The organism is Stenotrophomonas nematodicola, from assembly GCF_009467805.1.
Classification (GTDB): Bacteria; Pseudomonadota; Gammaproteobacteria; order Xanthomonadales; family Xanthomonadaceae; genus Stenotrophomonas; species Stenotrophomonas nematodicola.
This window is the reverse complement of sequence record NZ_WIAY01000006.1, coordinates 1-55,777: the sequence shown is the minus strand read 5'-3', so window position 1 is coordinate 55,777 and position 55,777 is coordinate 1. Positions and strand designations below refer to the sequence as shown.

The window sequence follows — 55,777 nt, the reverse complement described above, 5'->3', positions numbered from 1 at the left end:
GGTGAGCATCCGCGACGGCGAACGGTTGGTGGCGATGGGCAGGCTGGTCGGCGACCGCGGCTGCTTCCTGCAGGTGGTGGACATTGCGGTGGTTCCCGACCGCCAGGGGCAGGGACTGGGCAAGGCGGTGATGGGCGCGCTGGATGTCTGGCTGCGCGCGAACGCGGTCGGTGCTTATGTGAGTCTGATCGCCGATGGCCAGGCGCATCGGCTGTACGCGCAGTTCGGTTTTGCCCAGACCGCGCCGAAGTCGGTGGGCATGGCCAAGGTGGTGGGCTGACCACGCAGAGAAAGAAGCGCCAACAAAAAGCCCCGACCGGAGTCAGGGCTGTTTGTTGAAGCTGGCGTCCCCACGGGGATTCGAACCCCGGTCGCCACCGTGAAAGGGTGATGTCCTAGGCCTCTAGACGATGGGGACGCGTTGAACCGGATTTTGCTTCTGTCGGACGGCCTGTGTCCGGAGAAGTGGTGGAGCCAGGCGGGATCGAACCGCCGACCTCCTGCATGCCATGCAGGCGCTCTCCCAGCTGAGCTATGGCCCCACGTTGATGCTGCGAGCCGCCTATCATAGCGGCGCTTTTGCTGGATGGGAAGCTTTTTCTGGGGCACCAACAAAAAGCCCCGACCGAAGTCAGGGCTGTCTGTTGAAGCTGGCGTCCCCACGGGGATTCGAACCCCGGTCGCCACCGTGAAAGGGTGATGTCCTAGGCCTCTAGACGATGGGGACGCGTTGAACCGGATTTTGCTTCTGTCGGACGGCCTGTGTCCGGAGAAGTGGTGGAGCCAGGCGGGATCGAACCGCCGACCTCCTGCATGCCATGCAGGCGCTCTCCCAGCTGAGCTATGGCCCCACGTTGTACCGCGAGCCGCCTAGTATACCTGCGTGTTCACGTTTGTGGAAGACCACATTCGAAGCCCGCAGGGGGCGGTGAATAAAAAGACCCGGCGTGCCGGGCCTCGGTATTCGTTGATGAGTGGCGTCCCCACGGGGATTCGAACCCCGGTCGCCACCGTGAAAGGGTGATGTCCTAGGCCTCTAGACGATGGGGACGCATGAACTCATCAATGTTTTCAGCGCTCCTGACGGCCTAATGTCCGGAGTGGTGGAGCCAGGCGGGATCGAACCGCCGACCTCCTGCATGCCATGCAGGCGCTCTCCCAGCTGAGCTATGGCCCCACGATGCTGGAGGCGGAATTCTACGCGTGTGCGTTGCATTCGCCAAGTCTTTTCTCTGACACAACCCTGAAAAAAAACCGGATCGGGACAGTGACCATGTCAAACAAAACGCCCCGGCCAAGACCGGGGCGTTCTGCGTTTCAATTGGCGTCCCCACGGGGATTCGAACCCCGGTCGCCACCGTGAAAGGGTGATGTCCTAGGCCTCTAGACGATGGGGACGCACGAAAACCGAATTTTTCCCACGTTGCTTCAATCGGCCTAATGATTGAAGTGGTGGAGCCAGGCGGGATCGAACCGCCGACCTCCTGCATGCCATGCAGGCGCTCTCCCAGCTGAGCTATGGCCCCACGTCGTGAGGAGCGAAATCATAGCGACGGCGTTTTCGATTGGCAAGAGAAAACTGCACGAAATTTCTCATCCATTGCCTCAACTGCATTCACGCGGCCGCGTCGATAACGCGATACGTGACCTGTGTCGTGCACAACGGCAGCGTGGCTATCGGTGCGGTGCTGTCAACGCGGCCAGGATCGGGCACTCGCCGCGTTCGCCGTGGCCGGGGCACGCATCCACCAGCTGCTTCAGTGCACCGTGCATGCGCTGCAGTTCGCCGATGCGCTGTTGGATGTCCTGCAGTTTCTGCACCGCGGTACTGCGGACCTGCGCCATGTCCTGTCCATGCTGGTCGCTGAGCGACAGCAGTTCGCCGATTTCCTCCAGGCTGAAACCCAGCGCCTTGGCGCGACGGATGAACTGCAGCCGCGTCAGGTCGTCTTCGCTGAAGACCCGGTAGCCCCCGGCGCTGCGGCGCGCGGTCGGCAGCAGGTGCTGCCGCTCGTAGTAGCGCACGGTGTCGATGGGCACGCCGGCCTGGCGCGCGAGCTGTCCAATGTTCATGACCACCTCGGAAGAAGATCGCCCTCATTGTGAACCCTGGAGCCGGGTCGAGGGTCAAGGGTCTGGCCGTTGGGCGGCCCTGTGCAAGGTTGGCTGCAAAGATGCAATTAGTTTCATGGATGGCCCTCGAGGCCGTCCGTAACCTCCAGCGAACTGTTGATCGGGCGTGCGCGCAGGCGCCTCCCGGCCCCCCCCATGACGGGTAACGCTGCTGGAGCTAGGTCGCATGAACACCTCGTTGAACTCCCTTCCGCCGCGGCGCAAGCCGGCTGCGCCAACGCTGATGGAAGTGGCCGTGGTCGAGTACGCCGGCAGCATCCGCGGCGCTGCGACGGTGCTTTCCGAGCTCGCGCAGCTCTCCAACCGGGTTGCGGCGGCCAGTCGGCGGCCCGGCGCGCGCATGCTCGTCACCCGCTGGACCCTGTGCCCACGCGGCGGCGGAATGCAGCGCATGGCCGGTGCCACACTGTTCGGCGAAGCATTGCCGGCGGTCGTGGTGCTGCCCGGCAACGAGCCGGGCTGGGCGATGTCGGTCGCCGGCGAGGCGCTGCTGGCATGGCTGCGTGACTGCCATGACGCCGGCAGCCTGCTGGCCGGGTGCGAGGAGGGCGCGCTGCTGCTGGCCCGTGCCGGCGTCTTGGCCGGGCGGCCGGTGCGGCTGCCCAGCCTGGACCGCTGTGCCGCGCTGAAGGCGGTTGTGCCCAGCTGGCTGCCGAGCGAGCGAACGCTGGTGGACGATGGCGACCTGCTCACCGCCGCCGGCACCGATGCCTGGAAGTACCTGAGCCTGCGTCTGCTCGCCCGGGTGTACGGGCACAGCGTGATGTCGTCTGTGTCCCAGCAGCTGCAACTGGTGATTCCGCGGACCGTGCAGGATGATCTGGAGCGCTTCAGCCCGAACTTCGCGCACGGCGACCGCTGCATCCTTAAAGCGCAGCGCTGGTTGCACGGCATCGCTGCGCGTGGAGTGAGCCTGCAGGACATCTGCGATTCGGCGGGATTGGAGCCGCGTACCCTCCAGCGCCGTTTCCTGCGTGCGACCGGGATGCGGCCCATCGAGTACTGCCAGCGGCTGCGCATCGCCAAAGCGCAGATGCTGTTCCAGGCGGGCGGGGCGATCGACGAAGTCTCCTGCCACGTGGGCTACTCAGACCAGAGCGCCTTCCGACGGCTGTTCCTGCGCATCGTCGGGACGACACCGGCGCGCTATCGGCGTCAGATCGTCAGCCAGCGTCGCGAGCGTGCCGCGGCAACTACGGTGCGCGCGGTGGAGAGCATGCGTGCGGCATGACGTGCGGCGCTGCGGCTTGATCGCAGCGGTGCATGCTGGGACCATGCGGGAAGGCCCGATACCGAAAGCGAAACGATGATAAGCAGTGTCGGCCCGGTGCCGTTGGTGGTGGTGTGGGTGCTTGTTGCGATGGGTGTGGCGATGCTGGTGGCGCGCATGGTGCGTGCCGAGCCGAAAGAAAAGGCGCCCACGCCGCGCAGTGTATTGTTCGACATGCTGCTGATCGGCCTGCTGGCCGGCCGACTCGGGTTCATCCTGCGCTACTGGACCGACTACCGCCACGATGGCTGGGCTGTGTTGCGCCTGGGTGATGGGGGGTTCCTGCCTTGGGTGGCCATCCTGGTCGGCCTGGGCTGGGGCGCATGGCGCCTGCGGCGCTGGCCGCATCTGCGCCGCTCCGTGGCGGCCGGCGCGTTGGCCGGCGTGCTGTGCTGGGCCGCGCTGTCGCTGGGCAGTGGCTGGCTGCAGCGCGATCGCATCGCGCTGCCCACACTTGCACTCACCCGTCTGGACGGGGTGCCCGACACGCTGGGCGGCGCACACGCGCAGCCGACGATCGTCAATCTCTGGGCCACCTGGTGCGGACCGTGCCGGCGCGAGATGCCGGTGCTGGCCCGTGCCCAGCAACGCCATTCCGACCTGCGCTTTGTGTTCGCCAACCAGGGCGAGACCGCTGAAGAGGTTCAGGCCTTCCTCACGGCCGAAAGGCTGTCGCTGCACAATGTGCTGCTGGACGAGCCCATGCACGCTGCCGCGGCGCTGCATGTACAGGCGTATCCGACTACCCTGTTCTTCGATCGTGACGGGCGGCTGCAGGAGGTGCACCTGGGGGAACTCAGTGCCGCCAGTCTGGAATCCAAGCTCGCGCGGCTGCGATAGCCGCGCGGGTTCTTCTGTCTTTCAATTCCGGGAGTTGCCATGCTGTCCACATCCTTCCCTGCGCTGGGTACTGTATTGAGCGCCGCGCTGCTGTTGAGCCTGTCCGGCTGCAGCCAGGCCCAGGCACCGAAGGCGCCCACCGCCACCGCCGGCAAGACGGGCGAGCGGCCGGCCGTGCTCAAGAGCATCGAACAGCAGGGTTTCGAGGTGATGGGCGAGTTCGACGCGCCCGGTGGCCTGCGCGGGTTCGCAGGGGTGGTCGGCGGGCAGCAGCCGGCCGCGGCGTACGTCACTGCCGATGGCAAGCACGTACTGGTCGGCAGCCTGTTCGACGCGCAGGGCAAGGATATCGGTACCGAGCCGGTCGAGCGTCTGGTGGCCGCGCCGATGTCCGCGCGGCAGTGGGCCAAGCTCGATGCCAGCGCCTGGGTGCGCGATGGCCGCGCCGACGCGCCGCGGGTGGTGTACACCTTCAGCGACGCCAACTGCCCGTACTGCCATCGCTTCTGGGAAGCGGCGCGGCCGTGGGTCGACAGTGGCAAGGTGCAGCTGCGCCATGTGATGGTCGGCGTGATCCGCGAGGACAGCCCGGCCAAGGCGGCGGCGATCCTCACCGCGCCGAACCCAAGTGCGGCGCTGCTGGAGAACGAGCATCGATTTGACCAGGGCGGCATCAAGCCAGCGGCGAATCTCACCGCGGAGGTGGCCAACAAGCTCGATGCCAACCAGGTGTTGATGATCGAGATGGGTTTCCAGGGCACGCCGGGCATTCTGTTCAAGGACGACAAGGGCATGCTGCAGCGTCGTGCCGGCATGCCGCAGGGCCAGGACATGGACGTGGTGATGGGCCCGCGCTGAGTCGCGCCAGGCCCACTGCGTATCGCGCGCCGGTGCAATGCCGGCGCGCCGGACCGCCGCGCCGTGGTATCGCCGGCGCCGGTTGATCTGGATCAAGGTAAAAAATCCGGCGCGCACTAGTCTGTAGCGCATGCGGTATTCCTCAGACGTTTTGCGTGCTGTGCGTCGCACGGCGCGACTGTCATCGACGCGTCGGCAACCATTCACGAGCTCCTCACCCAGCGGCTGGTACTCAAGCCGCTGGCATTCGTGCCGAACGCGACACGCGATCCGGGATGAGGAGGGAATCCCGCGCCGGACCCTGCTTCGTCGCCTGGCGACGTCGACGGGCAGCACTGTCTGTGATTCATGGAGGACGCAATGCGCCTGGGTGTGTTGACGTTGGCAGGTACGCTCGCGCTGGTGGCTGTCCCGGCCCACGCACAGGATTCGGCCGAGACGCTGCGCCAGGAGATCCGGTCGCTGCGGCAGACGCTGGACGCGATGGAAAAGCGCCTGAATGCGATCGAGTCGGCGCCGACCCCGGCGGCCCCCGCCGCAGTGACATCCTCACGTGTGGTGCCTGACGCAGGCACGGTGGCTTCCTTGCCCACGCCGACCGGCGGCGCAACGCATGTCCCCGGCAGCGGGCAGGCGATTCTGCCGCAGCGCGATTCGGTGGCCGATCCGTCCAGTGCCGCCTCGCGCCCGGACAGTGCGGCCGGACCGACGGACCCCGATCTGAAAGGCTTCTTCGCGGTACCAGGCACCGATACGCTGATCCGCATTGGCGGCTACGCCAAACTGGATGCGATCGCCGATGCGCGTGCGGCCGGTGACCAGGAACAGTTTGTCACCTCGTCCATCCCGGTGGGCAGCGCGCACCGCGATGTGTCCAACTTCACGCTGCACGCCAAGCAGACCCGTTTCAGCTTCGAAGCACGGCGACCCACCACGCACGGCAATCTGCGCTTCTACCTGGAGAACGACTTCTTCGGCAGCAGCGACAGCTACCAGTTCCGGCTGCGCCACGCCTACGGCCAGCTGGGCAACACCTACGCCGGGTATGGCTATTCCACCTTCATGGACGCCGACAGCCTGCCCGATACCCTCGATTTCGCCGGGCCGGGTGGCGCGGGCTATCTGCTGGTAGCCGGTATCCACCACAGCATCGCGATGGGCAAGGGCAATACCCTGACCGTGGCCGCCGAAGACCCGGACACACAGCTCAGCGCGCCGGCAGAGGGGATGATGGCGGTGGACCGGCTGCCCGATGTCACCGTCACCGCCCGCATGGAGCGCGACTGGGGCCATCTGCAGCTCGGCGCGGTGGCGCGCAGCCTGGGCTACGACGGCGATGACGGCGATGGGCGTCGTTTCGGCGGTGGCGTGCAGTTGAGCGGATCGGCGTCGGTGGGCGAGCAGGATCTGCTGCTGTTCGGTGCATTGGGCGGCAAAGGCCTGGGACGCTATACCGCCGACCTCACCGGGTCGGGCATGGACGCCGTGGTCACCGCCGATGGCCGCCTGGAGGCGCTGTCGCTCTATGGCGGCTTCGTCGGCTATACGCACTACTGGACCCCGCTGTGGCGGTCGAACCTGATCTATGGCCAGCTCACCAGCGGTCGCAATGACGCGCTGGCGGCCGACGCCTTCCGGCAGAGCCGCTACGGGGTCTTCAACCTGCTGTGGAGTCCGGCTCCGTCCTGGACGATGGGCATGGAGCTGCTGTACGGCCAACTGGAACAGCAGAACGGACAACGCGCGGACACGGTGCGGCTGCAGGGCAGCCTGCAATACAACTTCATCAAGTAAACCCTCATGCCCGGCGCGACCGGGCCCATGCCTGGCAAAGGAGAAACCGTCATGGCAGAAGCGAAGAAAATCGGGGTGGTCGGCGCCACCTTCCTGGTGGCCGGCAACATGATGGGTTCGGGGGTGTTCCTGCTGCCCTCCAGCCTGGCCAAGATCGGCACGGCGTCGATCTGGGGCTGGCTGATCACCACCGCCGGCGCGCTGCTGCTGGCGTTCGTGTTCGCCAAACTCGGCAAGCTGGCGCCCAAGGCCGGCGGTCCGTACGCCTACGCGCGCGACTGGTTCGGCCCGTACATGGGCTTCCAGACCAACACCATCTACTGGTTCGCCAACTGGATCGGCAATGTGGCCATTCCGATTGCGGCGGTGGGCTACTTCAGCTATTTCTTCCCGATCCTGTCCGAGCCGCTGCCGCGTTGCATCGCGGTGCTCGCACTGGTGTGGGCGCTGAGCTTTGCCAACGTGATCGGGCCGTCCTTTGTCAGCCGGTTGCAGACCGTGACCACCAGTTTCGCGCTGGTGCCGATTCTGGGCATCGCGATCTTCGGCTGGTTCTTCTTCGATCCGGCCATTTTCAAGGGCGCCTACAATGTGTCGGGTGAGTCCAACTTCGGCGCGGTGTCCAGCGCGGCGGCGTTGACGCTGTGGGCGTTCATCGGCGTGGAGTCGGCGTCGGTCACCGCCGGCGTGGTGGAGAACCCGGAAAAGAACGTTGCCCGCGCCACGCTGGCCGGCGTGTTCCTGGCGGCGGTGGCCTATATCGCCAGCTCGTCGGTGATCATGGGCATGGTGCCCAACGGCGAACTGCAGGTGTCCGACGCGCCGTTCGCGCTGGCCGCAGCCAACGCGGTGGGCGGGTGGGGCGGTGCGGCGGTGAGCCTGTGCGCCTTCATCGGCGCGGCCGGTTCGCTCGGCGGTTGGATCCTGCTGACCGCGCAGAGCGCAAAGGCGGCATCGGACGATGGCCTGTTCCCCCGTATCTTCAGCCGGACCAACAAGGATGACGTACCGGTCAAGGGCGTGCTGATCGTGGCAGTGCTGATGACCCTGGCGGTGCTGGTGACCTCCACTTCGGCCACCGCATCGGCACAGTTCGATGTGATCACCTCCGCTGCCGTCGTGCTGACCCTGCTGCCTTACATCTATTCCTGCGTGGCCTGCTATTTCGTGGTCGAGCGCTCGCACACGCTGGTCCATACCGGCGCGTTCTGGGCGCTGACCAGCATTACCGTCGTGTACTGCCTGTGGGCGATCTTCGGCTCGTCGGGCAGCATCGTGCAGTACGCCTTCCTGTTCGTGCTGTTCATCACCGTGTTCTATCCGTTCTTCAGCGAGGAGCGCCGCCGCCAGCGCGGCCAGCTGCCGGCGCTGGACGCGGTGAGCAACCCCAGGATTTCGTGACATTGCCCCAGGAGAATGCCTGTGTACTTCAAGTCGCTTGATTACCCCATCATCGTCATCGACGACGATTACGAGTCTCCGCGCATCGGTGGCATCCTGATCCGCGCGCTGGTTGACGAGCTGCGCAAGAACGACCAGCGCGTGCTGTGCGGCCTGACCCTGGCCGATGCACAGGCCGGTGCGCGCACGTATGTGGCCGCTTCGGCGGTGCTGATTTCCATTGACGGTACCGAGGACAAGCCCGAGCAGTTCCAGCGGCTGCTCGGCTTCCTGCGCGAGCAGAGCGCGCGGCGCGGCAACCTGCCGGTGTTCCTGTATGGCGAGCGGCGCACCATCGAGAAGGTACCCAGCAAGCTGCTCAAGTATGTGCACGGCTACGTGTTCCTGTTCGAGGACACCAAGAGCTTCATCTCGCGGCAGGTGATGCGCGCGGCCGAAGATTACATGCAGAATCTGCTGCCGCCGTTCTTCAAGGCGCTGATCCACCACGCCGCCGAGTCGAACTACTCCTGGCACACGCCAGGCCATGCCGGTGGCGTGGCCTTCACCAAGTCGCCGGTGGGTCGGGCCTTCCACCAGTTCTATGGTGAGAACACCCTGCGCAGCGATCTGTCGATCTCGGTTCCCGAACTGGGTTCGCTGCTCGATCACAGCGGCCCGATCAAGGCCGCAGAGAACGAGGCCGCGCGCAACTTCGGCGCCGACCACACGTTCTTCGTCACCAATGGCACCTCTACCGCGAACAAGATCGTCTGGCACGGTACCGTTGGCCGGGGCGACGTGGTGTTCGTGGACCGCAACTGCCACAAGTCGTTGCTGCACTCGCTGATCATGACCGGTGGCATCCCGGTCTATTTCACCCCCAGCCGCAATGCGCACGGCATCATCGGGCCGATCAGTCTGGACCAGTTCACGCCTGAGGCGCTGCAGCAGTCGATTGCCGCCAACCCGCTGGCGAGCAAGGCCTACAAGGCCGGCTCCAAGCCGCGCATCGCGGTGGTTACCAATTCCACCTACGACGGGCTGTGCTACAACGCCGAGAAGATTGCCGAGGAGATCGGCAGCGCGGTGGACTTCCTGCATTTCGATGAGGCCTGGTACGCCTATGCGGCGTTCCATCCGTTCTACGAGAACCATTACGGCATGGCCAAGGGCAAGCCGCGCGAGCAGGATGCGATCATTTTCACCACGCATTCCACGCACAAGCTGCTGGCTGCCTTCTCACAGGCGTCAATGATCCATGTCCGCAATGCGGCCAGCCGCGAACTCGACGCCGAGCGCTTCAACGAAGCGTTCATGATGCACACCACCACCAGCCCGCATTACGGGGTGATTGCCGCATGCGACGTGGCCTCGAAGATGATGGAAGGGGCGGCCGGCGAGTCCCTGGTGCAGGAAATGCACGATGAGGCCATCGCCTTCCGGCGCGCCATGCTGCACGTGCGAGAAGACCTCGGTCGCGACGACTGGTGGTTCAGTGTGTGGCAGCCGGACAAGCTGGAGCGTTCGTTGGCCAAGGGCGACGCCCCGGCGCCGATGGTGGCCAAGCGCGAGGAGTGGTATCTGCAGCCTGGCGCGCACTGGCACGGCTTCGATGGCCTGGTCGAGGACTATGTGCTGATCGACCCGATCAAGGTGACGTTGCTGACCCCCGGGTTGTCGATGGACGGCGAGATGGGGCAGCGCGGCATTCCGGCCGCGGTGCTGAGCAAGTTCCTGTGGACGCGCGGCATTACGGTGGAGAAGACCAACCTGTACTCGGTGCTGTTCCTGTTCTCGATGGGCATCACCAAGGGCAAGTGGAGCACGCTGGTGACCGAACTGATGGCGTTCAAGGAGCTCTACGACAGCAATGCGCCGCTCAGCCGCGCCCTGCCGCAGTTGGTCGCCGACTACCCGCAGGCGTACGCGGGCTGGGGACTGCGCGACCTGTGCCAGGCGTTGCATGCCTTCAATGGCGAGTTCGCCGTGCCACAGGTGATGCGCGAGATGTACGTGGACCTGCCCGAGCCGGTGCTGACGCCGGCCGAGGCCTACGACCACCTGGTGCGCGGGCAGATCGAGCGGGTCGATATCGAGGCGATCAGCGGCCGCATCGCCGGCACCATGCTGGTGCCGTACCCGCCGGGCATCCCGACGATCATGCCGGGTGAGCGTTTCGGTGCCACCGACGAGCCGATCATCCAGTCGCTGCGCATCGCCCGCGAACAGAATGCGCGATTCCCGGGCTTCGAGTCGGACGTGCACGGGCTTATCATCGATCGTGACGGTGATACGCCGAGCTACAAGGTGGAGGTGCTGAAGGTCTGACGCCCGCGCGACGGACCCTCGGCAAGCGATGGATACAGCACGCGAGCAGCGGGTCCTCAAACTCTCCATCGGGATGACGATGGCCGTCAGCGCCGTCGGCTTCGGCGGTGGCCTGCTGGTGGGATCGCAGGCCATCCTGTTCGACGGGGTCTACAGCCTGGTGGATGTGGCGCTGACGCTGGTGGCACTGTCGGTGCTGCGGCTGGTGGCGCGGGAGGAAAGCCCGCGCTTCCAGTACGGCTACTGGCACCTGGAGCCGATGGTGGAGGCCCTCGGCGGGGCGATCCTGTCGCTGGCATGCATCTACGCACTGGCCAATGCGGTGATCGGCGTGACCACCGGCGGCCACGAGGTGAAAGCCGGGCCTGCCCTGGTGTGGGCGGCCGTGCTGTGCGTGAGCAACCTGGGCATGGCTGCGTTCGTGCGCACCCGGGCGATGCGGCTGCAGTCGGCGCTGTTGTGGCTGGACGTGCGCGCCTGGCTGCTGAGCGGCCTGATGAGCCTGGCCGTGGTGCTGGCGTTCGCGCTGGCGCTGCTGCTGCGCGGCGGCGACCATGCGCATTGGATTCCCTATCTGGACCCGCTGGTGCTGGCGGCGATCAGCCTGGCGGTGCTGCCGGTGCCGCTGCGCAGTGCCTGGAAGGCCATGCGCGAGGTGCTGCAGGTGGCGCCGGACACCCTGGACGCGCGCGTGCAGGCGGTGATGAAGGACTTCGTGGCCGAACACGGCTATCTGGATTTCACCAGCCACGTCGCCAAGATGGGGCGCATGCGGTTTGTCGAGATCCACATCCTGACCCATCCGGACACGGTCATCGGCACCATCGGCAGCGTGGACGCGCTGCGCGACGAGATCGCCGCGCGCCTGGACGCTCGCGGCAGCGAATTCTGGCTGACCATCGATTTCACCGCCGACCCGGCGTGGACCTGAAGGGGAGCGGGTACAGCGACTGCTACAGCCAGATCGAACGGCGCACGCTGACGTGGCTGATGCGGCCCTGGACGGTGTGATAGGTCACGTCCAATCCGCGCGTGAGCAAGGGGGATTCATCGACAGGCACCCTGCACACGAGGCGATCCGCCGACGGTGACCGGCAGCGGTAATAGAGGAAGTCGGTGGATGCCGGATCGGCCGAGCGGCCGCGCATGGTGCGGTTGAGGCCGGCCTCTATCGTTGCCGCAGGCACGGGAATGCCGGGCAGGTCGAGCCCGGCGCTGTGGGTGAGCGTGTCGATCGGGCTCACGCAGCCGCAGGCCGATGGCGAATAGCCGACCAGCGCCACGCCCGCCGCCAGCGCCGCCACGGCGGCCGATGACACCAGGAGCATCCTGCGCATTGCGTTCCTCCGTTCGGGGCGTTGCCGTCGGCGGCATCCTCGCACGGACCGGTGGCGGTGGCGACCGCATCGGCTGCGGTATTGCACGGCATATATGGAACATATATGGTGTATATCCTATTCGTATTGGAGCGCCTGTATGGGCATCGTCAACATCGACGACGCGCTGCACGACAACCTGCGCCGCGCCAGCGGCGTGTCCGGCCGCTCGATCAACGCCCAGGCCGGGTTCTGGATCCGTATCGGCATGCTGTGCGAGATGAACCCCGGCCTGAGCTATCAGGAGATCGTCAGCCGCGAGCTGCGCGCCGCCGGGGTCGATCCCGGCCTGCTGCCGGCGGTGCCGGCATGATCAAGACGCCCGACGAACAGCAGCGGATGCGCGAAGCGGGTCGGCTGCTGGCATCGGTGTTCGAGGCGCTGGACCGGTTGCCGCTGGAAGGCATGAGCACGCTGCAGGTCAACGACTGGGTGGAACACTTCATTGTTGACCGGCTGCACGCGCGCCCGGCCAGCAAGGGCCAGTACGGCTTCGCGTATGTGCTCAACAGCTCGATCGACAACGTGGTCTGCCACGGCGTGCCATCGGCTGCGGACGTGCTGCGTGCCGGCAGTATCGTCAACCTGGACATCACCCTGGAGAAAGGCGGGTACATCGCCGATTCCAGCAAGACCTATCTGATCGGCGAGGTGGACTACGCGGCGCGTCGGCTTGTGCGGGTGACCCGCGAGGCGATGTGGAAAGGCATCGGCGTGGTACGGCCGGGCGCGACGTTGGGCGATATCGGTTTTGCCATCCAACAGCACGCCAAGGCGCACGGCTACAGCGTGGTGCGCGAGTTCTGCGGCCACGGCATCGGGCGCGAGATGCATGAAGAGCCGCAGGTGCTGCACTACGGCCGCCGTGGCGACGGCCTGGCGCTGGAGGAAGGCATGGCCTTTACCATCGAACCGATGATCAACCAGGGCCGGGCGGGCATCGACATCAGCGAGGACGGCTGGACGGTGACCACGCGCGACGGCCGGTTGTCGGCCCAGGCCGAACACACTGTGCTGGTGACCGCCGACGGGGTAGAGGTGCTGACGTTGCGTAGCGACGAGCGGGACACGCTGGGACGATACGCCGGTCATCGCCCACTGCCACGCTGAGCACGCTCAGGGATCGCCGGCCGCGGCGCGGGCCTGGATGACCTTGTCGATGGTGAAGCCGGGCAGCATCGCGCGCATTTCCTCGATCATCGCCTGGCGGGAGGCCTCCGCATCGTCAACCGGGAGGCCTGCTTCCAGCGCGCGCCGGTAGGTATCCAGACCGGCCGCCTGCAGTGCGGCGTCGCAGTGCGAGGCCGCCGCCAGCGCGATCTCGGTGGCGCTGGCGGTGCTTCGATGGTGCTGCTGCGCGTAGCCGAAATGGCAGCCGAGCAGCGCTGTCAGCGGCAGGTCCTGCGCAGGTTCGGCGTGCTGTGCCTGTGCAAGGGCCGGTACGGTGCCCAACAGGGCGAGCAGTGCGATGCGGAGGCGGGGATGCATGGAGGGTTCCTGTCGAGGTGGGTCGTGGCGGGCGCGGTCAGGATGCACCCGGGCGATCGACCGGCGCCCAGTGTCCCATCCGTCCGGCGACGCATTCAATGAAGGCGCGCAGTCTGGCGCTCACGTGCCCGCTCGGGGGAGGCGGCATGCATCGGCATCGGGTCGATCCGTCACTCGGGAAACAGGCGCACCAGGTCGCCCGTGGCCGCATGCCGGGCAGCCATGACGTTGGGCAGCCACAGCGCACCTTCACGTGCCGCCGCAGGCCCGGTGCCGATAGTAGGGGCTGTTCCTGCTGCCGGTTGCCGTTGCCCATGCCATTGATTCCCGAGCGCGTACGCCGCTGGCCCCGTCCGTGGCGCGTGGCGCTGTTGTCGCTGCTGGTGGCGTATGCCCTGTATCTGGTGGCCGGCAATGTCTTCCTCAACACGCCCTTGTTCGACGCGGTCACCAACCGCAAGCCGGAGAAGTTCGCCATGCAGACCGGCGCGGCGCTGACCCTGGTGCCGGGACACGCCATCGTCTGGAACGTGCGCATGCGCGGCCAGGCCAACCGCACCGTGTACATCTTCCGCGCCGACCGGGCCAGTGCCTGGATCGCGCTGCCGGCGCTGTTCCGCCGCGAAGTGCGCATCCCGCGGATCGACGCCAGCGGCGTGGAATCGGAGGTGGAACGTGTTGACGCGGCGATTCCGCCGCCGCCACGCAGTGATCGCGGCTGGACCCTGCGCTTCGACGCGATCCACAGCGACAGCATCCGCAGCGGGCGCTTCGGAAAGCTGCTGGTCACCGGCCAGGGCAGTGGCACGGTCGGTTTCCTCAAGCAGCTGCGCGGCGGTCCGTCGGAACTGTTCGATTCCACCGCGGCGTTCGACCGGGCCGCAGTGACCTTCGATGGCGTCAAGGTGCTGGACGACGCGCACCTGGAGGCGCGGTTCCGTTACCCGCGTCATTACCGCGACGAGGCACCGGGGCTGCGCAAGTTCGACATTACCTGGGCGCAGCTCAGGATCGATGCGCGCAGCCAGGGGCTGCGTCTGGATACGGCCGGTGCGCACATCAAGGTCGGCAGCATGCCCTCCAATGCCCGGCTCAACGCCGACGTGACGATGGATCGTGGCGTGCTGCAGCCGGGCAGCCGGGTGGTCTGGCGGGTGCCGGTGCATGCCGGCGTGCATGCCACCGATCGCGGTCTGCTGTCGCTGCAGCTGGATGTGGCGCAGGACATGCGCGTGCAGGCGCGGCTGCCACGTGACCCGGAGACCGGCAGTGAACTGCACGCCGATCTGCGCGTGACCGGGCGGCGCATTCCGTTCCAGGCGCCGGCGGACCTGCTGCCGCGGCTGTCCGGGCAGGTCAGTGGCGCCTGGCAGTTCCAGTCCCTGAACTGGATCGCCGACCTGTTCGTGCGCAAGCCGTGGTTCCATCTGGACGGGGGAGGGCTGCTGGAAGGCGACCTGAAGATTGCCGAAGGTCAGCTCGCGCCGGGCAGTACGCTGGATATTCCGCAGGTGGCCGCGGTGGCCGAAGTGGCCGGGGTCCGTCTGCAGGGCGACGCCAACGCGCACGGCCGCATCGTCGCAGGCGCACCCGCGCAGGCGCAGTTGGACGTTGAGATTCCCCGGTTCCGCGCGGCACCGGCGGCCACGCCGAAGGCGCTGCTGTTCGACGGTCGCGACATGGCGTTGACGCTGCGTGGCGATGCGCGGCTGCAGCAGTTGCGTGACGGCATGCGTGCGCACCTGCGCTTCAACGATGCGCGGGTGCCGGACTTGACCGCCTACAACCGCTATCTGGAGGGCGACAATGTGCGTCTGCTCGGTGGCACCGGCCTGCTCAGCGGCGATGTCGAACTGGATTCGGCCGGCCGGGTGGGTACCGGTCGCGCCGACCTGCGCGGTCGAGGTGCGCAGTTGCAGGTGGCCGGCCTGGCGATGCGTGGCGACGCGCAGTTGAAGGCACGGGTACGTCGGGCCGACTTCGACGCCCGGCAGTTCGACCTGGCCGGCACCACGGTGGATCTGCGCAACATCCGCGTCGGTGATGCCAGCGCACCGGCCAACTGGTGGGGCACCGTGGCATTGCGCCAGGGCCACATCGATGCGGCCGCACCGTTCGAGGTCACCGCACAGGCCGATCTGCGGCTGCGTGATGCGGGGCCGCTGCTGGGGGTGTTCGCCGAACGCAGTGCGTATCCGCGCTGGGTACTGGGCCTGCTCGATTCCGGCGAGGTCCAGGCCAGTGGCCAACTGCGCTGGCGCAGCGGCGAGTTGTGGGTGGATGACCTGCAGGCCGAGAACGAACGGCTGTCGCTGCGCGCGCGGCTGGACCTGGCCCGCGCGCAGCGGCGCGGCAACCTGTACCTGCGGTGGGGCGTGCTCGGGGCAGGAATCGAGTTGGATGGCCAGCAGCGCAAGTGGCACCTGGCCGGCGCCCGTGAATGGTACGAGCAGCAGCCGCGCGTGTTGCCGGCGACCGCACCGGCGCCCTAGCGCGCCGGCTGCGGACGCGCTGGGTGCGCGCGACGGTGCGCGGCTGCGTGCCCCGCGACCGGCGATGGAGCTCAGGGGGCCGTCATGTCCCGGTACACCGGCGCGCTGCTCAGGACCTTCAGTCCGTCCGGACCACTATGCAGCACCCGTTGTTCGCCCACGGCCTGCTGCCACTGCAGGTGAAAGCCATCCTGCGCGGGCAGGCGACCGGCCAGCGCCACCAGGTGGTCGCGCGCGCCCGGGCCGTCGCTGTCGAACTGGCCCCAGCGCACACCGTGGCAATGGATGATCAGCCGGTAGCCACTCATGCGCATGCCTCCAGCCACGTGGTGAACAGGTCGCGTGCGGCGGCAGCGAGCGGTGCGCCGTAGCGTGCCGCCTGATCGCGGAGCACGCGCGGATCGATGCCGGCAGCGTGCAGCTCGTGGGCATGGCCGATCAACCAGGCCTCGGTGCGGCGCGCATCCAGTTCCGGATGGCATTGCAGGCCAAGCACGTGCGTGCCGAGGGCGAACGCCTGCTGCGCACATGCCGCTGTGGCTGCCAGACGCTGTGCGCCGGGTGGCAACGTGAACGTCTCGCCATGCCAGTGCAGCACCGGAATGCCGGCCAACGCACGCAGGGGCGAGGCCATGCCGGCATCGGTGAGTGAAAGCGGGGCGAAGCCGATTTCCCGGGCGCCCATCGGCGCGACCCGCCCACCGAGCGCGCGCGCGATCAGCTGCGCACCCAGGCAGATGCCGAGGGTCGGCCGCTGCTGCCGCAGGCGGCGCTCCAGCAGTGCCAGCTGCAGGCGCAGGAACGGGTAGGTATCGGTGTCGTTGGCACTGATGGGTCCGCCCAGCACGATCAGCAGATCGGCGGTGTCAGCGGCGTCCAGCGGATCGATGCCGGCCTGCAGGGTCTGGAGCTCCCAGCCCCGTCCGGCCAGTACGGTGCCCAGCGTGCCGCAGTCTTCGAACGCGACGTGCCGGATGGCGACGGCGCGGCGCTGTGGCGCCGCCATCATGGCGCAGGCCCTGCTGCTGCGGGGGCGGGCCAGTAAAGGCTGTCCGGAGTGCTGCGCGCGCCGAAGATGGCCTGGCCGACGCGGACCACCGTGGCACCTTCCTCGATGGCGATCTCGACATCGCCGGACATGCCCATCGACAGGGCATCCAGGCTCACCCCGGTCGGGAGCTGCGGCGACAGGCGATCGCGCAGTTCGCGCAGGCGCACGAAGCAGGGGCGCACCTGTGCGGGGTCGGGGGAGAACACGGCCAGAGTCATCAACCCGCGCACGCGCAGGTGCGGGAAGGCGGGCAACTGCTGCACGAAATCGGCGACCGCGATCGGGTCCAGCCCGTACTTGCTGGCCTCACCGGACGTATTGACCTGCACGAACACGTCCAGCGTGCGCTGTTCCAGCGCCAGACGCTGGTCCAGCGCCTGGGCAACGCGCAGGCTGTCCAGCGCCTGGAACTCGCTGGCGAAGCGTGCCACGTCGCGCGCCTTGTTGGTCTGCAGATGGCCGATCACCGACCAGCGCAGACCGGCGAGGTCGGCCATCGCAGCGGCTTTGCGCTGCGCCTCCTGCACCTTGTTCTCGCCCAGCTCATGGCAGCCGGCCTGCCACGCCAGGCGCAGGCGGGCTTCATCGACGGTTTTGCTCACCGGTAGGAGCCGGACGCCCGCCGGGTCGCGCCCGGCGCGGGCGCAGGCGCGGGCGATGCGTTGACGGACCACGTCGAGGTTGTGCGCGATCTCGTCGACGGTGGTGGCCTGCGGCCAGTCGGGTGGGGCAAGGGGCATGGGGGACTCCGGTGTGCAACACTGTCACGGGACGAACCGTATATTGGCATAGGACAAAATGAAAATCACGGGCCAGACCGCCGCTGCGGTCTTCGAGAGCATCCGCCAGCAGATCCTCAGCGGGGCATTGCCGCCAGGCAGCAGCCTGCCGCCGGTGCGTGAACTGGCCGCGCAGCTGGCGATCAACCGCAACACGGTGGCGGCCGCCTACAAGCGGCTGGATGCCGCGGGACTGGCCGTGACCCAGGGTCGCCGTGGCACCGTGGTGGCCGCACGTCCTGTAGCGTCGGCACAGGAAGGCAGTGCGGCGGGGACGACACTGTTCGACCTGTCCAGCGGCAATCCCGATCCGCAGTGGCTGCCGGATCTGCGCGCGCTGCTGCCTGCGCGTGCGCCGCGGTTGTACGGCACACCGACGCTCGACCCCACCTTGGCGCTGCTGGCACGGGCGCAGCTGGACCCGGATTGCCCGGCCGGCTATGCGCTGGAGCTCAGCCACGGCGCGGTGGACGCCATCGAGCGCGTGCTGGCCGGCTGGCTGCTGCCCGGCGACCGCGTGGCGGTGGAGAATCCGTGCTTCCTCGGCAGCCTCAATACGCTGCGGGCGGCCGGGCACGCCACGGTTGCGGTGTCGATCGATGAGGAAGGCATGCAGCCGGTGTCGCTGGCCGCCGCGCTGGAGGCGGGCGCCCGCGCGGTGCTGCTGACCCCGCGTGCGCACAATCCTACCGGCGCCTGCATCAGCGCGCGTCGCGCCCGCGCGCTGCGCCAGGTGCTGGAGCGGTATCCGCAGGTGCTGGTACTGATCGACGATCATTTCGCCGGCCTGTCGCAGCAGCCATATCACTCGGTGCTGCCGCCGGGCACACAGCGCTGGGCGCTGGTGCGCTCGCTGTCCAAGTCACTGGGGCCGGACCTGCGGCTGGCGCTGCTGGGGTGCGATGCCGATACCGCGGCCCGGTTGCGCCTGCGGTTGGCACCGGGGACCGGTTGGGTGAGCCATCTGCTGCAGGACGCGGCGGCGGCGGCGCTGGGCTCGGCCCGGGTGCTGGCCCGCGTGGCCAAGGCCGGGCGCGATTACGCCCAGCGGTGCCAGAGGGTACAGGCCGCGCTGCGCGAGCGCGGCATCGCGACACCGGCGGTGATGGATGGCCTGAATCTGTGGTTGCCGTTGGCACAGGACAGCCAGCCGCTGGTACTGGCGATGGCCCAGCGCGGCTGGCAGTTGCGCGCCGGCGAGGTATTCGCGGTGCAGCCGGGTGTGCATGGCGTGCGCATCACCACGGCCAGCCTGAGCGCGGCCGATGCGCGGCGTCTGGCGGTGGACCTGCAGCAGGCGTTGCAGGCTCAGGGCGCGCTGGGAGTGCTCGGCCGCACGTAGTGCGATTGGCCGTTGTCGCCCACGAAGATCAGTTCGGGTTTGCCCTGCCATGAGGTCAGCATCGCGCCGGTGCTGTTCTGGTGTTTGATCACCAGCGTGGCACCACGGTCGGGATTGGCGGTGACCTTGAACACTTCGGTGGTGCCGGTGGCGTCGTCCAGAGTCAGGATGGCTTCGTCGCCGACATCGGCCGTGCCGTAGCCGCCGCGCTCGGAACCGTCCGCGCCGATCAGGATCAGGCCGGACAGCGGCGAGGCGCGCGGTCCCTGCGAGACACCTTTGCTGAGCGGATCGGGCACCGGTGCGCCAAGGATCACGCGGGCCTGGCCGGTGCCATCTTCGATGATCAACCCACGCGCGGTGATCACGCGATCGCGCGCCTGGCTCTGGTGCAGCGCCAACGCGGTCCAGCTGGACACGACCAGCGCGAGGCTGGCAACCACCAGGGTGGTGAGGGTGAGCGCGCGCGACATGGTTTCTCCGAGTCCTTGGAAAGCGCCGACGATACCGAAAGCTTCGCGCGGCGACCAGTCGGAAAATGCCGCATCGAAGCGATGCACGTCACGTTATGAACGAATGCATCGCGATACATCACAGCATGCCGCATGGAGGCGTCAGTGGAAGTCGCGACTGTGCGTGCGCACACCGTCGATGAGGCCGCCGATGTCCTGCATCTGCCGCACGATCAGGTGCTGCACGCCGTCCACGCGTTCGAGCCGGCCATCGATCTGCATCAGGCGCGCTTCCACCAGCACGCGGTGCTGGCGGTCGGCGATGCGCCGCCAGACCACGGCATTGACCATGCCGCATTCGTCTTCGAGCGTCAGGAAGGTGACCCCGCTGGCTGTCTGCGGACGCTGCCGCATGCGCACCAGCCCGGCAAAGCGCACGTTGCGGCCGTGTGGCAGCGCGGCCAGTTCATCCGAGCGCAGGCAGCGCTGCTGCTGCAGCTGCGGGCGGACGAAGGACACCATGTGGTGGCCCAGTGTGGTGCCGGTGCTGTTGTAGTCGGCCTGCATGTCGTCGAACGCGGTGGGAGCGGGCAGCGCCACCTCGGCTTCGGCGGTGGCGCGCGCCTGCGCGAACAGCGGCAGCGGTTTCTCAACGCCGGAGACCTCCCAGCGCGCGCGATGGCGATGGCCGCTGAGTGCCTTGAGCGCGCCGGCATCGGCCAGCAGGCCCTGGTGGCGCCGATCGAGGCGGGCGCGCTGGCTGAGGTCGGCGACGCTCTCGAACGGCTCGCGTTGGCGTGCCTGCACCAGTGCGGTGGCGACCGCTTCGCTGAAGCCGTCGATCATGCGCAGGCCCAGGCGGATGCCGAACCCGGCACCGGCCACGGCCGGCGGCACCAGCGTGCAGTCCCATGCGCTGTGGCAGGCATCCACGGGCAGTACCGGTACGCCGTGGCGGCGCGCGTCCTGCAGGATCTGGTCGGGCGTATAGAACCCCAGCGGCTGGCTGTTGACCAGGCTGGCGGCGAACGCGGCCGGGTGGTGGCATTTGAGCCAGCAGCTGACATAGGTGATCAGCGCAAAGCTGGCGGCATGGCTTTCCGGGAAGCCGTAGCTGCCGAAGCCCTTGATCTGTTCGAACAGGCGCTCGCCGTAGTCGCGGCTGTAGCCGTTGCCGATCATGCCGGCGAGCAGCTTGTCCCGATGCGGTTCCAACCCGCCGTGGCGTTTCCAGGCCGCCATCGAGCGGCGCAGCGCATCGGCCTCGCCGGGACTGAAACCGCCTGCGGCGACGGCCAGCTGCATCACCTGCTCCTGGAACAGCGGCACGCCCAGGGTGCGTTTGAATACCTTGTGCAGCGCCGGCGGGTAGTCGATTTCTTCGACGCCGCTTTCCTTGAGCTGCTTCCGCCGGTTCAGATACGGATGCACCATGTCGCCCTGGATCGGACCGGGGCGAACGATTGCCACTTCGATCACCAGGTCGTAGAAACAGCGCGGTTGCATCCGTGGCAGCATCGCCATCTGTGCGCGCGATTCGATCTGGAACACGCCCAGGGTGTCGGCGCGGCAGATCATGTCGTAGGTGGCGACGTCGTCGGGCGGGATGGTGGCCATGCTCATCGGCGGTTCGCCATGCGCCTGCAGCAGTGCCAGGCATTTGCGCACGGCGGTGAGCATGCCCAGTGCCAGACAGTCCACTTTCATCAGCCCGGTGGCATCCAGATCGTCCTTGTCCCACTGGATCACGGTGCGCCCGGGCATGGCCGCGTTCTCCACCGGCACGAGCGTGGACAGCGGATGTTCGGAGATCACAAAGCCGCCGGGATGCTGGGACAGATGGCGGGGGAAATCGACCAGTTCGGCGGTCAGCGCCACCACCCGCCGCATCAGCGGCGTGTCCGGGTCGAAACCGCGTTCGCGCAGCGCGTCGGGCAGCGGTTCGTGGCTGCTCCAGCGGTCCAGGCAGGCGGCCAGCTCGTTGACCTGGTCCGGTGGCAGGCCGAGCGCGCGGGCCACATCGCGCACGGCGCTGCGCCCGCGGTAGCTGATTGCCACGGCGGTCAGCGCGGCGCGCTCGCGGCCGTAGCGGTTGAACACGTACTGCAGCACTTCCTCGCGGCGCTCGTGTTCGAAATCGATGTCGATGTCCGGCGGTTCGTCGCGTTCGGCGGAAATGAAGCGTTCGAACAGCAGCTCCATGTGGCTGGGATCGATCTCGGTGATGCCCAGCACGTAGCACACCGAGGAATTGGCGGCCGACCCCCGGCCCTGGCACAGGATCTCCTGGCTGCGCGCGAAGCGCACGATGTCGTGCACGGTGAGGAAGTAGGACGCGTACTGCTTGGTTGCGATCAGGTCCAGTTCGTGTTCGATCTGTGCCCGCTGGGCCGGTGTGGTGCGCTCGCCCCAGCGCCATTGCATGCCGTCCTCGACCAGCGCGCGCAGCCAGCTCCCCGGATCGTGCCCGGCTGGCACCAGTTCGCGCGGATAGGTATAGCGCAGCTGCGACAGGTCGAAGTGGCAGCGGGCGGCGATGCGCAGGGTTTCCTCCAGCAGCGCGGTGGGGTACAGCAGGGCCAGCGCCTGGCGGCTGCGCAGGTGGCGTTCGCCATTGGGGAACAGGCGCCAGCCGGCGTCGGCCAGTGTGCAATGGTGGCGGATGGCAGTGAGGGTGTCCTGCAGGGCGCGGCGGCGGCGCACATGCATGTGCGCATCGCCGCTGGCCACCAGCGGAATCCGGTGGGTCTGGCCGAACTGCTGCAGCACGCGCAGGCGCGCTTCATCGTCGGCCTCTCGGTGCAGCTCCACTGCCAGCCACAGCCGCTGCGGGAAGCAGGCCTGCAGCCAGCCGGCATCGGCCGGATCGGGGCTGCGGTCGACCCACAGGCACAGCAGGTTGGCGGACAGCCCCTGGATGTCGTCGCGCAGGCAGCGATAGGTGCCCTTGGTCGCGCGCCGGCGGCAGGTGGTGATCAGTTGGCACAGCGCGGCATAGCTGGCCAGGTCGGTGCACAGCAGCACCAGGCGCGGGCCATCCTCCAATTGAAACTCGGCGCCGGTGATCAACGCCACGCCGTGGCGGCGCGCGGCCTGCCAGGCGCGCACGATGCCGGCCAGCGAGCATTCGTCGGTGATTGCCAGGGCCCGGTAGCCCTGGTCCCGGGCGCGCGCGAACAGTTCCTCGGCGGTGGAGGCACCGCGCTGGAAACTGAAGGCCGACAGGCAATGCAGCTCGGCATAGTCGGGCAGAGGCAGGTTCATGCGAACCAGCCGTGCAGCATGAATGGGCCGGCGCTGGCGTCGGGCGCGGTGTAGGCCCAGCCGCGTTGGCCCTGCGCGGTTTCCACCACGTAATAGTCGCGGCGCACATCGCCCGCGTCCCACCAGCCCGACTCGATCCGCTCCGGCCCGGAGAGCACGCGCAGATGGGGATCATGCAGCGGCTGCGGTTGCGGCAGCAGCCAGCCGGGGCGCAGGGGCAACGCCACCGGCGGCGATGCCTTGCCGGTGGCGTCGGCATCGCCGCTGGCGCGTTCCGGGCGGTGGTCGGCGCGTAGCCCCAAGCCCTGCACGGCGTCGTCGCCCAGCCGTGCACGCAGGCGTTCGCGCACCTGCTCCCACGGCATGGCCTGCTGCGGGCGCGGGTCGAACAGGTCACGGGCGGCCGGTACGAACGGTGGCAGGCGCTCGGCCTGCAGGCGCAGGCCGCGGCTGCCGGCGGGCAGTGCCAGGTGATCCACCCGGTTGCGCGCCAGCTCGAACAGCATCGCCGGGTCGCGCTCCGGTGCCAGCAGACCGATCGACAGGCGGGTGTCGGGCTGGCCGTCGTGCTCGAACCACAGGTCGAACTGCTGCACGCCGCCATCGCGCGAGCACAGGAAGGCGGCCAGGTCGGCGGTCAGGCGACGCAGCGGGAACAGCAGGGCCTGGGTGGAGTCGATCTCGTACTCGAACTCGATCCGCGCATCGAACCGGTCGGGGGGCTGGAAGTAGCGCAGCAGCGGAGACTGCAGGCCGCGCAGGGCATCCAGATGGGCCAGCACCTGCGGCGCGAAACGCCGCGCCAGGCTGTCACGCGGCACCGCGAAGGCGGCCCCGAGCGTACGCAGGCCCGAGCGGGTCAATACCGTGACGGCATCGACGGGCAGGCCGCTGCGTTCGATCGGCACCGGGTCCAGGGCGGCCAGCAGGTGGCTGTCGTCCACGCCCAGGCGCGGGTGCAGGTGGGTGAGCACGCAGGCGGCGTAGGGATTGGGCGCGGCCACCAGACGATGGCGGAAACCGAGTTCCTGCAGGCCTTCGTGCAGGCGCTGCTCAATCGCCGGCCAATCGCCGAACAGCGCGCGGCTGGCACCGACCTCCAGGGCCAGCGCATGCGGAAAATCCAGACTCACCTGCGAGCTGATGCCGTACAGCCAACTGGCCAGCAGTTGACGGGTGGCCTGTTCGGCGCGCGGATCGTACTCGACGCAGACCAGCTCGCCGGTCAGTACCTGCGCGGCCGACAGCAGCATGCCGCGGCGCAGCCCGAGCTGCCGCGCGCGTGGGCTGACCGCATGCAGCATGCGCCGCTGTGCCGGTCCGCTGACCAGCACCAGCGCGAGCGACGGATCGGGCTGCTGGCGCAACGCGGTATCCAGCGCCAACTGCGGCAGCAACAGGCAGGCCCACTGCATGGCGGCGGCTCAATGCGCCAGCGACAGCGGCAGCGGGTGGGCCGGTGCCCGTCCGCCACGGCACTTGAGGACCTGCACCTGGCCATCGTCGACCTGCAGGCGCAGGGCGGCCGGGGACGGATTGCGGGCCTGGCGGGCATCACGGAAGGCGAAGCCCAGGCACTGGCCGGTTTCGGCGGCCACCTGCAGCCGGCGCAGGGCACGGTCATCGCCCTGTGGCCAGCACAGCACGGCCGCACAGGCGGCCGAGCGCAGGCATTGTTCGGCTGCCCACAGCGCCTCGCGCGGGGTGGCCCGGACGATATGGACCTGGTCCAGCGCCAGCCCGGCGCCGGCCCAGGCCGGGGCATGCGGTTGCCACGGCGGGGCGACCAGCACCACCGCCTGCTGCTGGCTCAGCCGCGCGAGGGTCGGCCAGACCAGCCCCAGCTCGCCCTGGCCCGGGCTGGACAGCAGGATCTCGGACAGGGCCGAGGGGGGCCAGCCGCCGCCCGGCAGGCGGGCGTCCAGCGCCGGATGGCCGGTGGGGTGGGGGGCCTCGACCGGCGCCGTGCGCGGCTGCCCGCGCCAGACTTGGCGGCTGGCCAGCAGGTCTTCCAGGGCCCGGGCCGCGCCCATCAGCGGGCCTCCCGGGAGGGCTGGAACAGGCGCGGGCGGGCACGGAACAGGGGCATGGCGGCGAGTATCGGGAAGGACGGTGTCAAGGGCTGATACCGACAATCCTACCGCCAATGAGTCAAATTGCTAATGAATTTCGTCCGGGCGCACCGGCAGCGCGACGGGGCGCAGCGGCGCGGCGTCACCGCCCCGGATCTTCAGCGGCCCGCCGATGAAGGCGAACTCGTAGACCCGGTCGCGGGCCAGCGCATCCAGCGCGACCAGCTCGATGATCGGGGCGCCCTGCTGGGCCAGCAGATAGGTGTGCAACGGCACGTAGTCATCGGCCACTTCGGAGGGGAAGGTCTCGAAGCTGAGGTTGTCGGCGCCCACCACCATCGCCCCGCCGTCCTCCACCAGGAAGCGGGCTGCATCCAGGCTCATGCCCGGCGGGTTGGCCATATAGGCCCGGGGCTGGTCGAACAGCTGCATGCGCCCGGTGCGGATCAGCACGATGTCGCCCTGGCGCAGGTCGATCTTCTGCCGGCGCAGGGCCTGCTGGAGATCCTGGCGGGTGACCCGGTAGTTGTCCGGCAGCATCGCCACGCCCTTGGCACCGGCGACGTCGATCAGCACGCCCCGCGCCACCAGCGGAGGGAATTTCTCTACGCCGGTCACTTTCCAGCCGCGGTCCCCGAGATGCCGGCTGGCCTCGAAGCCGTTCCAGATACGGCCGTGGATGCCGAAGTGGTTGAGCGCATCGATATGCGTACCGGTGTGGCTGTACATCGAGAACGCCGTGCCGGTGTAGCTGCGCGTGCTGTTCATCGTTTCGCCCACCCCCATCGGATCGTCGATGACCGTGCCCTGCGGGGTGTGGGTCATCCAGAACTGGTAGTGCGGGTCGCCGGCGTCCTGCCAGCTGGGCATACCGACGTAGTAGTCGGTCGCCAGGTCATAGACCTTGCCGCCCGTGACGCGCGACAGGATCGCCGCACGCGAGGCGTCGGTGATCAGGTTGAGCCGGCCGATCTCATCGGTGGGCCCCCAGGGGCTGATGCCGACCTGTTGCCCGGATGGCACGCGTTCGGTCGGCACCGACGGGTGGGCGCCAGCGGGCAGTGCGAGCGCGCCGAGCAGCAGGCCCAGTGCGGCGGCGAGAGGGTGAAGCGACATGGGAAAACTCCTTGCAGTGGGGCGGAAAAACTCAGGCGTGGACCAGCGCGGCCAACGCCTGGCGCAGCTGCGGCAATGGCAGGGTCTGCAGGCGCAGCGCGTCGGCGCCGATCACGGTGGGAATGGAGCGGATGCCGAGATCGCGTGCCCGGGCACGGTCGGACTGCACGCGTTCATGGGCGACGGGGCCGCGCATGTACCCGGCGAAACGGCCGCGTGCATGGCCCAGCGCTTCGGCGATGTCCAGCAGCACCTCGACATCGCCGATGTTGCGGTGCTGGTGCAGGTGCGCCCACTGGATGGCATCGAACATCGTGCCGTGTGCGGTGTTGCCGCCCAGCAGCGCGGCGGCCTGGCAGGCCAGCGCACCCTGCCAGCCGGAGGGGTAGTCGAACGAGGTCGCGCGCATGCCGTCCACGTCGATGCGCGGGATGTCCTCCTGCGCGGCGCACTCCTCCCAATGGGTCAGGATGATCCGTTTGGCATCGGCCATCGAACCGAACACCCGGATCATCTCCGTGCGCGAGTCCTGCAGGACGAAGCTGCGGTGCCGTACCTGGATGTCCAGTTCGGCCGCGACCCGGGCCAACCGTGGCGCGAGCACGAAGCACCAGCCGCAGACCACGTCGTGGAAGAACTCGACCACCGGCCGCGATGCGGTGGCGGGGGGAAGGGAAGAAGACATGGCAGAACCTGGTTCAGCGGGGGAGAACGCAGGTTAGGCAGCGCACGGCAGGCGAAACAGCCGTGGCCAGGCAGCTCAGTTTTCGCCGGGTGTCAGTAATCCAGCCCCTCGGCCTGAGGGAGTGCCTCAAGCAGGAAATCGATGAAGGCGCGCACCTTGGGTTGCAGGTGGCGCTGGGTGGGATAGATCGCGTGGACCACGCGCGGCGGATACCGGTGGTCGGGCAGCACCTGCTGGAGCTGGCCGTTGGCGAGCAAGGGCGCCGCCAGGAACGAGGGCAGTGCGCCGATGCCCATCCCGGCCACCAGCAGCTCGCGCAGCAGCAGGCTGTTGTTGGCGCTGACGCGGGTTGGCAGAGGCACGCTGATGCGCCCATCGGGCCCCTGCAATGGCCAGCTGCCGGGCGAGTCGGACAGGCTGTAGGCCAGCAGTGCATGCTCGCGCAACTGTTCGACGGTGGTGGGCGCCGGGTGGTGCCGCAGGTAGGCCGGTGCCGCGCACAGCACCTGCTGCAGCGAGGCCAGCCGGCGCGCGACCAGGCGGGAGTCGTCCAGGTCCGCGCGCAGCCGCAGCGACACATCGAAGCCTTCACCGACGGCATCGACCACCCGGTCTTCCATCACCAGGTCCAGCGCCAGTTGCGGATGCAGGGCAAGGAAACGCGGCAGCAGCGGCGACAGCGTGCTCACCGCGAACGAGAGCGGGGCATTGACCCGCAGGCGGCCGCCGACCTGGCCATGCTGTTCGGCGATGCCGCGCTCCAGTGCGTCCAGCGCATCGAGCAGGCGACAGCATTCGGCGTAGTAGGCATGGCCGGTGTCGGTCAGGCTCATGCGGCGGGTCGTGCGCTGCAGCAGCACCACGCCCAGGTGCCTTTCCAGCGTGCGCAGCTGCTTGCTCAGACCGGCCGCCGACATGCCCAGATCCTCGGCGGCGCGCGCCAGGCCACCGCGTTCGACGATCCGCCGGAAGGCGCGCATCAGGGTGAAGGAATCCACGACAGCTCTCGTTCTCATCGTTGTACAGCGTAGCGCGAAGCGCTTATGGACTGCGCCGGGCGCGCGCCCACAGCATCAGCGCCCCCCCCGATACCACGGCGCCGGCACCGCAGACCGCGCTCCAGCCGTGCGCGGCATACAACGCGCTGCCGGCCACGGCGCCGATGCCGCTGCCGGCCGCATAGAACAGCATGTAGGCTGCGATCGCCTGTGCCTGGGCCTGCGGGGCGGCCGCCAGGATCAGGCTCTGGTTGGTCACATGCAGCGCCTGCACCGCCAGATCCAGCAGCAGCACGCCAAGCACCAGCCAGCCCAGGTGCACGGGCAGCGCGGCCAGCGGTATCCAGCTGACCAGCAACAGCAGCAACGCCGCGCCCGACACGCGCCCGGCGTGGCCCTGGTCGCTCCAGTGGCCGCTGCGTGCCGCAGCCAGCGCGCCGACCAGGCCGACCAGTGCGAAGGCGCCGATGGCGGTATGGCCCAGCGCATGTGGCGGTGCGCTCAAGGGCAGCGCCACGGTGCTCCAGAACAGTCCGAATGCGATGAACATCAGCAGTCCCAGCATGCCGCGCCTGCGCAGGACCGGCTGCGTGCGCAGCAGCGCGGGCAGCGACACACGCGGCACCGCTGCGGGCACGGCCAGCCGCGGCAGGCGCAGCCACACCAGCACGCCGGTGATCACCATCAACCCGGCCGACAGCCCATACACGGCGCGCCAGCCGCCGATGTCAGCCACCGCACCGGCCACCACGCGCGCCAGCAGCAGCCCGATCACCACGCCGGCCTGCGCCGCACCCACCACGCGGCCCCGTTCGTGTGGCGAAGCGGCAGCCGCGGCGTAGGCGATCAGACCCTGGGTCATGGCCGTACCGAGCAGGCCCACCGCAAGCATGCCCAGCAGCAGCGTCGTCGCGCTGCCGGCCACCGCCACACCGAGCAGGGCCATCACCAGCGCAACGTTCTGGACGGCCAGCAGCCGATGACGGCGGAGGCGGTCGCCCAGCGGCACCAGCCACAGCAATGCGGCCACGGACCCCAGCTGGGTGGCGGCGATCACCGCGCCGATCCGGGCGGTGCCGATGCCCAGGTCGGCGGCGAGCGCGTCCAGCAGCGGCTGCGCGTAATAGACATTGGCGACGCTCAGGCCGGCAGCGCACGCGAACAGCAGGATCAGCGGCGAGGCGGTACGGGGACAGGTTGCAGAAGCGGACATCTTTTGGTCTCAAAATAGAACCAGTTGATTCTGGGTCTTATGGTTCTAAAATGAAACCATCAAATCGGAGCGCCGCCATGCACACTCCCAATCCGACCTGCCCGGTGGCCCGTGCGCTGGACGTGGTGGGCGACCGCTGGTCGCTGCTGATCGTGCGCGACGCCTTCGATGGCGTGCAGCGCTTCAGCGATTTCCAGCGCAGCCTGGGGATGTCGCGCAGCATGCTGAGCCAGCGCCTGCAGGCGCTGACCGATGCCGGCATCCTGGTCCAGCAGCCGTCTCCCGATGGCGGTCGCTACCTCCACTACGCGCTGACCGACCAGGGCCAGGCCCTGTTTCCGCTGGTGGTGGCGCTGCGCCAGTGGGGCGAAGGGTTCTGCTTCGCCGATGGCGAAGCGCGCTCGGTCCTGCACACCCGTGAGGGCGGGGAACCGTTGGCACCGCTGCTTCCGCGCGACCTGCAGGGGCGGGTGGTCGGCAGTGCGCAGACCGTGGTGATCAAGCCTGTGGGCTGACGCGATCCGCCCCGGATGTGAATGCGGTGTTGACAGCGATGAACAGGCTCGCCCACTCTTCGCCTGGGAGCATCGGTTTCGCTGCGGCTTCCGGCAGTGCGGCTGTCACGTCGGGCGGAGGGGCCCGGGCGTAGCCGACACTGACCTGCATCACCCCGGTCCGGGCCCTTGCGGCCCGCGGCCCGCCCGTACGGCGCTGCACCCTTCTGCGGCAAGACTCCCTGGATTTATTGCGCAAGCAAAGGTGTTTCGCCCGCTCATGAAAACGATTTCAAAGCCCCTGGCCCTGACGGCCGCCATCGCACTCTCGCTGTCCGCCCCGGCCTTGGCCGCGCTGCCCAAGGCTGTCGCCACTGGCGATGCCTTCACCGTGTTGAGCCTGGAACAGGCGCCCGAGCGCATCGACGCCACGGTACTGGCCGACCAGCTGCAGGCCCTGCAGGTGGACGCCCTGACCATCGGCAATGTGGTGCGCGCGGCCGATGCCGGCCCCGCCGCCGACCCGCTTCAGGTCCTGGCTGACCGGCTGGGTTACTCGTACCGCTTCGTGACCGGTGCGGCCGACGCGGCAGAACGCCGCGGCAGCATCGTGATCTCGCGCCTGCCCGTGGAAGCCGAACTGGACAGCGCGTCCGGCGACCTGAACTACCTGCGCCTGAACGATGGTGCCCATGTGGTCGCGCTCTACACCCGCAGCGTGGGTGCGGCGAGCGGTGCAGCCCCGGTCAAAAATCTGGTGGAGGCCACGCGCCTGGGCGCGCCGGCTGTGCTGCTGGGCGCGGTCGATGCCGAAGGCGCCACTGCCGCCGGCTTCGACTCGGCCGCCACCGGTTCGTACTTCAGCCAGGGCTTCGAATCGGCCACCAGCACGTCGGTGAAGCTGCGTACCGATACCGGCAAGCAGGGCGTTGCCGGCACGCTGCTGACCCTCGGCTACGCCGCCCCGGTGGGCGGGGAACAGCCGTGGATGGACACCGGCCTGAGCGCCGACGCTCGCGCGGCGCTGCTCGTCGCGCAGATGACCGTCGATGAGAAATTCCAGATGCTGCACAGCTACTTCGGGCTGGGCAAGGATGGTGGCCCGCTGCCGGAAGGCGCGGTCGGCTCGGCCGGCTTCGTGCCCGGCGTTCCGCGTCTGGGCATTCCGGCGCAGCAGTCGGCCGATGCCGGCGTCGGCGTGACCAACCCGGGCGGCCTGCGCAAGGGCGACCATGCCACGGCCATGCCGTCCGGTCCGTCCACCGCCTCGAGCTGGAACCCGCAGATCGCCTTTGCCGGCGGCGCCACGATGGGCCGCGAAGCCTGGCAGCAGCGCTTCAACATCCTGCTGGCCGGCAGCGTCAACCTGCAGCGCGATCCGCGCAACGGCCGCAACTTCGAGTACGCCGGTGAAGATCCGCTGCTGGCCGGCCGCCTGGTCGGCGAGTCGATCCGTGGCGTGCAGAGCCAGCATGTCATCTCCACGATGAAGCACTTCGCGCTCAACGACATGGAAACCTCGCGCAATTTCCACAGCGCCGAGATCGGCGAGCAGGCGATGCGCGAGTCGGACCTGCTGGCCTTCGAGATCGCACTGGAAACGGGCAAGCCCGGTTCGGTGATGTGCTCCTACAACCGCATCAACGGCATCTACGGCTGCGAGCACGACTACCTGATGAACCAGGTGCTCAAGCAGGAGTGGAAGTTCCCCGGTTTCGTGATGTCCGACTGGGGCGGCGTGCACAGCGGTTCCAAGGCGGCCCTGGCCGGTCTGGACCAGCAGTCGGCCGGCGAGGTGTTCGACAAGGCGGTGTATTTCGATGAACCGCTGCGCCTGGCCGTGGCCGGTGGCGTTGTGCCGCAGGCACGCCTGGACGACATGGTCGCCCGCATCCTGCGCACCATGTTCGCGCACGGCAACTTCGACCTGCCGCCGCAGCACCAGCCGATCGACGACGAGGCCGGCTTCCTGGCCGCGCAGCGCACCGTGGAAGAGGGCAGCGTGCTGCTGCGCAACGCCGGCGACCTGCTGCCGCTGGGCAAGGACGTGCAGCGCATCGTGATCATTGGTGGCCATGCCGACAAGGGCGTGATCGGTGGCGGCGGTTCGTCGATGGTGGGCTGGACCGCACGCGGCACCAACGCCGTGCCAGGCGTGCTGCCGACCACCTGGCCGGGTCCGGTGATCTTCCACCCGTCCTCACCGCTGGAGGCCCTGCGTGCAGAGCGTCCGGATGCGCAGATCAGCTATGTCGATGGGCGTGATGTGGCCGCTGCCGCGCGCGCTGCCGCCGCTGCCGACGTCGCCATCGTCTTTGCCACGCAGTGGTCGGCCGAGTCGGTCGATCTGCCGCACATGCAGCTGCCTGACAACCAGGACGCGCTGATTGCCGGCGTGGCCAAGGCCAACCCGAAGACCGTGGTGGTGCTGGAAACCAATGGTCCGGTCGAGCTGCCGTGGCTGCAGCAGGTGCCGTCCGTTCTGCAGGCCTGGTACCCGGGCATCCGTGGCGGTGAAGGCATCGCCGCGCTGCTGACCGGCAAGGTCAATCCGTCCGGCCGCCTGCCGGTGACCTGGCCGGTGGATGCCAGCCAGTTGCCGCGTCCGCACGTGAACGGACTGGGCTTCACGCCCAAGCAGAAGCCCGACGACACCATCGACTACGACATCGAAGGCGCCAACGTGGGCTACAAGTGGTTCGCCGCCAAGGGTCTGGTGCCGCAGTTCGCGTTCGGCCACGGCCTGTCCTACACGCAGTTCGGCTACGACAACCTGGCGGTGACCGTGGAAGGCCAGCGGCTGGTGGCCACCGTGGACGTGCGCAACACCGGCAAGGTGGCCGGCGCGGACGTGGCGCAGCTGTATCTCACCCTGCCCGAAGGCAGCGTCACCCCGATCCGCCTGATCGGCTTCCAGAAGGTGATGCTGCAGCCGGGCGAGCGCCGCCGCATCCGCATCGAGGCCGAGCCGAAGACCCTGGCCAGCTTCGATACCGCCGACAAGCAGTGGAAGATCGCCGCCGGCCGTTACCAGGTGCAGGTGGCGCGTTCGGCCACCGATCCGGTGCAGCACGTGGATGTCGTGCTGGACGCAACCGTCGTACGTTGAGGACCACCGGCAGGCACGACGCTGCGTCGTGCCTGCCGCTCACTCCGGCAGGTGCTGGCGCAGGTGCGCCAGCAGCAGCTGCACCCGCCGCGAGGGCTGGGCCGTGTCCGGAAACACCGCATAGACGCCCTGGCGCGGGAAGCGGTGCCTGCGCAGGATCGGCAGCAGCCGACCGCAGGCAAGATCCTCGTCGATCAACCACCTCGGCAGCACCGTCGCCCCGGCCCCGGCCAGCGCGAAGGCGCGCAGTGTGGACGCGTTGTCCACCGTGACCACCGCATCGGCTGGGTTGCAGGCAAAGATCTGATCGCTGCCATCGGGGGCGATCAACGGCAGGTCCGCCAGGCGCGGATAGCCCAACCGCGGCAGCGTCCGCACCCAGTCCGGATCATCGCGCGCGGCCTCGTCCGGCAGCGGGGACAGCACCGACGGCGCGGCCACCGCGCACAACGCATGCTCGTCGAGCAGGGTGGCGCGCAGCCGGGAATCGGCCATGCGCCCCAACCGGATCGCCAGGTCGAACCGTTCCGGAATCAGGTCGGCATGCGCCGGCGAGGTCGACAGGTGCAGGCGCAGCTGCGGGTGCAGGGCACGGAAGCGCTCCAGCAGCGGCACCACCTTGGCGATCGCATATTCGGGCGTGGTGGTCAGGCGCAGCGTGCCACGCAGGTGCTGCTGTTCGCTGCGGGCTTCCTCGATGGCCAGCTCGGCGCTGGCGAGCATCGCAGTGCAATGCTGGTGGAAGCGCTCGCCCGCTTCGGTCAGTGCCAGGCTGCGCGTGTTGCGCACCAGCAGGGTCACGCCCAGCTCCTGCTCCAGCCGTTTCAGGTTGAAGCTCACCACTGCCTTGCTCTGGCCCAGCCGTTGGGCCGCTGCAGTCAGGCTGCCGGCATCGACCACGGCCTTGAAGGTATCGAAGCGGTCCAAGCTGACCATCGCGCTCTCTGGCTGTCAAAAACGGTTTGACAGTTTTGCATCGAAGGTTCTGTTTATCCAGCACGGTTGAACGCGCATGCTGCCGCCTCGTTTCCGGGAGTGCGTGATGGTGTATCGAGCCAGGGTGGAGCTGCTGTACCTGCTGGGATTCTCGCTGGACCTGGTCAACATGTTCATCGGCACCGTCGCCTATCCGGCCATCGCCGCAGAGCTGCATGCCTCGGTGTCGCAACTGGCATGGATCGGCAACGCCTACATGCTTGGCCTGACGCTGGTCATTCCGCTTGGCCACTGGCTGGCCGCGCGCATCGGCGAGCGCCGGGTGCTGTGCCTGTCGCTGGCGCTGTTCACCGTGGGTGCCCTGCTGGCCGGGACCGCCCCCAGCATCGCGTGGCTGATCGCCTGGCGGCTGCTGCAGGGGCTGGGCGGCGGGTTGTTGATTCCGGTGGGGCAGGCGGCGGCCTACCGCGAATGTCCTCCGGCCGATCGCGCGCGCCTGACCACCCGCATCATGGCGGTGGCGCTGCTGGTGCCCGCGCTGTCGCCCACCCTGGGCGGGCTGCTGGTGGAGTGGGGCTCGTGGCGGGGCGTGCTGCTGATCAGCGTACCGCTGGCCGTGGTGGCGCTGGTGCTGGCAGCGTGCTGGCTCCACCCTTCGGTGCCGGCGTCCGCACCCGCGTTGGACCGGCGCGGGCTGCTGCTGGGCGGCGTGGGTCTGAGCCTGTTGCTGGTCGCACTGAGCCTGCTGGCCGAACCGGCGCAGCGGATGTCCGGCGCCGCGCTGCTGGTCGGCGCGGCGCTGGTGCTGTCCGGCTACGCCCGCAGTGCGCGCCGCACCACGCATCCGGTGCTCCACTGGTCGCTGCTGCGCCATGCCGGGCTGCGCGTGGCGATGCTGGTCTATCTGCTGGTGCCGGGTACTTTCATCGGCGTCCAGCTGGTGGCCACGCTGCTGCTGCACCGACAGGGCTACGGTCCTGCGGCCATCGGCGGTTTCATGCTGCCCTGGGCCATCGCCTCGGCCTGCGCGATCGCCACTGCCCGGCACGGGCTGACACGCATCGGGGCGCGGCCGCTGTTGAGCGCGGGCATGGGCTGCCAGGCGGTCGGCATCGCGCTGCTGACCGGCGCGCAGAGCGGTCATCCGGTGCTGCCCGTGGTGGCCTTCGCGCTGATGGGCCTCGGCGGCAGCCTGTGCAGCAGCAGCGCGCAGACGCTCGCGTTCCAGGGCTTGGCGGATACGGACCTGCTGCCGGGCAGCGCGTTGTGGAACCTCAACCGCCAACTGAGTTTCTGTCTGGCCGCCGCACTGCTGGCCTGCGTGCTCGGCGCGCTGTCTGCCGTGCAGCCCGAGCGCGCCTTCGCCCTGACGCTGCTGCTGGCCAGCAGCATGACCCTGCTGCCGCTGCTGCCCCTCTGGCGGCTGCCGGCGGCGTCCCTTTCCCCATCAGCGAGCTCACCATGAATAGTCCCCCTATCTCTGCCCTGGCCGCCTTCGACGAGGTGCGCACGCTGCACGTGCTGATCGAGGACTGGTTCAACGCCCGTCTGCCGGTCGACGCGCTGGACACCCTGCTGGCCCGCTTCACCGACGACTTCAGCATGGTCGGCATTGGTGGCGTGCGCCTGGACAAGCCGGCCCTTGCCCGGTTCTTCGCCGCCATGCACGGTGGTCGCCCCGGTCTGCGCATCGCGGTGGACGACGTCGCCTTCCTGGCGGTGGCGGGCAATGTCTGCGGTGTGCGCTACCGGGAAGACCAGGCCGACGCGCAGGGCCGCACGCGGCGCGAGGCGCTGGCGCTGTTGCGCGCAGACGCCGACGGCGCGCTGCGCTGGCAGGCTTTGCACGAAACGTCGGTTGGCGGCTGAATGCGAGCCGGGGGCGGTGCCGGACGACCGCCGGCACTTACGTTCCCGGCCGGCTCGACGCTAGGCTGCGGATGTTCGTCGCCAACCTGCCGGGAGAGAGCCCATGCGTGTCCGTGTCGTGCCTGTCGTGCTGTTGAGTGTCCTGGTTGCGGCCAGTGTGTCGGCGCAGACCTCGCCGATGACGCCGGATATCCCGGCCAAGGGGTTCGTGACGCCGACGGCCCGCGACGACTACGACAAGCGCGTGGTGATGGTACCGATGCGCGACGGTACGAAGCTGTACACCGTGATCGTGGTGCCCAAGGGCCCCCACAACGCGCCCATCCTGCTGACGCGCACGCCATATGACGCCGCCAACCGTGCCAGACGGATCGACTCTCCGCACATGCGCGACATCCTGCCGCAGGGCGACGAGGTGTTCGTCGATGGCGGCTACATCCGCGTGTTGCAGGACATCCGCGGCAAGTACGGTTCCGAAGGCGATTACGTGATGACGCGGCCGCTGCGTGGACCACTCAATCCAACCCGGGTGGACCATGCCACCGATGCGTGGGACACCATCGACTGGCTGGTCAAGCATGTGCCGGAAAGCAATGGCAAGGTGGGCATGCTGGGCTCGTCCTACGAAGGGTTCACCGTGGTGATGGCCCTGACCGACCCGCATCCGGCGTTGAAGGTGGCCGCGCCGCAAAGCCCGATGATCGACGGCTGGATGGGCGACGACTGGCTCAACTACGGTGCCTTCCGCCAGGTCAATTTCGGCTACTTCACCGGTCAGCTGGCCAAGCGCGGCAAGGGGCCGACGATTCCCAGCGTCGGCTACGACGACTACACCACGTTCCTGCGTGCCGGCTCGGCCGGCGACTACGCCACGGCCAACGGCCTGGATCAGCTGCCGTGGTGGCACAAGCTGATCGAGCACCCGGCCTACGATGCGTTCTGGCAGGAGCAGGCGCTGGACGCGCGCATGGCCAAGACGCCGTTGAAGGTACCGACGATGTGGCTGCAGGGCCTGTGGGACCAGGAGGACATGTGGGGCGCGGTGCACAGCTATGCGGCGATGGAGCCACGCGACACCGGCAATACGCTCAACTACCTGGTGATGGGCCCGTGGCGGCACAGCCAGGTCAACTATGACGGTTCGACGCTGGGCGCGTTGAAGTTCGATGGCGACACCGCGCTGCAGTTCCGCCGCGACGTGCTCAAACCGTTCTTCGACCAGTATCTGGTGGATGGCGCGGCCAAGGCCGATACACCCCCGGTGCTGATCTACAACACCGGCGAGAACCACTGGGATCGCCTGCCGCAGTGGCCACGCACCGCCGCGCAGAACAGGCCGCTCTACCTGCGTGCCGGCGGCAGACTGTCCTTCGAGGCGCCGCAGCCCGGCGAGGCAACGTATGAAGCCTACGTGTCCGACCCGGCCAAGCCGGTCCCGTTCGTGCCGCGCCCGGTGCGCTTCGCCGATCGCGACATGTGGACCAGCTGGCTGGTCAAGGACCAGCGGTTTGTCGATGGTCGTCCCGACGTGCTGACCTTCATCAGTGAACCGCTGACCGAACCGCTGCGCATCGGCGGCGCACCGCAGGTGAACCTGCAGGCGGCCACCAGCGGCACTGACAGCGACTGGGTGGTGAAGCTGATCGATGTGTACCCCGACCAGACCCCGTCCACGCCGGAAATGGGGGGCTACGAGCTGGCGGTGTCGATGGCGATCTTCCGCGGCCGTTACCGCGAGAGCTTCAGCACGCCCCAGGCGATTGCCGCCAACCAGGTGCTCGATTACCGGTTCGGGCTGCCCACCGCCAACCACGTGTTCCAGCCGGGCCACCGGGTGATGGTGCAGGTGCAGTCCAGCCTCTTTCCGCTGTACGACCGCAACCCGCAGACCTTCGTGCCGAACATCTACCTGGCCAAGCCGGGCGACTACCAGAAGGCGACCCAGCAGATCTGGCACGCGCCGCAGCAGGCCAGCTTCATTTCGCTGCCGGTGTATTGACCACGGGCGTCACGGCCAGCCAGTCCGGCTGGCCGTCGACGAACGACTGCCCGCGCGGGGCCAGTGCCGGCGCGTGCGATGCATCGAATGCGCCCGTGAGCAGGGCAATCACCGGCCCGTCGTCGATCGCGCCCAGTGTGCTGCCGCACTGGGCGCAGAAGCCGCGGGTGGAGTGCGCGGACGAGATGCCGCGGGCCTCGAAACGAATGGCGCCGCAGAGGCAGCCGCCTTGCCAGACAGGTACATCCATGTGGTGATCCTGCGAACGCGTGGCCCGCCATGTAGCGGGCCACGCGCGCAACGCATCAGCCGGACACGCTCGGGTAGTCGGTGTACCCCTGCGAGCCGCCCCCGTACAGCGTGTTCGGGTCCAGCTCGGACAGGGCCACGCCCAGCCGCAGGCGCTCGACCAGGTCCGGGTTGGCGATGAACGCACGGCCGAAGGCGATCATGTCGGCGTACCCGGATGCGATCGCCGCCGAGGCGGTGTCCTTGGTATAGCCGTTGTTGGCGATCCACGGGCCACGGAACTTCGCACGCAGCGTTGCGTAATCAAAGGCGATGTTGTCGCGCGGACCGCCGGTGGCGCCTTCGATGACATGGATGAAGGCCAGCCCGCCAATCGCGTCCAGGCGTTCGACCGCGCGCTCGAACAGCGGCTGCGGCTGGCTGTCGTGTGCGTCGTTGGCGGGGGTGACCGGCGACAGGCGTACGCCGGTACGCTCGGCGCCGATCTCGGCCGCCACCGCGCGCACCACCTCATCCAGCAGGCGGGTGCGGTTCTCGATGCTGCCGCCGTAGGCGTCGGTACGCTGGTTGCTGCCATCGCGCAGGAACTGGTCGATCAGGTAACCGTTGGCCGCATGCACTTCCACGCCGTCGAAGCCGGCGGTGATCGCATTGCGCGCCGCCTGGCGGTAGTCCTGGATGATGCCGGGAATCTCATCGAGCGCCAGAGCGCGCGGTGCCGACACATCCTCAAACCCGTTGGCGGTGAACGTCTTGGCGTTGGCGGTGAGCGCGCTGGGGGCTACCGGCGCCTGCCCATCAGGCAGCAGGCTGGTATGTGAGATGCGGCCGACGTGCCAGAGCTGCAGCACGATCCGGCCACCGCGCGCATGCACGGCGGCGGTCACGCCGCGCCAGGCCTCGATCTGTGCCTGGCTGTAGATGCCGGGGGTGTCCAGGTAGCCCTGACCCATCGGGCTGATCTGGGTGGCCTCGGCAATGATCAGGCCGGCGCTGGCGCGCTGCTGGTAGTACTCGATGGCCAGCGGGTTGGGCACGCGGCCTTCGATGGCGCGGTTGCGCGTCAGCGGGGCCATCGCGATGCGGTTGCGCGCCTCGATCGCGCCCAGTCGGGTGGGGGTGAACAGGGGGCCGTCGGTGGAAGATGTCATGTGCATGCCTTGGGGGAGGGCGCTGCCATCGGGCAGCGTGAACAGACGAGATGTGGACGTACGACCGCCAGCATAGGGGGCAGTGCGTTGCAGCGATGGGAAGCATTGTTGCGGGTGCCTGCGTGCACGTTCTGTAACGCAGCCGGGGCGTAGGGTGGATGTCATGCAGGCACGGCCTGCCGCTGTTTTCCAACCCGAGGTACAACGTGATGATCGATTACAAGCTCAAGGGCAAGGTGGCCATTGTGACCGGCGGCGTCTCCGGTATCGGCCTGGCCGCGGCCGAACTGCTGGCTGCCTCCGGTGCAGCGGTGGCGGTCTGGGACCTGAAGGCGGATGCGGTCGAGAAAACCGCCGAAGCGCTGCGTCGCAAGGACGTCAACGCCATCGGGATCGCGTTGGACGTGACCGATGAAGCGGCCGTGGAGGCGGCGGTGCAACGGACTGTGGAGGCCCTGGGTGGGCTGGACATCGCAATCAACAACGCGGGCATCGGCGGCCCGTCGGCGCTCAGTGGCGACTACCCCGTGGACGGCTGGAAGCGGGTCATCGACGTCAATCTCACCAGTGTCTTCCTGTGCCAGCGGGCGCAGATCCAGGCGATGCGTGCGGCGGGGAAGGGCGGCAGCATCATCAACATGGCCTCGATCCTGGGGCAGGTCGGTTTCAACAACTCGGCCGCTTACGTAGCGGCCAAGCACGGCGTGGTCGGGCTGACCCAGACCGCCGCGTGGGAGCATGCCGCCGACCGTATCCGGGTCAATGCGGTCGGCCCCGGCTTCATCGCCACACCGTTGCTGGACAAGATGGACCCGGCAGTGCGCAAGGCGCTGGAGGCCAAACACGCGCTGGGCCGGCTGGGCAAGGCCGACGAAGTGGCAGCGCTGGTGGCCTGGCTGGCCAGCGACGATGCCTCCTTCGCTACGGGGACCTACTACGCCATCGATGGTGGCTACCTGGCCCAGTAGGCGGCCTGACGGCCGGTGCGGCGGGGCATGCGGGCGGCTTCACGGTCCCCAGACGCCATCCTCTGCAACGCTCGGCATCTCTACTGCCGGGCGACGTCAATGATGGGACTGGAACAAGATCTGTCGATTCTGTTGCGCATCGCCGCGGCGATGCTGTTCGGCGGGCTGATCGGCATCGAGCGCGAGATGGGCCGGCATGCGGCCGGGCTGCGCACGCACATGCTGATCGCCGGTGCGGCGGCGCTGATCGTTGGCTTGGGTGACAGCATCGCCGAGCACTTCCAGCAGGAGCGTTATCGCGACCTGCTGCAGGTCGATCCGGTGCGTCTGATCGAAGCAGTGGTGGCCTGCGTGGGCTTCGTCGCGGCCGGTACCATCCTGCGTGGTTCGCACGAGGATCAGGTCAGCGGGCTGACGACAGCCAGTTCGCTGATCATGGCCGCCGCGATCGGGATCGCGGTGGGCATCGGCGAGTACGTGATCGCCATCGGGGTGACCCTGCTGTGCCTGATCGTGTTAGCGGTGTTCCGCAGGATCGCCAGGAAGATCGAACCGACACCGTGACGGCACGCCTCACGTCCAGTTGATCGAGTCGCCCGTCCGCGAGGGGTCGGAACGGGGCCGGCAGGCGGCCCCGTTGGGTACGACACGGTCCATCAGAACCGCTGCTGATACTTCATGTACACCATGCGCCCGATATCGAACCCGCCGTAGTAGGGGAACGCGCTTTCCGGACTGGAGAACATGATCGGCCCCCGGTGATTGAACAGGTTGTTGGCGCCCAGCGATACGGTCGCGTTCCACGGCGCACTCCAGCGCACCTGCAGGTCATGGAAGGTGTTGCTGCCTACTTTGCGGATGGCATCCGGTTCCCCGTTGGCATGGTGGTCGGGCGCCGTACACGGGCGATTGGGGACGCAGCTCTCTTTCATGCCGGAGTAGTACCGTACTCCGTAGCGCAGCCCCCAGTCGCCCTTCTCCCAATCCACGCCGAGCGTGGAGCGCACGCGGAAGATGCCCGGCGTACCGACCATCCCGATCATGATTGTCTCGCCGGCGGCGTTGTTGCCCTGTTCGTCGTACCGGCTGACATAGCTGCTCTGCCAGTCCAGCCGGATCTGGCCGACCGCCAGTTCCGGGAGGCGGTAGTTGACCCCGAGGTCGTAACCCTCGGTCTCCAGCCTGCCGAGGTTGGCGAGGCCGTAGACGATGCCGTCGATGTGTCCATCGGGGGCGCGCGAGATGCCGTCGCACCGGCTGGCGTTCCCGAGGACGTAGCAGTCGCGCAGGATGCGGTCCACGCTGTCCTGGATGATCAAGTTGTCGATCCTGTACTGGTACCAGTCCAGCGAGATGTCGAGACCTTCCACCCAGCGCGGACTCCAGACCAGACCCACGGTACGGCTGGTCGAGGTTTCCGGTTTCAGGTTGGGGTTGGACTGGTTGGTGAATACGTCCGGTGTCTGGCAGGGGTAACCGGTGCAGTCCTTGCCCCCTTGGCCCTGCTGTGTGTAGCCGATGGGAACGCCGGCGGCGTTGCACGCCGCGTTGCCGTTGACGCTGTTGGTCGCGCCGACACCGCAGGGATCGGTGTACGACTCGAAGCTGGAGCCGGCACCTCCGTGCAGGTCGTCGATGGTCGGCGCGCGGAAGCCGGTGGCGACCGTGCCACGCACCAGCAGCTCTTCCAGCGGGCGCCAGGTCAGGCCGAACTTGGTATTCAGGGTCTGCCCGAAATTGCTGTAATCCGAGTGACGAGCTGCCAGGCTCAAGCTCAGTTCACGGGCGAAGGGCAGGTCCTTCAGGATCGGCACATTCAGCTCGGCATAGAACTCGTCGAGCGAATAGCGGCCCTGGGTCGTGGTGGCGGCGAGGCCGGTGCTCTCACCGGATTGCCTGAATGCATCGGGCACGAAACGGCCCTGCTCGCGCCGATGCTCATAGCCCACCGCAACGCCGACTTCGCCGGCCGGCAGGTCGAACAGGGTGCTGACCAGGTTGGCGGTGTAGCTGGTGGTGGAGGTCGTTCCGGTATCGGTGAAGAACGGGAACAGGAAGTTCTGCAGGCCCGGGGCGGAGAGCGAGCCCGGGCCGCTGGCCCCCGCAGGCAACAATGGATTCCACGGCGTGCAGTGGATGTCCTTGGCAGTTCCGCAGTCCGGGCTCAGCGCACGCGCCATCGCCAGATAGCTGGCATCGCCGTGGCCGGTCTTGTTCAGCTGGTTCCGGTTGTGCAGCCCGCCCACGTCCCAGTCGACGACACGTCCGGCCAGCTGCACGCTGCCCTTCAATGCACCGCTCACGCGGAAGGTCTGCAGGTCGCTGCGCGTGGTGCGCGGGACCTCCCACAGGCGCCGGTTGAACGTCGTGTCGACGCCATAGGGGTTGAACGGGCTGTCGGCGGGAAGGGTGTACTGCAGCGGGTAGCCGGCAACCTGCTGGTCGGTGATGCGCTGGTTGTACATTGCCTCGCCTTCCAGCCGGACGGTATCGCTGAGGTCGTACCAGCCCGTGGCGAACAGCGAACGGCGTTCGACGCCGGTCTGCACCATCATCTGCTCGTTGGCATTGACCCGGTCGCCGTCATCGGTGCGGCGATAGTCGCCCGGACGGGCCGGGTCGCCGCCGTCTTTCAGGGTCCACCAGGCCGGCGTGATGCCATCACCAGGCGTACTGCTGCAGGGGTTGCAGTGCGATCCGTTCCTGCCGATCGCGCTCCAGCCCGATCCGCGATAGTCGGGGCCGGCATTGCCATCGCGGCTGAACCAGCGGTCCTTTGCCCAGACCGGGTCGTCCTTGGCATGCTCCAACGCGACGGTGATGCCGCTGTGCGGGCCTTGTGCGCCCATACGCAGGGAGAGCTGCTGATTGCCGCCGTCCCCCTGGCTGAACTGACCACTCGACACATTCACCTCCAGGCCGTCGAAGCCGGCATCGGTGATGACGTTGACCACTGCGGCAATCGCGTCGGAGCCGTAGACCGCCGACGCACCGTCCTTCAGCACCTCGATGCGCTGGACCATGCTCATGGGAATCTGACCCAGATCCTGCAGCCCGGCGGTGGTGGCACCCAGGCGGCGTCCATTGAGGAGGACCAGCGTGCGCGCCGCCCCCAGATTGCGGATGTTCACATAGTAGCCACCGACGTTTTCGCCGGAGGCCAACGCGTCGGCGCGGGAGATCGCCGGTGCACCGGCCGAGCTGAGGTTCTGCAGGACATCGGCGACGCTGGTGAAGCCCTGTCGTGCGATGTCGTCGCGGCTGACCACGAGGATCGGCTGGCGGGTCTCGGCATCGGCGGCCCGAAGGCGTGAACCGGTGACCTTGACCTGGTCCAGTGTGGTGGGTTCATCGGCGGACGCCACGGCCGGAACAAGGGCAGCGCAGATCGCGACGGGCAGCAGCTTTGCGGGGCGTACGACGGGCAACGTCAGGTTGAGCATCAATCTCTCCAGGGGATCCGGGTGTGCGAAAAGCGCGATCCAAACGTTACTGTTTCGTTTCCGCTCAGCCTGTACGCGATGCGCGGTGGATATGTGCGACTTGAGCTTTAGTGCGCAACGCGCGCATCTGACAGCGGTACGCCGATGCCGTGACGCCGAAGTGCGCGCGGAAGGCCCGCGCGAAGCTGCAACCGCTTTCGAATCCGCAGGCCGCTCCCACCTCACCGACGATCAGGTCGCTGTCCAGCAGCAGTTCGGCGGCGCGCTCCATGCGCAGCCGCACGCCAGCGGCCTGCGGGCTCTCGCCGAACACGCCCTGGTAAGCCTTGGAGAAGTACCAGTAGGACAGGCTGGACAATTCCGCCAGCTCCCCGATGCTGACTACCCGGTCGACGTTTCCCTGCAGCGTCAGATGAGCGCGGCACAGCCGGCCCAGCACATGGCGCCTGCGATGCAGCGAGCGGCCCGGACAGCGATCTTCCTGCAGCCCCATCGATCGCTGCAGATGGACGACGTGGCGCAGCAGCGCCCGCAACATCGCATCGCCACTGACGCGATCGTGCGCAGGTCTGCGGACCAGCTGACGCCAGAGACGAATGGCAATCTGCAGGTCGCACCGGGTCATCGCGCCACAGCCGGGATAGAGCCGGCACGCATCGGCGTTCAGCAGCTCAAGCGCGTTGCCCTGCAATGCCACGCCGATGCAGAGGCCGCGACGGTCGGCCTGAAGGCGCGGCTGCGAGTTGCGGTCCAGCACGATCCAGTGTCCGGCGTGCAGGTGGAAGCGACCCTCGCTGGACTCCATCCGGCTGCAGCCACGCACCTGCAGCCACAGGGTGAATGCCCCGCTGCCGACCTGTACCGACGACATGCGTGATACGCCGATGCATCCGCGTGTGATGTCGCTCTGGAGGTCGATCGTCAGGTTCTGTCCGCGATCCGCCCAATTGATTGTCTGCATATCGTCCACGCCGGCACCTGCCTGCACGATGTGTTCGGCCGGCGGCCGCTGCCAGCACGTGCGTCAAGGTTCTGTGTACGCAGGCTGCAGGCGTCGTGTTGTGTCGCTATCGGCGCGTTTTTCGATTGTCGAGGCCACCCTCACGGTGCCCACGTCATTCTTGAGGCCTATCTGATGAGGAGTCAGCGCATGCGACCGTTCGAGATCCAACGCATCGATCATGTGGTACTGCGCGTGTCCGATCTGCCGCGGGCGCTGCGCTTCTACTGCGACGTGCTGGGCTGCACGGTGGCGCGCGAGCGCCCCTCGCTGGGCATGGTCCATCTGCGCGCCGGGGCGTCGATGATCGATCTGGTCAGCATTGACGGCGCGCTTGGCAGACCGGGTGGACCCGCCGCCGGGGCGAAGGGGCGCAATGTCGATCACCTGTGCCTGCGCGTGGACCCGTTCAACGAGGCCACCCTGCGCGCCCACCTGGAGATGCACGATGTGGCGGTCGAGGGGCCCGTGGAAAGCAACTTCGGTGCCGAAGGCGACGGGCGCTCGCTCTACGTGCGCGATCCCGATGGCAACGGGGTCGAGCTGAAGGGTCCGGCCAGTGAGTGCGGACGTTGATAATGGTAGGACCAATATACCAGCGTAAACCTATGGTCTAATAGGCCGGTCGCGCATTTGACGCTTCAATGCGGACGGTTCCGAGAGAACGCCCGATAAGTGGTAGGACCATTAATCGGGCGCATGACACTCGTGGATTTCCCCGGTTCGCGCGGTGGTGACCGCGCGGACCCCTGTCCGTTCTTGATGAGATCCGTCGATGCAGGCCTGGCCACAACTGTATGACCCCGCTGGCAACCTCTGGGTGTCCAGCCTGATCGCGCTGCTGCCGATCGCCTTCTTCTTCGTTGCCCTGGCCGTGCTGCGCATGAAAGGCTGGCTGGCCGGCACGCTGACCGTGGCCATTGCCCTGGGGGTGGCGCTGCTGTTCTACCGGATGCCGCTGCAGCAGGCCGTCGCCGCCGGCGCCTACGGGTTCTTCTACGGGCTGTGGCCCATCGCCTGGATCATCCTGGGGGCGGTGTTCCTGTACAAGGTGTCGGTCAAGACCGGGCAGTTCGACATCATCCGTGCGTCGATCCTGTCGGTGACCGAGGACCAGCGGCTGCAGATGCTCATGGTCGGCTTCGCCTTCGGCGCGTTTCTGGAAGGCGCCGCCGGTTTCGGCGCGCCGGTGGCGATCACCGCCGCACTGCTGGTCGGGCTCGGCTTCAAGCCGCTGTACGCGGCCGGACTGTGCCTGATCGTCAATACCGCGCCGGTGGCGTTCGGCGCGATGGGCATTCCGATCATCGTGGCGGGGCAGGTGACCGGCCTGGATGCGTTCGAAATCGGTCAGATGGCCGGTCGCCAGCTGCCGTTCCTGACCATCATCGTGCTGTTCTGGATCATGGCGATCATGGATGGCTGGCGCGGCGTGAAGGAGACCTGGCCGGCGGTTCTGGTGGCCGGTGGCTCTTTCGCCATCGCCCAGTACCTGACCTCCAACTTCATCGGCCCCGAACTGCCGGACATCACGGCCTCGCTGGCCTCGCTGGTGTGTCTGACCCTGTTCCTGCGCCGCTGGACGCCGGTGCGCATCTTCCGCTTCGACACCGAGGCCAGCGCGCAGGCTGCCGCCCAGGCACTGGAAGCACCGCAGTACAGCCGCGGGCAGATCCTGAAGGCATGGTCGCCGTTCCTGATCCTGACCGCGATGGTGACGGTGTGGAGCATCAAGCCGTTCAAGGCGCTGTTCGCCGCCGGCGGGGCGCTGGACCACTGGGTGCTCAAACTGCCCGTGCCATCACTGGATCAACTGGTGCAGAAGATGCCGCCGATCGTGCCGGCCCCAACCGCCTATGGCGCGGTCTACACGTTCGATGCGGTGTCGGCCACCGGCACGGCGATCATGCTCGGCGCGGTGCTGGCCATCGTGCTGCTGAAGATGCGTCCGGCCGCAGCCCTGCGCACCTTCGCCGAAACCGCCAATGAACTGAAAGTGCCGATCTACTCCATCGGCATGGTGCTGGCGTTCGCCTTCATCGCCAACTACTCGGGGCTGTCGGCGACGCTGGCCCTGGCCCTGGCGCACACCGGCAAGGCGTTCACCTTCTTCTCGCCGTTCCTGGGCTGGCTGGGCGTGTTCCTGACCGGTTCGGACACTTCGTCCAACGCGCTGTTCTCGGCGCTGCAGGCAACCACGGCGCAGCAGATCGGCGTGTCCGAGGTGCTGCTGGTGGCGGCCAACACCACCGGCGGGGTGACCGGCAAGATGATCTCCCCGCAATCGATCGCCATCGCCTGCGCGGCGGTTGGTCTGGCCGGCAGGGAATCGGATCTGTTCCGCTTCACGGTCAAGCACAGCCTGATCTTCACCGTGATGGTGGGCATCATCACCACGCTGCAGGCGTACTGGCTGACCTGGATGATTCCCTGACCCCATGCGCGCGGCACCGGCTCCCGGCATCAACCCCATCGCCCGCCACGCGGGCGACAATGGCGGCATGAAGAACGAACGCCTCTCCGACAAGGTGGCCGCGCAGTTGCGCGACCTGATCCAGACCGAGAACCTGCAGCCCGGCGACCGGTTGCCGGCCGAGCGCCCGCTGTCGGTGCAGCTGGGGGTGTCGCGCACCGCGCTGCGCGAAGCGATCGCGCAGCTGTCCAGCCAAGGGCTGCTGACCGCGCGCGTGGGCGGCGGCACCTTCGTGGCCGAGCCGGCCGCACGCGCGCGACAGGCCATCGACGAACCGCTGATGCCCTACCTGCCGCTGTTCCAGGGCGACCCGGAGTACCGCTTCGACGTGCTGGAGATCCGCCACGCACTGGAAGGCGCCACGGCATGGCACGCAGCCCTGCGCGCGACCGACGCGGACCGCGCGAAGATCCGCCAGGCATTCGACACCATGATGGACGCACACGGCAAGGATGATCCCGCCGGCGAGGCGCGTGCCGATGCCGCCTTCCACCTGGCCATCGCCGAGGCCTCGCACAACCTGGTACTGCTGCAGGTCATGCGCGGCCTGTTCGAACTGCTGCAGACCAACATCTCCCAGAGCCGCGAAAAGCTCTACACCTCGCCACGCACGTTCGAGCCGCTGTCGGTCCAGCACCGCGAAATGATGGAGGGCGTGCTCTCCGGCGATCCCGAACGTGCGCGCGCTGCCGCGCACGCGCACCTGGAATTCGTGCACACCTCACTGCGCACGCTCGACGACAACGAAGCCCGGCGCACACGCGCGTCGCGGCTTCCTTCTTCCCACGGTTGACCCATGATCATCTCCGCCTCCACCGATTACCGCGCGGCCGCCCAGCGGCGGCTGCCGCCGTTCCTGTTCCATTACATCGATGGCGGCGCGTATGCCGAGCACACCCTCAAACGCAATGTCGCCGACCTGGCCGACGTGGCCCTGCGCCAGCGCGTGCTGCGCAACATGGCCGAACTGAGCCTGGAGACCGAGTTGTTCGGCGAGCGGCTGGCGATGCCGGTGGCGCTGGCCCCGGTTGGCCTGACCGGCATGTACGCACGCCGCGGCGAGGTGCAGGCGGCGAAGGCGGCGGCCAGCCGCGGCATTCCGTTCACCCTGTCCACGGTGTCGGTGTGCCCGATCGAAGAGGTGGCGCCGGCCATCGACCGGCCCATGTGGTTCCAGCTCTACGTGCTCAAGGACCGCGGTTTCATGCGCAACGCGCTGGAGCGGGCCAAGGCGGCAGGCGTGACCACGCTGGTATTCACGGTGGACATGCCGACGCCCGGCGCCCGCTACCGTGATGCGCACTCGGGCATGAGTGGCCCCCACGCGCCGGCACGGCGCATGCTGCAGGCCGCCACCCATCCGCGATGGGCATGGGATGTGGGTCTGCTTGGCCGCCCCCATGATCTGGGCAACATTTCCACCTACCGCGGCCATCCCACCGGCCTGGCCGACTACATCGGCTGGCTGGCCAACAATTTCGATCCCTCCATTTCCTGGAAGGACCTGGAATGGATCCGTGAGTTCTGGACCGGGCCGATGGTGATCAAGGGCATTCTCGATGCAGAGGACGCGCGGGATGCGGTGCGCTTCGGTGCCGACGGCATCGTGGTCTCCAACCACGGCGGACGCCAGCTGGATGGCGTGCTGTCCACCGCACGGGCGTTGCCGGCCATCGCCGACGCGGTCAAGGGCGAGCTGAAGATCCTGGCCGATTCTGGCATCCGCAACGGCCTGGATGTGGTCCGCATGATCGCGCTGGGCGCGGACAGCGTGCTGCTCGGCCGCGCGTTCGTGTACGCGCTGGCGGCGCACGGCGAGGCCGGCGTGGCCAACCTGCTGGACCTGGTCGCCAGGGAAATGCGCGTGGCGATGACGCTGACCGGCGCCAGAACCATCGCCGACATCAGTCGCGATTCGCTGGTGGACGCCACCCGTCACCTCGCGGGCGCCCCGTGAGCGGCGCGCCCGGGAACACGGCGGCGCTGCTGGCGCAGCTGCGCGGCATCGTCGGCGATGCGCACGTGCTGTGCGGCGACAAGCCGACCCGGCGCTTCCGCAAGGGCTATCGCTTCGGCGACGGGCCGGTACTGGCGGTGGTGCGTCCCGGCACGCTGCTCGAACAATGGCGCGCCCTGCAGGCAATCGTGGCGGCCAACGCCATCGTCATCATGCAGGCGGCCAACACCGGCCTGACCGGCGGCTCCACGCCCGATGGCGCGGACTACGACCGCCCTGTGGTGATCGTCAACACGCTGCGGCTCACCGGCATCCAGCTGCTCAACGACGGGCGCCAGGTGGTCTGCCTGCCCGGTGCCACGCTGGATCGGCTGGAGCAGGCGCTGGCGCCGCTGGACCGCGAACCGCACTCGGTGATCGGGTCATCGTGCATCGGGGCATCGGTGCTGGGCGGTGTCTGCAACAATTCCGGCGGCTCGCTGGTCCGCCGCGGACCGGCCTACACCGAAATGGCGCTGTTCGCCCAGGTCGACGCGGATGGGCAACTGCACTTGGTCAACCATCTTGGCATCGCGCTGGGAGACACCCCCGAGCAGATTCTGGAACGGCTGCAACGCGGCGACTACTCGCCGGGCGACGTCGACAACGGTGGCGATCGCGCCGCGTCGGACCCGCGCTACGCCGAGCAGGTCCGTCAGGTCGATGCCGACACCCCCGCACGCTACAACGCCGATCCCTCGCGTCACTACGAAGCCTCCGGTTCGGCCGGCAAGCTGGCGGTCTTCGCGGTGCGCCTGGACACCTTCGCGCGCGAGGCGGGCGAAGTGTTCTACATCGGCAGCAATGCGATGGAGGATCTCACGGCGATCCGGCGCCACCTGTTGACCGCGTTCGAGCGCCTGCCCATCTCCGGCGAATATCTGCACCGCGAGGCGTATGACATCGGCGAGCGCTATGGCAAGGACACCTTCCTGCTGATCGACCGCTTCGGCACGGGGCGGGTGCCCGCCGCATTCGCGTTGAAGAGCCGCATCGATGGCTGGTTCGAAAGCCTGGGCCTGCGCGGCGTCACCGACCGCGCGATCCAGCTGGTCATGCGCTGCCTGCCTGGCCACCTGCCGGCGCGCATGGGGCAGTTCCGTGCGCGCTACGAGCACCATCTGCTGCTCAAGGTGTCGGCGGTGGATGCCGCGGCGACCGCGACCTTCCTGCGCGATCACTTTGCGAGCGGGGAGGGCGATTACTTCCAGTGCACGGCCGAGGAGGGGCGCAAGGCCTTCCTGCATCGCTTCGCCGTGGCGGGCGCCGCCGTGCGGTACCGCGAGGTCCACCGGCGTGACGTCGAGGACATCGTGGCCCTGGACGTTGCGCTGCGTCGCGACGATCGCCACTGGGTGGAGCAGCTGCCGCCGGACCTCGATGCACGCCTGGCCGGCAAGCTCTACTACGGGCACTTCCTGTGCCATGTATTCCACCAGGACTACATCGTGCGCAAGGGCGAAGATCCGCTGGCGATCGAACATGCGATGTGGGCGCTGCTGGACCAGCGCGGGGCCGAGTATCCGGCCGAGCACAATGTGGGCCATCTCTACCCGGCCAAACCGCCGCTGGCAGCGTTCTACCGCACGCTGGACCCCAGCAACGCCTTCAACCCCGGCATTGGCCAGACCCCGCGCGGGGCGCACTGGGGCGGGCACGACTGCGGGCGCCACTGAGCGCCCGCAGCGGGCGCATCACTCGCAGCGTGCTGCAGTGATGATGTTGTCCTTGTCGATGAACACCCGCAGGCGGTCCTTGCGCAGGTCTTTGGAGGTGATGGTGGCTGGGCCGATCGGATTGATCAGGCCCGCGCCGCTCTCACGCAGCAGGCGGCGCAGGGTGGCTTCATCGGCGACGTGGCCGACCGACCAGCCCAGGCCACTGGCATCGCAGAGGCCGGGACCGGTGATGGCCGGGCCGGGGGAGCTGACGCAGGCGCTCAGTGCCGCGGCGCTGCACAGCGCAAGCAGCGGAAGGGCGGCGCGACGGGCGAGGGATGGCATGGGGATGGCTCCTGCAGGTTCGGGCGCCGACGATACCACTGCCGCCGCGAGTTTCGTGTCGTGGGCGGGCGCGACACGATGACGCGCCGCGCGGGGGCGGGTCCACAGCGCAGGTACAATGGCCGCCCGCCGCGAGGGTGGGACGCAGGAGCAGATCGGACATGTTGCATGTATTCATGCTGGGCGGCCGCCATGACCGCGCCCGCATCGAGGTCCACGACGTGGCCTTCGCCAACGTTGCGCGCATCGAAGACGCCTACCCGCAGCTGCGCCAGGACTGGTTCGGCGCAGCCAAGGGTCTGCACATCGATGGCTGGCTCGCGGTGGATGGCGTAGACGGCTACAAGGTGACCTTTGTCGAGGCGGCACCGGCAGCGGATGCACCGCGGCTGTTCTTCATCAATCTCGGTGGCTACGTCGCACGCTCGCTGGGCGAGGCGCACGATTACCGGTTGCTGGTAGCCACCGATACCGCGCAGGCACGTCAGAAAGCCAAGGCGCTGCGCGATGCGGCCTGGTTCAAGCCGCACACCGACGCGGTGCTGGACGTGGACGACTGCATCGCCATCGACCAGGTCGGCGGGCGCTACGTCCACCTGGCACCGGGTCCGCACAAGGGCACGGCGCTGGTCAGCGACTACATCGTGATCGGCTGACAGCGCAGGGCGCGGCACGGGCTACGGCCCGCCGTCCGATTCGCGGCCGGGCAGGGTGTGCACCGCCTGCCAGACCGTATCCAGGTGCTGGCGGAACGCTGCCGGTGCGGCGGCGTAGGACGGGCTGTCGGCACGTTCACCGCCAAACGGCGCTTCGCCATCGATGACCACCAGCGACTCGCCCTCGACCCGGTAGCGATCATCGCCGCGTCGCAGCTCGATCACGATCTGATGCGGGTCCACACCGCCGCCGCAGAAGGCGTGGCTGGGCAGGGTCAGTTCGGCCACACCATCGCCGTCGAGGTCGGTGGCCTCGGCGTTGTCGAGGAAATAGGCGGCTTCCAGGTCAAGACCCGGGCACTCGGTGCGGTGTTCGCTGCGCCAGCGCTCGACGAACGACGTGGCGGTGTCGGCACGCCGGTAGAGCGTGGCGGTCAGCAGCGCCACGTCCATCGCCTCGCCGCTGTCGGCATCGGGCGCCTGGCTGTCGATCCGGTCCAGCACCAGCAGGCCTTCGCCGTCCCTGTCGCGGAAGTGCACAGTCTTCAGCGGGGCGCTCACGCCCAGCGCCTGGAGCGTGGCGGCGTCGATCTCGGCGAGATGGACCAGTGGGGTCGCGGCGGGCGCCGATGGCGTTGCCGCGCCTGCAGCCGGGAGCGGTGCCGGTGTCGCAGGGTCGGTCGGCGGGCCCTTGCAGGCGGCCAGCAGCGCAACGCAGGCGAGCGCCGGCAGCAGGGGGGTACGCAGTCTCATGGTCAGTCCATTGATCCGGATGTTTCGCCTTGTTCCAAGACGTCGATGATGGCCAGCACCGCATCGGTGGCCAGACCAGGCTGCCGTGGCCCGGTACAGCGGCGCGTTGCGACGTGACATTTCACGCGCTGTTCTTGCCCGCGAATGGCGCGCACGTTTCCGGGTGAAACGCCGGCGGAGGATCGACCTCCGTGCCGTCGGCCTGGCGCAGAATCCGCTCGTCAATGCGGACCAGGGTCTGGTCCTGGCTGAATTCTGTCTCGTAGGGGCCACTGCTGACAGTGACATGGGCAACGATCTCACCCTTGTCGAGGTCAAGCAGATAGAGGTTGGAGTAGGGTGCGTCGCCCGGCTGGATCTGGTCCCATGCGCGGCCCCATACCAATGCGTGGCGCTTGTCGCAGCTGACGTTCCAGGCGTCCAGCGACGGCCCCAGCCTGATGCTCGCTTCGGCCTGCTGCGACGGGTAGACGAAATGGTCGCCCTTGATCCGGATGGCGCCGGCGGGCGTCGGCGCGCACGCGGCGGCGGTGCTGGCGACGAGTGCGAGCAGCGCCCACGAAACATATTTCATCGCCTAGTACCCGATAGGAAAGACTGGGATCCGTTCACCTGCCGCACACCTGCGCCGGCATGGTCAGGCGCAGGTCAATCCAGTGCGTCGGCAATGGCAAGCGCGTCGTCCGGCGACAGGATCTGTTTGCCGGCGGCTTCATCGCGCAGGGTCAATTGCGTGTAGTGGAACCGGCGGGCGTCATCGAACGAGACGGCGGCAAGGCAGGTCCCCGTGGCGCGGTATACCTCGCCTGTGCCGGTGTCGCAGTCGACCTCCGCGGTGAATCCATCGCGGCCATGCAGCCTGCGCGGCGTACCGCTGTACTGGCTCATGCCTGTGGCGAAATCCACGTTGCGCGCGGGGCTGGCGTCGCCGGGGTCTGCCGGGGTGACCGACACTCCGAGCTCCTGCAGCAGGGCCGTGCTGCTGGATCGGCAGTACACGCCGACGGTCCGACGCTTTACCTGCACGTTCCGGCACACCGTATCGGGTTGCCCCGCACCCAGGCCGGTGTTGGCCGAGAGCGTGTACGCGGGCGCTTTGGACGCGACCGGTTCCAGGGCGCTGCCCACCGTGCTGCAGGCGGTCAGCAGGAACAACGCAGTGAGCTGCAGGGAGCGGGTAAGGGTCATATCTGATCCGTAAGTACACGGCCCGCCGATTCGGTTTCCCGAAGTCGTTCGGCCAGGCCATTGGGATCGCCCGTGCTGCGGTTGACCCCGTTGATGGCGACGGCAACGGTACGCACGCTGGCGCGGTCGATGACGTTGCCGGTGATGGCATTGTTGATGGTGCGGAACTGATTCTGCGCCGAGCCAGCCTCCCAGTACCAGCCGCCGGCATCGATGGCGGCGTAGGCGTCGGTGGACAGGCGTTGCGGATCATTGATGGTCGGCGCCCGTGCGGGCCGCGCCGGGTTCCACCACGGCGAGGTGAATGTGCTCGCATCCAGCCAGCCGCGATACACCCAGTACTTGGAGTAGTTTTCCCGGCCGGTGAGCTGCTTCATGCCCCGACCGCGGTACTTGGGGCCATCGCCGGTGGTGATGTTGCCCAGCCGGTTTTCCAGGTAGAACAGGTAATTGGGCTGCGCTGGCGCGTAGAAACCATTGGTTTCCGGCTGGAAACTCTGGTGCCGCGGGTTGCGCGAGTAGTTCGCCGAGCCTTCCAGCATCAGCGCCAGATACATCGATTCCACGGCGCCCTGGCCGAAGAAGTGCGCCATCCGGATCTGGGTGGTGACCAGATACTTGCGTGTGACCTGGTTGATCTGGACGCGGTAGTCGTCCCGGATGCTGTCCGGTGTTCGTCCACGGCCTTCGGTAGCCAGCGCGGTGATCGGGTACTTGCTGTCGGGGTAGACCTTCTTGAGCTCGTCGCGGCTGAGCCACAGGCACTTGCGGTAGTGGTGGATGAACTGAAGCGGGTGGAAGTGCCAGACCTGGCGTTCCGGCAGCCCGCTCTGCGGCCAGAAGGCGAGCGCTTCCACGTGGGTCTTGAAGTTCTGCCAGGACTCATCGGTGTGCAACACCGCGCCTGGCTGACGATACACGGCGTAGCGGGCCTCCAGATCGCTGGCGTCCCATTCGCTGGGGTGTTTGCAGATCAGGTGGCGAAGCTGCTCGGCCGCGCCGGCCGCATTGGCCCGGGCGGCAAACTCCGCAGGTGCCGACAGCGATGGGACCGGCGACGGAGTGGCCAGGCCGAGCAGCTCGGTCAGGCGATCGACATTGGCAATGCCATCTTCCGGGCTGGCCGCGTCGCCCTCCACCACCGCACGCCAGTGCAGCGGAAAATCAGCATCGGAGAGAACGCTGATCTGTTGGGCGGGATCGGCCAGATTGATGTAACCCACGCTGGCGTCTGCATAGCGGACCAGCTGCCAGTTCTCTACGTGGGTGGTGGTGTCCGCGCCCAGCAGGCGACCGAAACGCAGGTAGTCGAAGCCTGCGCTGGTACAGTCGTCGTACAGAAGGTTCGCGATGCGGTACATCTCGTACTCATAGCCGGCCTGCTGCACAGGCTGGCCCACCTGGGCGACCACCTCGCCCTGGTCATCCAGCGCGTACGTGGTGGAGACGCGGTTGCCGCCACCGAAGGCGACTTTCACCAGCAGACGGGTGGCGTTCTGACCCTCCTGACCGACGTCCAGGTCGTAATGGGTATTGCGGAACGCAGGGAACGTCAGACGGTGCGGAGCCGTCGCGCGCGGGTGACGCGCGCTGAAAGTGCGCGAGGCGGGAATGATGAAGTAGCTGTCGCCATAGACATCTGTTGAGCCGTGGCTGCCTGCCGCGATAGCAGTGCGGTCGCGCCAGAAGCCGGTATCGGCGGCGCGGAAGTCGGCCTCGCTGGCGAAAATTTCGAAATGTACGGTGGACTGCCCATACAACTGGCCGCCGAAGCCGATCACGTCCTTGCGCGAAACACGCGTATTGTCCGGCGCGCGTACGGCATCGGTGCCGACGGCGGCGTCGCGCAGGAAGGGAAGCAGCAACTGGCGTCGCGCCGGGGTCATTACGCCCTTGGGCTGCAGGTGCATGTAAAGCGAATGGAACACCACGCGGGTGTTCTCGCCCGAGTCGGTCTCGTGTTTTATCAACACAAAACTGGTGTCGTAGTTGCCCAGACCCGGATAGTCACGGGTCTCCGGCGCCAGCCGGTACGCGACGATCACACCATCGGCCACCGCACGGATCGGCTGGTCGCCTGGGGTCAGATGGATGCCGCCATGCCAGCGGTTGCCGGTGGTCACCGGATACAGGCCGCGGTCCGCTTGTGCCAGCGCCAGCATGGCGTCGAGTTTCTGCTGCTCGTTCTGATTGCCGCCATTGGCGGGGAGGATCGGGTAACTGATGAGCATGCTGTCTTTCCCTAGACCGAGAACGGGGCGCGGCCCTTCAACTGGACCAGTCCCTGCGGAAGCGATTCGATACCGGCCTCACCGCTTTCCCCACCCATGAACGGATGCTGCCCGGCCTTGACGGTAAACGTGCCCGGGCAGCTGAAAGTGATGTTGCCGCCTTCCAGCGTGATCGCGCTGTTGCCAGCCTGCAGCACCACTTTCTGCTGGGCCAGGATGTCGATGCGGTCGTCGGTGGCGGTCACGGTGATGGCCTGGTCGGCCAGCAGCTCCAGCTCGCCGGTGTTGGACTGCAGGCTCACCGGGCCGTTGGCGGCAATCACCT

Annotated in this window: 50 protein-coding genes and 8 tRNA genes (1 of these 58 cut by a window edge); 25 read left to right on the top strand and 33 right to left on the bottom strand. The window is 67.9% G+C overall.

What is annotated here, in order from left to right; translation table 11 throughout:
- Window positions 1–280, top strand: the 3' portion of a protein-coding gene (locus GDJ08_RS16105) for a GNAT family N-acetyltransferase (RefSeq protein ID WP_017357140.1). 137 nt of this gene lie to the left of the window's left edge; 280 of the gene's 417 nt are visible here — the last part of the coding sequence; its start codon lies off the left edge, out of view; the stop codon is at window positions 278–280.
- A 62-nt stretch (window positions 281–342) separates the two neighbouring features.
- On the opposite strand, the gene GDJ08_RS16100 is transcribed toward GDJ08_RS16105, so the two are convergent.
- The 9 genes from GDJ08_RS16100 to GDJ08_RS16060 form a co-directional block, all read right to left on the bottom strand.
- Window positions 343–418 (bottom strand) — tRNA-Glu (locus GDJ08_RS16100).
- A gap of 48 nt (window positions 419–466) precedes the next feature.
- Window positions 467–542 (bottom strand) — tRNA-Ala (locus GDJ08_RS16095).
- Window positions 543–651: 109 nt separating this feature from the next.
- A tRNA-Glu gene (locus GDJ08_RS16090) sits at window positions 652–727 on the bottom strand.
- 48 nt (window positions 728–775) lie between these two features.
- Window positions 776–851 (bottom strand) — tRNA-Ala (locus GDJ08_RS16085).
- A gap of 124 nt (window positions 852–975) precedes the next feature.
- Window positions 976–1,051, bottom strand: a tRNA-Glu gene (locus GDJ08_RS16080).
- Between the two features lie 50 nt (window positions 1,052–1,101).
- Window positions 1,102–1,177: transfer RNA gene (locus GDJ08_RS16075), tRNA-Ala, on the bottom strand.
- A 145-nt stretch (window positions 1,178–1,322) separates the two neighbouring features.
- A tRNA-Glu gene (locus GDJ08_RS16070) sits at window positions 1,323–1,398 on the bottom strand.
- Window positions 1,399–1,450: 52 nt separating this feature from the next.
- A tRNA-Ala gene (locus tag GDJ08_RS16065) sits at window positions 1,451–1,526 on the bottom strand.
- A 148-nt stretch (window positions 1,527–1,674) separates the two neighbouring features.
- Complete coding sequence (locus GDJ08_RS16060; protein ID WP_136006959.1) at window positions 1,675–2,073, bottom strand: heavy metal-responsive transcriptional regulator; 399 nt, start codon at window positions 2,071–2,073, stop codon at window positions 1,675–1,677.
- Window positions 2,074–2,299: 226 nt separating this feature from the next.
- On the opposite strand from GDJ08_RS16060, the gene GDJ08_RS16055 reads away from it, so the two are divergent.
- The 7 genes from GDJ08_RS16055 (at window position 2,300) to GDJ08_RS16025 (ending at window position 11,537) form a co-directional block, all read left to right on the top strand.
- Window positions 2,300–3,364 (top strand): GlxA family transcriptional regulator, encoded by a 1,065-nt coding sequence (locus tag GDJ08_RS16055; RefSeq protein ID WP_136006956.1) that lies wholly within the window; start codon window positions 2,300–2,302, stop codon window positions 3,362–3,364.
- Between the two features lie 75 nt (window positions 3,365–3,439).
- Window positions 3,440–4,243: a TlpA family protein disulfide reductase gene (locus GDJ08_RS16050; protein WP_017357142.1), complete on the top strand. Its 804-nt coding sequence runs from the start codon at window positions 3,440–3,442 to the stop codon at window positions 4,241–4,243.
- A gap of 39 nt (window positions 4,244–4,282) precedes the next feature.
- Window positions 4,283–5,101 carry a thiol:disulfide interchange protein DsbG gene (gene dsbG / locus GDJ08_RS16045; RefSeq protein WP_026070942.1) on the top strand — a complete coding sequence of 273 codons (819 nt, stop codon included), beginning with the start codon at window positions 4,283–4,285 and terminating at the stop codon, window positions 5,099–5,101.
- Window positions 5,102–5,461: 360 nt separating this feature from the next.
- Window positions 5,462–6,895 (top strand): DcaP family trimeric outer membrane transporter, encoded by a 1,434-nt coding sequence (locus GDJ08_RS16040; RefSeq protein WP_153165265.1) that lies wholly within the window; start codon window positions 5,462–5,464, stop codon window positions 6,893–6,895.
- 51 nt (window positions 6,896–6,946) lie between these two features.
- Entirely contained in the window at window positions 6,947–8,296 is a 1,350-nt protein-coding gene (adiC, locus tag GDJ08_RS16035; RefSeq protein WP_017357145.1) for an arginine/agmatine antiporter, read from the top strand.
- A gap of 21 nt (window positions 8,297–8,317) precedes the next feature.
- Entirely contained in the window at window positions 8,318–10,606 is a 2,289-nt protein-coding gene (locus tag GDJ08_RS16030) for an Orn/Lys/Arg family decarboxylase (RefSeq protein ID WP_017357146.1), read from the top strand.
- Between the two features lie 28 nt (window positions 10,607–10,634).
- Window positions 10,635–11,537, top strand: a complete 903-nt coding sequence (locus tag GDJ08_RS16025) for a cation diffusion facilitator family transporter (RefSeq protein ID WP_017357147.1) — start codon at window positions 10,635–10,637, stop codon at window positions 11,535–11,537.
- A gap of 22 nt (window positions 11,538–11,559) precedes the next feature.
- Here GDJ08_RS16025 and GDJ08_RS16020 read toward each other — a convergent pair whose 3' ends face one another.
- On the bottom strand, window positions 11,560–11,943 hold the full coding sequence (locus GDJ08_RS16020) for a hypothetical protein (RefSeq protein WP_153165264.1): 384 nt from the start codon (window positions 11,941–11,943) through the stop codon (window positions 11,560–11,562).
- A gap of 139 nt (window positions 11,944–12,082) precedes the next feature.
- On the opposite strand from GDJ08_RS16020, the gene GDJ08_RS16015 reads away from it, so the two are divergent.
- Complete coding sequence (locus tag GDJ08_RS16015) at window positions 12,083–12,295, top strand: ParD-like family protein (protein WP_017357149.1); 213 nt, start codon at window positions 12,083–12,085, stop codon at window positions 12,293–12,295.
- Window positions 12,292–13,092: a type I methionyl aminopeptidase gene (gene map / locus GDJ08_RS16010; protein ID WP_017357150.1), complete on the top strand. Its 801-nt coding sequence runs from the start codon at window positions 12,292–12,294 to the stop codon at window positions 13,090–13,092. The genes GDJ08_RS16015 and map overlap by 4 nt, the downstream gene beginning before the upstream one ends.
- A gap of 6 nt (window positions 13,093–13,098) precedes the next feature.
- Here map and GDJ08_RS16005 read toward each other — a convergent pair whose 3' ends face one another.
- A complete protein-coding gene (locus tag GDJ08_RS16005; RefSeq protein WP_017357151.1) occupies window positions 13,099–13,470 on the bottom strand; it encodes a hypothetical protein in 372 nt (123 codons plus the stop codon).
- A gap of 314 nt (window positions 13,471–13,784) precedes the next feature.
- Here GDJ08_RS16005 and GDJ08_RS16000 point away from each other — a divergent pair, with 314 nt between their 5' ends.
- Window positions 13,785–15,962 (top strand): hypothetical protein, encoded by a 2,178-nt coding sequence (locus GDJ08_RS16000; protein ID WP_153165263.1) that lies wholly within the window; start codon window positions 13,785–13,787, stop codon window positions 15,960–15,962.
- Between the two features lie 71 nt (window positions 15,963–16,033).
- On the opposite strand, the gene GDJ08_RS15995 is transcribed toward GDJ08_RS16000, so the two are convergent.
- Genes GDJ08_RS15995 through GDJ08_RS15985 form a run of 3 tightly spaced genes read right to left on the bottom strand, consistent with a single transcriptional unit; the run spans window position 16,034 to window position 17,753 of the window.
- On the bottom strand, window positions 16,034–16,270 hold the full coding sequence (locus GDJ08_RS15995) for a hypothetical protein (RefSeq protein WP_026070944.1): 237 nt from the start codon (window positions 16,268–16,270) through the stop codon (window positions 16,034–16,036).
- Complete coding sequence (locus tag GDJ08_RS15990; RefSeq protein ID WP_017357154.1) at window positions 16,267–16,971, bottom strand: glutamine amidotransferase; 705 nt, start codon at window positions 16,969–16,971, stop codon at window positions 16,267–16,269. Before GDJ08_RS15990 ends, GDJ08_RS15995 begins: the two co-directional genes overlap by 4 nt.
- Window positions 16,968–17,753: a YggS family pyridoxal phosphate-dependent enzyme gene (locus tag GDJ08_RS15985; protein WP_153165262.1), complete on the bottom strand. Its 786-nt coding sequence runs from the start codon at window positions 17,751–17,753 to the stop codon at window positions 16,968–16,970. The genes GDJ08_RS15990 and GDJ08_RS15985 overlap by 4 nt, the downstream gene beginning before the upstream one ends.
- A 58-nt stretch (window positions 17,754–17,811) precedes the next feature.
- Here GDJ08_RS15985 and ptsJ point away from each other — a divergent pair, with 58 nt between their 5' ends.
- Window positions 17,812–19,134: a MocR-like B6 salvage transcription factor PtsJ gene (gene ptsJ, locus GDJ08_RS15980; RefSeq protein WP_153165261.1), complete on the top strand. Its 1,323-nt coding sequence runs from the start codon at window positions 17,812–17,814 to the stop codon at window positions 19,132–19,134.
- Here ptsJ and GDJ08_RS15975 read toward each other — a convergent pair.
- From GDJ08_RS15975 to GDJ08_RS15940, 8 genes are all read right to left on the bottom strand, one after another.
- Window positions 19,101–19,607, bottom strand: coding sequence for a hypothetical protein (locus tag GDJ08_RS15975; RefSeq protein WP_026071027.1), 507 nt, complete (start codon window positions 19,605–19,607; stop codon window positions 19,101–19,103). The two genes, ptsJ and GDJ08_RS15975, sit on opposite strands and share 34 nt — an antisense overlap.
- Before the next feature lie 141 nt (window positions 19,608–19,748).
- A complete protein-coding gene (locus GDJ08_RS15970; RefSeq protein WP_153165260.1) occupies window positions 19,749–22,850 on the bottom strand; it encodes an error-prone DNA polymerase in 3,102 nt (1,033 codons plus the stop codon).
- Entirely contained in the window at window positions 22,847–24,265 is a 1,419-nt protein-coding gene (locus GDJ08_RS15965; RefSeq protein ID WP_153165259.1) for a Y-family DNA polymerase, read from the bottom strand. The genes GDJ08_RS15970 and GDJ08_RS15965 overlap by 4 nt, the downstream gene beginning before the upstream one ends.
- 9 nt (window positions 24,266–24,274) lie before the next feature.
- Entirely contained in the window at window positions 24,275–24,883 is a 609-nt protein-coding gene (gene imuA / locus GDJ08_RS15960; protein ID WP_153165258.1) for a translesion DNA synthesis-associated protein ImuA, read from the bottom strand.
- A gap of 126 nt (window positions 24,884–25,009) precedes the next feature.
- Entirely contained in the window at window positions 25,010–26,038 is a 1,029-nt protein-coding gene (locus tag GDJ08_RS15955; protein ID WP_017356861.1) for a cyclase family protein, read from the bottom strand.
- A gap of 31 nt (window positions 26,039–26,069) precedes the next feature.
- On the bottom strand, window positions 26,070–26,723 hold the full coding sequence (locus GDJ08_RS15950; protein WP_136006934.1) for a DsbA family oxidoreductase: 654 nt from the start codon (window positions 26,721–26,723) through the stop codon (window positions 26,070–26,072).
- Window positions 26,724–26,815: 92 nt separating this feature from the next.
- The gene (locus GDJ08_RS15945) at window positions 26,816–27,721 is read right to left on the bottom strand and encodes a LysR family transcriptional regulator (protein ID WP_153165257.1); all 906 of its coding nucleotides are present in this window, start codon (window positions 27,719–27,721) and stop codon (window positions 26,816–26,818) included.
- A gap of 43 nt (window positions 27,722–27,764) precedes the next feature.
- Complete coding sequence (locus GDJ08_RS15940) at window positions 27,765–28,934, bottom strand: MFS transporter (protein WP_153165256.1); 1,170 nt, start codon at window positions 28,932–28,934, stop codon at window positions 27,765–27,767.
- Window positions 28,935–29,011: 77 nt separating this feature from the next.
- Between GDJ08_RS15940 and GDJ08_RS15935 the strand changes: the two genes are divergently transcribed.
- Window positions 29,012–29,449, top strand: a complete 438-nt coding sequence (locus tag GDJ08_RS15935) for a winged helix-turn-helix transcriptional regulator (protein WP_153165255.1) — start codon at window positions 29,012–29,014, stop codon at window positions 29,447–29,449.
- A gap of 259 nt (window positions 29,450–29,708) precedes the next feature.
- Window positions 29,709–32,537, top strand: a complete 2,829-nt coding sequence (locus GDJ08_RS15930; protein ID WP_153165254.1) for a beta-glucosidase — start codon at window positions 29,709–29,711, stop codon at window positions 32,535–32,537.
- Between the two features lie 39 nt (window positions 32,538–32,576).
- On the opposite strand, the gene GDJ08_RS15925 is transcribed toward GDJ08_RS15930, so the two are convergent.
- Entirely contained in the window at window positions 32,577–33,473 is an 897-nt protein-coding gene (locus GDJ08_RS15925) for a LysR family transcriptional regulator (RefSeq protein ID WP_153165253.1), read from the bottom strand.
- A 76-nt stretch (window positions 33,474–33,549) separates the two neighbouring features.
- Here GDJ08_RS15925 and GDJ08_RS15920 point away from each other — a divergent pair, with 76 nt between their 5' ends.
- The 3 genes from GDJ08_RS15920 (at window position 33,550) to GDJ08_RS15910 (ending at window position 37,341) form a co-directional block, all read left to right on the top strand.
- Window positions 33,550–34,938, top strand: a complete 1,389-nt coding sequence (locus tag GDJ08_RS15920; RefSeq protein ID WP_423669559.1) for an MFS transporter — start codon at window positions 33,550–33,552, stop codon at window positions 34,936–34,938.
- On the top strand, window positions 34,935–35,342 hold the full coding sequence (locus GDJ08_RS15915) for a DUF4440 domain-containing protein (RefSeq protein ID WP_153165252.1): 408 nt from the start codon (window positions 34,935–34,937) through the stop codon (window positions 35,340–35,342). The genes GDJ08_RS15920 and GDJ08_RS15915 overlap by 4 nt, the downstream gene beginning before the upstream one ends.
- A 103-nt stretch (window positions 35,343–35,445) precedes the next feature.
- Entirely contained in the window at window positions 35,446–37,341 is a 1,896-nt protein-coding gene (locus tag GDJ08_RS15910; protein ID WP_153165251.1) for a CocE/NonD family hydrolase, read from the top strand.
- On the opposite strand, the gene GDJ08_RS15905 is transcribed toward GDJ08_RS15910, so the two are convergent.
- Together GDJ08_RS15905 and GDJ08_RS15900 are read right to left on the bottom strand one after the other, a co-directional pair.
- Entirely contained in the window at window positions 37,319–37,591 is a 273-nt protein-coding gene (locus GDJ08_RS15905; RefSeq protein ID WP_153165250.1) for a GFA family protein, read from the bottom strand. The two genes, GDJ08_RS15910 and GDJ08_RS15905, sit on opposite strands and share 23 nt — an antisense overlap.
- A gap of 55 nt (window positions 37,592–37,646) precedes the next feature.
- The gene (locus tag GDJ08_RS15900; RefSeq protein ID WP_136006919.1) at window positions 37,647–38,741 is read right to left on the bottom strand and encodes an alkene reductase; all 1,095 of its coding nucleotides are present in this window, start codon (window positions 38,739–38,741) and stop codon (window positions 37,647–37,649) included.
- Between the two features lie 209 nt (window positions 38,742–38,950).
- Here GDJ08_RS15900 and GDJ08_RS15895 point away from each other — a divergent pair, with 209 nt between their 5' ends.
- Window positions 38,951–39,709 (top strand): SDR family NAD(P)-dependent oxidoreductase, encoded by a 759-nt coding sequence (locus tag GDJ08_RS15895; RefSeq protein WP_017354905.1) that lies wholly within the window; start codon window positions 38,951–38,953, stop codon window positions 39,707–39,709.
- A 102-nt stretch (window positions 39,710–39,811) separates the two neighbouring features.
- Window positions 39,812–40,273 (top strand): MgtC/SapB family protein, encoded by a 462-nt coding sequence (locus tag GDJ08_RS15890; RefSeq protein WP_026070590.1) that lies wholly within the window; start codon window positions 39,812–39,814, stop codon window positions 40,271–40,273.
- A gap of 92 nt (window positions 40,274–40,365) precedes the next feature.
- Here the strand turns inward: GDJ08_RS15890 and GDJ08_RS15885 are convergent, their stop codons facing one another.
- Together GDJ08_RS15885 and GDJ08_RS15880 are read right to left on the bottom strand one after the other, a co-directional pair.
- Window positions 40,366–43,152 carry a TonB-dependent receptor plug domain-containing protein gene (locus GDJ08_RS15885; protein WP_153165249.1) on the bottom strand — a complete coding sequence of 929 codons (2,787 nt, stop codon included), beginning with the start codon at window positions 43,150–43,152 and terminating at the stop codon, window positions 40,366–40,368.
- A 64-nt stretch (window positions 43,153–43,216) separates the two neighbouring features.
- The gene (locus GDJ08_RS15880) at window positions 43,217–44,113 is read right to left on the bottom strand and encodes a helix-turn-helix domain-containing protein (RefSeq protein ID WP_037590807.1); all 897 of its coding nucleotides are present in this window, start codon (window positions 44,111–44,113) and stop codon (window positions 43,217–43,219) included.
- Between the two features lie 189 nt (window positions 44,114–44,302).
- Between GDJ08_RS15880 and GDJ08_RS15875 the strand changes: the two genes are divergently transcribed.
- The 5 genes from GDJ08_RS15875 to dld all read left to right on the top strand — a co-directional run bounded on the left by GDJ08_RS15875 (window position 44,303) and on the right by dld (window position 50,297).
- Window positions 44,303–44,728: a VOC family protein gene (locus GDJ08_RS15875; protein ID WP_017354901.1), complete on the top strand. Its 426-nt coding sequence runs from the start codon at window positions 44,303–44,305 to the stop codon at window positions 44,726–44,728.
- A 199-nt stretch (window positions 44,729–44,927) separates the two neighbouring features.
- The gene (lldP, locus tag GDJ08_RS15870; RefSeq protein WP_153165248.1) at window positions 44,928–46,586 is read left to right on the top strand and encodes an L-lactate permease; all 1,659 of its coding nucleotides are present in this window, start codon (window positions 44,928–44,930) and stop codon (window positions 46,584–46,586) included.
- A 67-nt stretch (window positions 46,587–46,653) separates the two neighbouring features.
- Window positions 46,654–47,418: a transcriptional regulator LldR gene (gene lldR, locus GDJ08_RS15865; protein ID WP_136006908.1), complete on the top strand. Its 765-nt coding sequence runs from the start codon at window positions 46,654–46,656 to the stop codon at window positions 47,416–47,418.
- A 3-nt stretch (window positions 47,419–47,421) separates the two neighbouring features.
- The gene (gene lldD / locus GDJ08_RS15860; protein WP_153165247.1) at window positions 47,422–48,582 is read left to right on the top strand and encodes an FMN-dependent L-lactate dehydrogenase LldD; all 1,161 of its coding nucleotides are present in this window, start codon (window positions 47,422–47,424) and stop codon (window positions 48,580–48,582) included.
- On the top strand, window positions 48,579–50,297 hold the full coding sequence (gene dld, locus GDJ08_RS15855; protein WP_153165246.1) for a D-lactate dehydrogenase: 1,719 nt from the start codon (window positions 48,579–48,581) through the stop codon (window positions 50,295–50,297). The genes lldD and dld overlap by 4 nt, the downstream gene beginning before the upstream one ends.
- Window positions 50,298–50,315: 18 nt before the next feature.
- Here the strand turns inward: dld and GDJ08_RS15850 are convergent, their stop codons facing one another.
- Complete coding sequence (locus GDJ08_RS15850; protein ID WP_017354896.1) at window positions 50,316–50,624, bottom strand: hypothetical protein; 309 nt, start codon at window positions 50,622–50,624, stop codon at window positions 50,316–50,318.
- Between the two features lie 161 nt (window positions 50,625–50,785).
- On the opposite strand from GDJ08_RS15850, the gene GDJ08_RS15845 reads away from it, so the two are divergent.
- The gene (locus GDJ08_RS15845; protein WP_153165245.1) at window positions 50,786–51,280 is read left to right on the top strand and encodes a DUF1543 domain-containing protein; all 495 of its coding nucleotides are present in this window, start codon (window positions 50,786–50,788) and stop codon (window positions 51,278–51,280) included.
- A gap of 21 nt (window positions 51,281–51,301) precedes the next feature.
- Here the strand turns inward: GDJ08_RS15845 and GDJ08_RS15840 are convergent, their stop codons facing one another.
- The 5 genes from GDJ08_RS15840 to GDJ08_RS15820 all read right to left on the bottom strand — a co-directional run.
- Window positions 51,302–52,033: a M949_RS01915 family surface polysaccharide biosynthesis protein gene (locus tag GDJ08_RS15840; protein ID WP_136006898.1), complete on the bottom strand. Its 732-nt coding sequence runs from the start codon at window positions 52,031–52,033 to the stop codon at window positions 51,302–51,304.
- A gap of 121 nt (window positions 52,034–52,154) precedes the next feature.
- The gene (locus GDJ08_RS15835) at window positions 52,155–52,607 is read right to left on the bottom strand and encodes a hypothetical protein (RefSeq protein ID WP_153165244.1); all 453 of its coding nucleotides are present in this window, start codon (window positions 52,605–52,607) and stop codon (window positions 52,155–52,157) included.
- Window positions 52,608–52,681: 74 nt separating this feature from the next.
- The gene (locus GDJ08_RS15830) at window positions 52,682–53,221 is read right to left on the bottom strand and encodes a hypothetical protein (protein WP_026070586.1); all 540 of its coding nucleotides are present in this window, start codon (window positions 53,219–53,221) and stop codon (window positions 52,682–52,684) included.
- A complete protein-coding gene (locus GDJ08_RS15825; RefSeq protein WP_136006895.1) occupies window positions 53,218–55,452 on the bottom strand; it encodes a M23 family metallopeptidase in 2,235 nt (744 codons plus the stop codon). The genes GDJ08_RS15830 and GDJ08_RS15825 overlap by 4 nt, the downstream gene beginning before the upstream one ends.
- An 11-nt stretch (window positions 55,453–55,463) precedes the next feature.
- On the bottom strand, window positions 55,464–55,777 hold a 314-nt coding region (locus GDJ08_RS15820; RefSeq protein ID WP_153165243.1), incomplete at its 5' end, for a DUF2345 domain-containing protein.

Bases quoted from the DNA above. Each gene is read 5' to 3' on its own strand.
- GDJ08_RS16060 (WP_136006959.1), bottom strand. From the start codon at position 2,073: ATGAACATTGGACAGCTCGCGCGCCAGGCCGGCGTGCCCATCGACACC.
- GDJ08_RS16055 (WP_136006956.1), top strand. From the start codon at position 2,300: ATGAACACCTCGTTGAACTCCCTTCCGCCGCGGCGCAAGCCGGCTGCG.
- GDJ08_RS16050 (WP_017357142.1), top strand. From the start codon at position 3,440: ATGATAAGCAGTGTCGGCCCGGTGCCGTTGGTGGTGGTGTGGGTGCTT.
- dsbG (WP_026070942.1), top strand. From the start codon at position 4,283: ATGCTGTCCACATCCTTCCCTGCGCTGGGTACTGTATTGAGCGCCGCG.
- GDJ08_RS16040 (WP_153165265.1), top strand. From the start codon at position 5,462: ATGCGCCTGGGTGTGTTGACGTTGGCAGGTACGCTCGCGCTGGTGGCT.
- adiC (WP_017357145.1), top strand. From the start codon at position 6,947: ATGGCAGAAGCGAAGAAAATCGGGGTGGTCGGCGCCACCTTCCTGGTG.
- GDJ08_RS16025 (WP_017357147.1), top strand. From the start codon at position 10,635: ATGGATACAGCACGCGAGCAGCGGGTCCTCAAACTCTCCATCGGGATG.
- GDJ08_RS16020 (WP_153165264.1), bottom strand. From the start codon at position 11,943: ATGCGCAGGATGCTCCTGGTGTCATCGGCCGCCGTGGCGGCGCTGGCG.
- GDJ08_RS16015 (WP_017357149.1), top strand. From the start codon at position 12,083: ATGGGCATCGTCAACATCGACGACGCGCTGCACGACAACCTGCGCCGC.
- map (WP_017357150.1), top strand. From the start codon at position 12,292: ATGATCAAGACGCCCGACGAACAGCAGCGGATGCGCGAAGCGGGTCGG.
- GDJ08_RS16005 (WP_017357151.1), bottom strand. From the start codon at position 13,470: ATGCATCCCCGCCTCCGCATCGCACTGCTCGCCCTGTTGGGCACCGTA.
- GDJ08_RS16000 (WP_153165263.1), top strand. From the start codon at position 13,785: ATGCCATTGATTCCCGAGCGCGTACGCCGCTGGCCCCGTCCGTGGCGC.
- GDJ08_RS15995 (WP_026070944.1), bottom strand. From the start codon at position 16,270: ATGAGTGGCTACCGGCTGATCATCCATTGCCACGGTGTGCGCTGGGGC.
- GDJ08_RS15990 (WP_017357154.1), bottom strand. From the start codon at position 16,971: ATGATGGCGGCGCCACAGCGCCGCGCCGTCGCCATCCGGCACGTCGCG.
- GDJ08_RS15985 (WP_153165262.1), bottom strand. From the start codon at position 17,753: ATGCCCCTTGCCCCACCCGACTGGCCGCAGGCCACCACCGTCGACGAG.
- ptsJ (WP_153165261.1), top strand. From the start codon at position 17,812: ATGAAAATCACGGGCCAGACCGCCGCTGCGGTCTTCGAGAGCATCCGC.
- GDJ08_RS15975 (WP_026071027.1), bottom strand. From the start codon at position 19,607: ATGTCGCGCGCGCTCACCCTCACCACCCTGGTGGTTGCCAGCCTCGCG.
- GDJ08_RS15970 (WP_153165260.1), bottom strand. From the start codon at position 22,850: ATGAACCTGCCTCTGCCCGACTATGCCGAGCTGCATTGCCTGTCGGCC.
- GDJ08_RS15965 (WP_153165259.1), bottom strand. From the start codon at position 24,265: ATGCAGTGGGCCTGCCTGTTGCTGCCGCAGTTGGCGCTGGATACCGCG.
- imuA (WP_153165258.1), bottom strand. From the start codon at position 24,883: ATGGGCGCGGCCCGGGCCCTGGAAGACCTGCTGGCCAGCCGCCAAGTC.
- GDJ08_RS15955 (WP_017356861.1), bottom strand. From the start codon at position 26,038: ATGTCGCTTCACCCTCTCGCCGCCGCACTGGGCCTGCTGCTCGGCGCG.
- GDJ08_RS15950 (WP_136006934.1), bottom strand. From the start codon at position 26,723: ATGTCTTCTTCCCTTCCCCCCGCCACCGCATCGCGGCCGGTGGTCGAG.
- GDJ08_RS15940 (WP_153165256.1), bottom strand. From the start codon at position 28,934: ATGTCCGCTTCTGCAACCTGTCCCCGTACCGCCTCGCCGCTGATCCTG.
- GDJ08_RS15935 (WP_153165255.1), top strand. From the start codon at position 29,012: ATGCACACTCCCAATCCGACCTGCCCGGTGGCCCGTGCGCTGGACGTG.
- GDJ08_RS15930 (WP_153165254.1), top strand. From the start codon at position 29,709: ATGAAAACGATTTCAAAGCCCCTGGCCCTGACGGCCGCCATCGCACTC.
- GDJ08_RS15925 (WP_153165253.1), bottom strand. From the start codon at position 33,473: ATGGTCAGCTTGGACCGCTTCGATACCTTCAAGGCCGTGGTCGATGCC.
- GDJ08_RS15920 (WP_423669559.1), top strand. From the start codon at position 33,550: ATGCTGCCGCCTCGTTTCCGGGAGTGCGTGATGGTGTATCGAGCCAGG.
- GDJ08_RS15915 (WP_153165252.1), top strand. From the start codon at position 34,935: ATGAATAGTCCCCCTATCTCTGCCCTGGCCGCCTTCGACGAGGTGCGC.
- GDJ08_RS15910 (WP_153165251.1), top strand. From the start codon at position 35,446: ATGCGTGTCCGTGTCGTGCCTGTCGTGCTGTTGAGTGTCCTGGTTGCG.
- GDJ08_RS15905 (WP_153165250.1), bottom strand. From the start codon at position 37,591: ATGGATGTACCTGTCTGGCAAGGCGGCTGCCTCTGCGGCGCCATTCGT.
- GDJ08_RS15900 (WP_136006919.1), bottom strand. From the start codon at position 38,741: ATGACATCTTCCACCGACGGCCCCCTGTTCACCCCCACCCGACTGGGC.
- GDJ08_RS15895 (WP_017354905.1), top strand. From the start codon at position 38,951: ATGATCGATTACAAGCTCAAGGGCAAGGTGGCCATTGTGACCGGCGGC.
- GDJ08_RS15890 (WP_026070590.1), top strand. From the start codon at position 39,812: ATGGGACTGGAACAAGATCTGTCGATTCTGTTGCGCATCGCCGCGGCG.
- GDJ08_RS15885 (WP_153165249.1), bottom strand. From the start codon at position 43,152: ATGCTCAACCTGACGTTGCCCGTCGTACGCCCCGCAAAGCTGCTGCCC.
- GDJ08_RS15880 (WP_037590807.1), bottom strand. From the start codon at position 44,113: ATGCAGACAATCAATTGGGCGGATCGCGGACAGAACCTGACGATCGAC.
- GDJ08_RS15875 (WP_017354901.1), top strand. From the start codon at position 44,303: ATGCGACCGTTCGAGATCCAACGCATCGATCATGTGGTACTGCGCGTG.
- lldP (WP_153165248.1), top strand. From the start codon at position 44,928: ATGCAGGCCTGGCCACAACTGTATGACCCCGCTGGCAACCTCTGGGTG.
- lldR (WP_136006908.1), top strand. From the start codon at position 46,654: ATGAAGAACGAACGCCTCTCCGACAAGGTGGCCGCGCAGTTGCGCGAC.
- lldD (WP_153165247.1), top strand. From the start codon at position 47,422: ATGATCATCTCCGCCTCCACCGATTACCGCGCGGCCGCCCAGCGGCGG.
- GDJ08_RS15850 (WP_017354896.1), bottom strand. From the start codon at position 50,624: ATGCCATCCCTCGCCCGTCGCGCCGCCCTTCCGCTGCTTGCGCTGTGC.
- GDJ08_RS15845 (WP_153165245.1), top strand. From the start codon at position 50,786: ATGTTGCATGTATTCATGCTGGGCGGCCGCCATGACCGCGCCCGCATC.
- GDJ08_RS15840 (WP_136006898.1), bottom strand. From the start codon at position 52,033: ATGAGACTGCGTACCCCCCTGCTGCCGGCGCTCGCCTGCGTTGCGCTG.
- GDJ08_RS15835 (WP_153165244.1), bottom strand. From the start codon at position 52,607: ATGAAATATGTTTCGTGGGCGCTGCTCGCACTCGTCGCCAGCACCGCC.
- GDJ08_RS15830 (WP_026070586.1), bottom strand. From the start codon at position 53,221: ATGACCCTTACCCGCTCCCTGCAGCTCACTGCGTTGTTCCTGCTGACC.
- GDJ08_RS15825 (WP_136006895.1), bottom strand. From the start codon at position 55,452: ATGCTCATCAGTTACCCGATCCTCCCCGCCAATGGCGGCAATCAGAAC.